The organism is Calothrix sp. PCC 6303 (genome assembly GCF_000317435.1).
GTDB lineage: Bacteria > Cyanobacteriota > Cyanobacteriia > Cyanobacteriales > Nostocaceae > PCC-6303.
In genome coordinates this window covers 5767148-5824818 of the sequence record NC_019751.1, presented here as the reverse complement: position 1 = coordinate 5824818, position 57671 = coordinate 5767148, and the positions used below count along the sequence as shown (strand labels likewise).

Below are 57671 nucleotides of genomic sequence, written 5' to 3'. Positions count from 1 at the left end.
TGCATCTTCAGCTTCTTCATTCGGTTGCAAGTAAACAACGACTGTGCATCCAGAATCACCTTTAGCGATTGTTTTTTGTAATTCAACTTTGGCATATCCCAAATTATCAGCTACAACACTACCAAATACATTAGATGTCATCATACACATTGCTGGACGATTGTGTACTTTTTCTGCAAATGGACATACACGGTTGCCAAATACTATTTTATCTTTCGTCTGTTCGAGTACATAAAAATCACCTTGAATACGTTTTTTTAAATTAATTAAAACTTCTATTACTTGTTCACGGGAAAGATTTGATAAATTTAAAGCTTTTTTGTAACTTGTATTTATCTGGTTTCCCATATTTTGTCCGACTACACTGATAAAACCGGATGCTTCTTCCAAACCAACAACATCCTGTAGCGTTCCAGATAATTCCCTAATTAGTGTACGTAAAAAAATATCCCGCTCTAAACCTACGTCTACGTTTTCTACTAACTCAGTACTAGTACTATTCATATTTTGTATAAACTACTGCATGTCAACTATATTTTTATATTTCCCAAAAATATTTAGGTAATAAAGATTTACCTATTAGTACAATTAATTTATTTTATTAATTAATATAAATTATCTTATGTTTTATTTGTTCAGTTTGTTCATTCTTATACAAGAGAACTTTATGGAAGTAGACATTAATATTTTAAAATCGATTAAGTTCTGTTAAAAAGTAAGTGTATTTAAATTTAAATATGTGACTAAATTTTCTAATTTTTAGTCTACACTACTGAATAAACATGCTGATAGCCTAACCTGTGTTTTGCATGTATGCCACTGTAATTTGACTGAAATTTGCGAATATTCCACCACAAACATAACGATCATATATATAGCATTGGGAAAACACTTCCCGGTACATCTATTTTAAATTATCAATATGATTATGGTGGGCACTATCGACGGCTATTGGTAATACAACATGTAATATATTGTATTGTAGTTATAAATTTTGTCTAGACAGATGTTGCTAAACTACCTCTGCGGTATAGCTCTCTTGCGTAATCTGTCCAAGTTCCCTGTCCCCAATATCGAAAACAGCTAGTTTGAACTAACAAATTGTACAGTAAAGCTTCTTGGTAATTTTCTCCCTGTTTGATTGATGGATCTTGGTATACCAGAGGATCAAACTTATGATGAAATGCAGCACTAAGTTTATTCATTGGTTCTAAGACATTTTCATATCCTTTTACCCAACTTAAGTCATCAGTCCATGATGCTCCATCCATATTAAATTGATGATCAGTAGCTTTCAATTCTTTAATTGCTTGTTCTACAGCATCTAGTGTTGATTGATCAGGATTAACTCGTTGCCAAATTTTATGTTGTTGTACAGCTTGAATTGCTGAATAATCATTACAATCTACTCCAGAATTTTCAATTAGTTCTAGATATTCAGTTCCATTAATGGCTACTATCCCTGAATGGTTTGATCCTACATCTCGAATTTCTTGATATACACGGAAAAAATCACGCGGATATTCATTCATCATGACACCTCCATTCTCGCCATCGGCAATTTGAGTTACTAAAGCCGGAATCTCTGTTTTATTAATCTTTTGCTTGCCTTTCCCTTTCGCTTCAAAATATGGCTGCATCTGTGCTACTAATTTTGTATCCGAACCTTGAGTTTTAATTAATGCTGTGATGCTAATGGTTTCGCCGTGCGAATTTCTAGCTACTAATTTATTTGGAATATATTTTTGTTCTTGGCTCAATCCAGTACCATCAATGTTTTCTACGGAATGTTCTTGTACCATCAACCATTGATAACCACATTCTTTCAAAGCTTTAATATATGCAAATAATGTATCAGGATGGTTGGGCAAATGCATTTCTGGAGGAGAAAAACCTCTGACTCTTCTTAAAGCTTCATAGCCAAATATTGCTGCAAAATAATGTTGCCATGCTTGGATATGCAGCTTGATATCAGGGATGGGCGTGGAGGGTACTACTGCGTGACTCCACATTGTTCCTAACCATTCTACGTGGGGTTGATACCGAGAATCGCAGGTTATTAGCTTAAGGTTGCCGAGAATGTCTTGACGCTGCATTTGTACTAATCCCCATAGCAAGTTGCCAGAGTAATCAAGCATAATGCGGGGGTTACAACCTTGATCAATTAGTTGGGGGATAAATTCTCCCATTCTTCCGTAGCACCAGGCAAAGACACCTGCATTATGGTTGTCACCGTCGTGTGGATGAGAAAACATGTGCTGTAAATTACTGATTAGTTCACCGTTTGCACCTGTGGGAATTGTGGGTTGGTGCATGTGAAGGGCACAAGTGAATGCTGCTGTGATATTTTCTAAGGAGAGATTTGTATTTGCTAGATATATGGGTTCTTTATGGTTAGTAATAGAAGTGATGTCTGCTTCCTGACTACAGATGTTAGGTAAACCTGAACGCAATACTTCTAATGGAAGAAATTTGGTAGATAGCGCTGTTGCAGTCATGAAGTTTACCTATGATTTAATTTTTTATTTTCAGGAGGAATGTTACAAGCGATCAGGCTATGTATCGTTAGCATAATATCCTTAGGCTATACCATAGTCATTCTTTAACGATGCCATAAGTTAACCTTTGGAAAAAAGTTGTCATTAAATCTCTACAAATCTTCAAGTTTGTTCTCAACCATTGGAAGGATGAGATTCTGGCGAGGTTGATTTAGCTTGAAGATGAAGTGAGAAAATATTGCTAATCATTATGAAGCCAGAAAAATTAAAAGGAACTGAGTTAGTTGACTGTGCAAGGGCTAATGCTAAACAGGGAATCGAAACTGCTGCTTTTCAATGTGGTTATGGGGATGATTTAAATTTGTTTGCCCAAGATTTGCGGATTGCTTGTGAGGAGATGAATTTGCAAACTAAAGAGTTGAATGAATTAATTACTGAACAGGATTTAATTTTGCAAATTGGGAAAGGTGAAACTGTAGCCCCGGAAACACCATCACAGCTATAGTAGTTTGGGTCTTTGGTGAATATAAATAGATAGCTAAATCTCGCCTATTTTGAGAACCTAGTTTAAGCTCTTAAGCACCTAATTTGTACATCTAAAGCGGGGAAGATATTCCGCTTGTGCAGAGTGTCCGCATGACTTAGGTTGCCGGAAATAATATCTCCCCGGAACCCTTTCTCTCGCACCCTAAAAGTTACAAGAGAACTCCACAAAAAAATGATCCAATATTGTGGGATAGGCATCTTGCCTACTCTTGTATTAGTAGCAGGCAAGATGCCTGCACCACAAGAAACTTTGGGATATTTTTTTATTTGGAAGTCTCTAATGTACCTGATTTAACTGAAAATATCTAATCAAACATGACAATCATTCGGGAAATGGATATGTTTAGATTCTTTAATTTCGGATCTTGAGATAATAGCTCTTGATCTCCACTAGCATATTGAGCATCGTTAGGGTATTTATCATAAGCATTACTAGCTATATCCATTTGGATAGTTATACTTTGGTATTTAGATAATTTGGTGTTTTGTAATTGCATAATGCCTCCATAGTCCCAACCAAACCCGGAGAATTTGAATTCACCTGCTTTTTGCCGTAATGTATTTAAAGCGGTTCCTACTCCTATTCCTTCGGCTGTTTTCCACTGAGGATCATATACTATTACCCCTGCGACTTGAGTACGTTTTTGATCTTTCCATAACACATCTAAAGAGTATTCAGCTTTACCAAGTTTAACTGTTGTACTATAAAATTCTGCATCTCCACCAAAAAATGCTGTTTTACCATCCTGTAGTTTTGATGAACCGAAAATTTTAATTAGATCTGCTTTTTTTGTTTTTTTTGTGATTGCACCTACGCGTTTTCCTGGTAAGACGGTAGTATTTTTTAATGTTGATGATTGAGCTAGGATGATAGGGTTATTCTGCTCTGCTGGTATGTTTGTTGCAGATGCGTAGTTTGATGGTGCTGTAGCAAAAATTAGGCTAAGACAGGTGAGAACGAAAGATTTTTGATGACTATTCATTTTTTATGTTATTAGTTAGTATCGCTTAATTTATTTACCCACAATATTTATATACAAACAAGCTAGGGCGATTTCGGAAAATATGAGGAGAAGATATAAAATTTAGACTAATTCAGGTAGTAGATATGGATGCTAATTTTTGAGATTTGAGCCATTCACGAACAACTGCTTCAACTGGACGAGATTGATTATCTACTTGATAATTCATTTTTTGGATATCACTAGTTGTAATCAAGCCAGTTAATTGATTAATTGCTGTTCGTAAATCTGGATATTTTTCGAGGATTTCTTGGTTAAAAACAGGTACTGCTTCATAGGGAGGAAAATAATTTTTATCATCTGCTAAAATCGTTAAATTTAAAGCCGGAATCAAGCCATCTGTAGAATTAGCAGCGATTAAATCTACTTGTTTTGCTGCTAAAGCTTTATACATCAGTCCCAATTCCATTTGTTTAATGCTGCCAAACTTCAACCCATAGGTTTTGGCTAAACCAGGATAACCGTCTTTGCGTTCAATAAATTCATACCCAAATCCAGCTTTCCATTGGGAAGCATATTTAGTTGCTTCAGAAAGAGTCTTGATTTGCAATTTTTTGGCATCATCGCCTCGGATAATCATAGCAAATGTATTATTAAATCCTAGAGACGGCATGACTTCTAATTTAAATTTTTGCTTGTATTGTTGTTTAACTTGATTAAAAACAGCTTGAGGGTTACTAATCGGTTTGTCTTTTAAGACTGCTGTTAATGCGGTTCCTGTATATTCTACATAACCAGAGATTTTACCAGCTTTGACTGCTTCGTGACAGATAAAAGTTCCACCTAAATTAAAGCGTCTATCTACTTTTAATTTGGTGTGGGATTCGATTTGTTGAGCAAGTAATTCGCCTAAAATAAATTGTTCTGTGAAGTTCTTAGAGCCTATAACAATTGTTGGTGGTGTTTGCTTATTAGCAAAGGTAATTAATCCTATGAGGGTAAATGTAAATATACTCAAATAAATGGCTAATTTCCGCTTATTGGCTTTCTTCTTGACTTTGTGCTTTGTTAATTGTTTTTCCAATAATCCCAAAGCGAAATCAGCCCCTAAAGCGATCAAAGCTGCCGGTATTGCCCCTGCTAAAATCAATTGGTTGTTAACCGTAGCCAAGCCGCGAAAAATAAATACTCCTAATCCTCCACCACCGATAGCTGCTGCGATGGTAGCAATCCCAACACAAATAACTGTGGCTACCCTAACTCCTGCCAAAATTACATTTAAAGCTAGGGGAATTTCTACCTGAGACAGTAATTGCCAGTCTGTCATCCCCATTCCCCTTGCCACCTCTCGAATGGTGGGATCTATGCTGCTAATACCAATGTAAGTATTGCGAATTAAAGGCAGTAAAGCATAGAGAGTTAGGGCAACAATAGCAGGAATTTTTCCAATTCCTCCCAGGAAGGGTACAGAAATTAGGAAGCCAAAAATGGCTAAACTGGGAATGGTTTGAATTGCATTAGCTAAACCGAGGATTGGTTGGGCAAATTTTGGTTCACGAGTGATGAAGATGCCAAAAGGGATACCAATTAAGATAGCGGCAACCATAGCGATCGCAACTAGGATCAAATGCTCACCACTGCGTAGGATAATCTCTGAGGTGTATTGGCTAAAAAACAAGTTAATATCCTTTAGTTGTTGTCATGATTCAAAGCATTCAAGCAAGCAATAAAAGCTTTTGCCTCTGGATGCTGAGATTGCAGAAATTCTTCTCTCGTTCCTAGGGCAACTAAATTCCCTTCATACATTAACCCAATTCCAGTCCCTAGGAAGAAGGCTTCTTGAATGTCATGGGTGACAAAAATCACAGTTTTTCCCAATTGTCTTTGTAAGTAGAGAAATTGCTGTTGTAATTCTAAGCGAGTAATGGGGTCTAATGCTCCAAATGGCTCATCCATCAACAGTATAGATGGATCGGCGGCTAAAGCCCTAGCGACACCCACACGCTGACGCTGACCACCAGATAGTTCGTGGGGATAGCGTTGGGCAAATTTTTCTGGTTCTAAGCCAACTAAGCTTAACATCTCATAGACTCGTGCCTGAATCCGCTGCTGTGTCCACTTTTCTAAAGCAGGAACTAACCCAACATTTTGGGCAATACTGAAGTGAGGAAACAAACCGATTTCCTGGACAACGTAACCAATTCGTCTTCGTAGTTGAATTGTATCCCAGTCAGTTGTTGGTCGATTATTGACTAAAACTTGTCCTTGGGTGGGTATTAGCAGTTGATTGATTAATTTTAAGGTGGTAGTCTTGCCGCTACCGCTGCGTCCCAGTAAAATTAGGGCTTCCCCTTGGTAAATGGTGAGGTTTAGCTTAGATAATAGGAGATTGCCATTAATTTGGAAGCTAACATTCCGATACTCAAGGGCAATTTCTGGTGTTTGGGACATGATAAGCAGCTAAGTTGGATAATGTTCTCAAAGATAGTATTTTTAGTTCATAAATAAACCAAATCATCAAAAGACGTGACATGTCACGTCTCTACATTTAATTTCAACAAATTTCGTAACAAAAATGTATTTACTTGTAGATACCTAACTTTTCAAAGCTTTTACCATTAATTGTTCTTGAACGGTTTCAGCTAAAGATTTGGCATCTGAGAAATATTTGTCAGCTTGTCCGAGTGGTTCCATGGGAATCATTAGGTTAACTGCAACCCAAGCAGTACGCTTTTTTTCTAATTGCGATCGCTGATCGGCTACAAACCAGTTAAATGGAGATGGATCACCAGTACCTGACCAAGCATACCACTGTAGGACGGCAAAGGTTGATTGTTTGGTGACACCACGGAAAAATCTAGCTGTAATTTTACCATTCCCGGATTTGAGGGGAAATTCAACTGTTTTTAGTTGGGCAATATCCCAATGCCAAAAACTATTCATTTCTGTCCATTCAATATTAGGATGGTTTTTAAATCCAACTTGTGGCAGTAATAATAAAATTGCCTTTTTTGGAGAATCATCTTTTTGAATTACTTGCCTTGACCATTTACCTTCCCCAACTTCTGTTTGTTTTTGTTCTATTATTTGCCAACCAGGAACCGCTAAACCTTTTTGATGTATTTTTCTCAATTCTTTGATGGTTGAGACTTCTGGTAATTTTTGCCACTGCCATTTTCCTGTCATATATCCTGGTAATGTCCCCATTACTAGTAATAGGATCAACAAAATTAATGCTACTATCTGCGGAAATTGACGTTCTTTAACTAATCTAGAAAAAGCAATCATATGGTAAATTAATTACTAATAAATAAAGTCCAAAGTTCAGTTTAAATGTTAACTACTGTCAAACCTGTAACAGGTATATAAATTCTCCTAATATAGGGATTATATTTTATTTTTTAAAAAACTTATTCCACTTTTTTATGCTATTTGTGCCTCGCTATGGAAATTGTTGCAGTAATCAAAGTAGATTCCTGTAGATATTCTAATTGCTTCTATATAAATCCGATTTGATTATTGTTGGCGTAGCCTGTACTTTGCACTTAAAAATTTAAGTAGATGTAGGGTATACGCACCAAAATCCGGAAGATGGTGCGTTACACTTCGTGATAACACAACGCCAGTCACCTTATGTCGGGCTCCCCTACCTGTGTTTCATAAATCAAATATGAGTCCTATAGGTTTAGTTCTAATCAACTAAATTTATAACCGTTCTATTCGCTTTCTGGTAATGAATCGGGAAATTTTTGGTCAATCCAATTGAGGATAGGGATTAAAGATAGTAGCATCAAGGCTGAATACATATCACCTCCCCAGCTATCATGTAACCAAACAAATAAATTTTCTTTCCCAGTCCCATGGAAAAAGGTCAAAAATGTATTCCGAATAATGTTGGCAATAACACTAATAATTCCTGCTATTGATAAAAACCAGATAATTTTTCGACGGGAAGATATTGCACCTGTCCAATATAGTAGCATTAAGCCAACATACATAGTAGTAAAGAGCATTTTTAGACCTGCACAGTAGGGTGCAACTTCTACAACTGTACCGTTGATATAAATATAGATTTCATCGACGTTTACATTCATCCCAAGCTGATTCAAAATTAATCCCGCAGTCCCAGCGATGAAACTTTGTAAGGGCATTGTAAACGGTGCAATTAGATAAGGTACAGAATTAGGTGTTGCCAAAAATGCCAATAGCAGGGGAAATCGATAGAGTTTAAAACCTGCTGCACCTTTTAACCACAAACATAAACCAGTTAAAATAGTTGGAAAGGACAAATTAACCCATTCTCCAACCCCCGTGAGATAAAAAATTCCACCAATTAATAGTAAAAAAGCACCAATTGGGTGCATACTGTCATTTAATCTTTGCCATTTTTTACGATTTATCCAAGTCAAATAACCTGCAAAAGGTAAACCTATCAATCCATGACTGAAATATTCATGTTCTGTGCTGATGCTTTTGTTCATCCAGCCATCATACCAATGGATCAGTACGGGTGCATAAAGAAATAGGAGAACACCCAAAATTCCGATTTCAAATAGTTGTGAAGTGTTTGTATTTCTCAGTTGGGGTCGGTATTGCATAAATTCAGGCTGCAAAGATATTAAGATGGAAGAAAAAACGGGAAATAAGGAATAGGAAATAATGACCCTGTGCAAGTCCTGATATCATTAAAAAATGAGGTTGATGCGGAATTTAGATTGATCCTATTATTTTATTTCGTCAAAAAATCTTAGTACTTACGTAATATTAACAATAACAGTAGACTTTAAAGATTGCTACCTTCCGTCGCAATGACGTAAATTTGTATTCATTGCGTAAGTCCTGAATCTATCGAATAATAGTTGCTAAATTACCTACAATTTGGGTAACTTGACTACTAGTTAAACCTGGGTACATTGGTAGTGAGAGGATTTGTTTTGCCATTTTTTCTGCATGGGGAAAATCTCCTGGTTGATAACCTAAACAGGTAAATGCTGGTTGCATGTGACAGGGAACTGGGTAGTGAATTCCTGTTTGAATTCCGGCAACAGCAAGCTGTTCTTGAATTTCCTGACGTTCCACACTACAGGTTTCGTCAATTTTAACAACGTAAAGATGATACACATGTCCTTGGAGACTGTGATTTTGGATAGGTGTAATCCCTTTTGCTGCCAGTGATGCCAATTCTGTATCATATTGCTTTGCTATGATTAAGCGATCGCTATTCCACTGAGATAGGTATGGTAACTTCTCTAATAATATTGCAGCTTGGATGGTATCTAAGCGGCTATTGGTACCTGGATCTGTGTGAAAATACTTATATGATGCCCCATAATTCCGCAAACGGATCATTTTTTGAGCTATTTCTAAATCTTTTGTCAGGAAAATTCCCCCGTCACCCATTGCACCGAGGTTTTTGCTGGGGTAAAAGCTAAAAGCTGCCCCAATACCTACTGAACCTGCTACATATCCGTCACGTTCAGCTAAATGTGCTTGTGCTGCATCTTCAAAAATTAATACATTATGGGTGTCGGCAAACTCAAGGAGTTTTCTCGGTGACACCATTTGACCATATAAATGCACTGGAAGAATCGCTTTGGTTTTGGGTGTGACAAGTTTGTCAGCAGCATCTAAATCCATTAAAGCTGTTTGAGGATCGCAATCAACAAAAATCGGTGTTGCACCTGCACGTAGCACCCCAATCAGAGTTGCGACAAATGTATTTGCCGGAACTATAACTTCATCCCCAACACCAATATTACAGGCTTGCAGACCAAGTGCGATCGCATCGGTTCCGGAAGCAACACCAACCCCATATTGACTATTACTAGCTGCGGCAAAAGCAACCTCAAAATCTGCCAATGCTTTTCCTAAAACAAAATCTCCCCGTTTTAAAACATCTTGAATTGCTTGTTGAATTTGGCTTTCAATTGGTTGATGTTGAAATTTTAGGTCTACAAAGGGAATTTTGACCATTTTATGATTTTCTCCAAATGTTTTGTAAACAAGAATTTAAAAGCTTGATTTTAAAATACTATTTTTTGTGTAGATGCTAGTAACAAGGAAATAGTCAGTTACTCATCTTTATCTCGTTTCGACTGATACCATCAAAACCAGAGATTTACTTAAACAGAACTACTATCCCAAATACAGCTAAAATTGCCCAAAATTAATCTTTTTGCCTTGCCATAGCTATAGTAGGTTTTCACAAAAGCAAACTTTTGATCCATGACAATATAATTAACATTCATAGTTATAAGCACTACAAATGCTAGCTCTATATTATTAATTATGGTACCTAATATATACTAATATCAATTACTATTTAGCACATAGCTATTCGGAGAAAACCTCAGTAATTATAGCTAAATTACTAGTAGTCGAATATTTTATAAAACGTACGTAAAAGTTTTTATTCCCTTGGTATTTACTGATTATAAAATTAAATATGGTCGGTAAAAATAGATCAATACTATTCAGCTAAAATACTGATATTATTCACTTTTAACTGACTAATTAGACTACCCATAATTGCTATAATTCCAGCAATAATAATGCTTTGAGGGATTTAGATTCAATTTTCAATAAATTGGCTTGAATCGGAAGTTTACTCGAAACTTATTCATAATTTACGTATTATTTCGATGGTAAATGTGGGCTAGTTAAAAAAAAATACTTCAAATCTGTTTATCTCGCATCAAATTGGGGAATGCTTAAAAGTAGAAAAATAACTCATGTCATGGGGTTATATGGAAATCACTATCAAGCAATTATCAAGGTAACTGCGGCAATGTTAGAGCCTGAAAATAAAGTATTAATCATGAAAGATGGTTGGGGTTCCCAAGGGGACAAAGAGCAGCAACGGCTCAAAGCCTTATCTGATTACGGTTTACGCCAATCAGAAACAGTTCCTGTATTTGAAGAAGCGACTCAAACAGCGGCTCATTTTTTAGATGCACCCATTTCAATTTTGGGTTTTGTTGATCATGAACGTCACTGGTTTAAGTCTTCAATTGGTTTGTCGCGGTTAGGTTTGATGAATAAGCTAGCTCAAAGCAGACAATTGTTACGCAATGAGTCATTTTGTACCAAAGTTGTGGAAACTTCCCAAGTTTTGGTAATTAACGACACGCAAAAAGTCATTGATAGTGAATTAGCGATCGCTAAACTAGTTCATGACTATGGAATCCGTGCTTACTTGGGAGCACCCCTAATTGATGCTGCGGGAAATTGCCTAGGAGCGCTTTCTGTAATTGATTTAATACCCCGTAATTTCACCAATCGAGATATTGAGTTTCTCCAAATAATTGCCCGTTGGTGCATGAGTGAGTTTGAGCGTAATCGCTTACTCCAAAATCCCAGCAGTAGCAAAATCAGCAATGTAGAACATCAAGAATCTACTAACAACAACAAAAAGATTAAACTTAGTGCTTCTCCACTCAAACCAGAGTCAACTTCCACTAGTCAATTAAAAATCGATCTTCTATCACAACTAACCCACGAACTACGCACTCCCTTAACATCAGTGTTGGGAATGGCAAGTGTCCTAGGAAGAGAAATTTACGGACCTTTGACTACAAAACAACGGGAATATTTAGACATCATTCAGCATAGTGGTCGTTATTTACTTTCGTTAGTGAATGAGATTTCCGAATTGGGAGCAATGGACGAAAGTGCAGCAGCTTTAAACTTAGCTCCTGTGGATATCGAAATGCTCTGTCAGCAAGCAATTAATACCTTAGAAGAAGCTGCTAATCGTCGTGAACAAGATATCCGACTCTCAATTGAACCAGGACGCAGCAGAATTTTGCCTTTGGATAAAGACAAGGTTCGTCAAATTCTCTATCATTTGATTTTTAGTGTCATCCAAGTTTCCGCAACAGGTAGCGTTGTCAGGATTCACGTTTCCCACAAAGATGACTCATTGAATATCACTGTCTGGGTTTCCCATCCTTGGTTGGGAGATGGAATTACCGATGTTGATCCATATTTCCGTCTCAATCCCCAAGCATTAATGGAACAAACCACCATCACTCAAAGCCATCAGGAAGTGAAGGAAAATTCTGAGCAGATTGACAATTTAATTTTGATGATGGATAAAGTCGCATCTGGAGTGGTGCGGATGAACGCTAGCATTGAACAAAATAAACCAAGTAGTAGTCTCTCTCGTGAAAGCCTAGGGTTGCTATTGAGTTGTCAACTAGCAGAGATACATGGGGGACAAATTTCGATTCAGGGTTCACCAGAATCTGGATATCGCTATGTACTAGTTTTGCCTTTACAGACAGCTGCTACGGAAGCAATGAGTCATAATTAACTTGTGATCAAATCCAATTTTATACTTAGACTTGCGTACAACACAATTTTATATTCTGCTTTGCTGGGCAAGTAAAGTGCTTGCCCAAACTGCAAATTTTCATATTTAACATGCTGGTACTGCTGAATGGTAGTTCAAAGCCAAAAATATCAAATAGTTACCCGTGAGGTAAAGGTAATTAGAGATCAAACTTTTAAATATTTGCAATCTGTATAACTGTCTGTAACATGGGGGATGATAATTAAGTCGAAGTTTTGCAAAGGAATTAGGAATTGAACTTACTTTGGCAACGATTCACTTTATCTAATTTGCCCTTCCGGGAGTACCTCAGCACCAGTTACCTACACCGAGGTTTAGTTGGTTCTTTGTCTGCTTGGCGGCAAACTAGTTTATTGCTACGGTGGGGAGAAGCGATCGCATGTGCTTTACTTTCCTTGGTATATGGACTTGCCCCTTTCGTCTCCACCGAAATCATTGGTTTACTATTGGTTGCCTGTATCGGATTTTGGCTATTACTCACAATCTCCGATACTCCAACTAATATCAACTCCCCTACTATTACTCCCATTCATCTGATAATTTTTCTGTATTGGGGAGTTGCAGTTGCCGCTGCTGCGCTTTCGCCAGTAAAAAAAGCAGCACTGGGTGATTTAAGGAATTTTACACTCTATATATTGCTGTTTGTTGTTTGTGCCAGAGTTTTAAAAACACCACGGTTTCGCTCTTTCCTAATTGCCCTCTATTTACATGTATCTTTATTTGTCAGTATTTATGGGGTACGCCAGAAATTTTTTGGTGCAGCACAATTAGCAACTTGGGTTGATCCAGAATCACCCCTAGCTAAAAATACTCGCGTTTATAGTTATTTAGGTAATCCAAATTTGCTAGCAGGATATTTACTGCCTGCTATAGTTTTGAGCTTAATTGCCATATTTGCTTGGCAACGATTAGCTTTGAAATTCTTGGCATTAACTATGCTAATTGTCAACCTCGCTTGCTTTCGCTTTGCCGATAGTCGGGGTGCATTTATTGGGATTGCTGTAGCAGCAGTAGTGTTAATTGTCGGGTTGCGTTACTGGTATAGCCGATATTTACCCCCATTTTGGCGAACTTGGTTAATTCCCATGTTCTTCGCGGGTTTAATTGGCGCTTTTGCCATAGGTTATGAAATGTCAGATGTTTTCAAACTGCGAATTAATAGTATGTTTGCAGGCAGTAAAGACAGTAGCAACAACTTTCGGATTCAAGTCTGGAATGCCGTATTTAAGATGATCCGCGATCGTCCTATTTTGGGTATCGGTCCTGGTCATGCTTCCTTTAACAGTATGTATCCATTTTACCAAATACGCCGCTTTACAGCCTTGAGTTCCTACTCAGTTTTTCTTGAGCATATCGTGGAAATGGGCTTTATTGGTTTAAGTGCATTTTTATGGTTATTAACAATAATTTTTAATACAGCCATCATCCAACTGCGACGTTTCCGGGCAGAAAACACGGTAGATGGCTTATGGATCATTGGTGCGATCGCGTCACTGGTTGCTATGCTAGGTCACGGTTTAGTGGACACTGTTTGGTATCGTCCAGCCATCAACACCCTATGGTGGTTCATGGCAGCTATAATTGCCAGTTATTGGATTCCCAAATCCCCGGTTGAAGCAGTTACAGATTCCCCAAATCGCCATTAAACCCCCTGTAGAGACGTTCCACCGGAACGTCTTTATTTGTATTCAACAAACATGTGCATAATTGATATATTTTGACAATCGAACAAATCAATTTAGAAACCACACCATATTACAGCCAAGCCTTCGGTGCAATGTACTTAGGTGATAGTTTAGAGTTAGTTAAATTTATTCAAGCTGATAGTATTAATTTAATTTTAACATCTCCACCTTTCCCACTAGTTAGAAAAAAAGAGTATGGAAACGAAACTTCAGAAAAATATATCGAATGGTTTCTCCCTTTTGCCTATGAATTCAAGCGAATTCTTACAGATAATGGTTCCTTAGTTATAGATTTAGGTGGTGCCTATTTACCTGGCAATCCCATACGCAGCATTTATCAATATGAATTATTAGTAAAACTCTGTAAAGAAGTAGGATTCTATCTAGCCCAGGAATTTTATCACTACAATCCAGCGCGGTTGCCAACTCCAGCCGAGTGGGTAACTATTAAAAGAGTTCGTGTTAAAGATTCAGTAAATAATGTTTGGTGGTTGTCAAAAAGTCCTAACCCCCAAGCAGATAATCGCCAAGTTTTAAAGCCCTACAGCGAAAGCATGAAGCAATTACTGAAAAAGGGTTATGAAGCTAAATTACGTCCTAGTGGACATGATATTTCTCAGAAGTTTCAAAAAGATAACCAAGGGGCAATTCCACCAAATTTACTAGAAATTGCCAACACAGAATCAAATAGTTTGTATCTCAAAAGATGTAAAATTGCCGAAATTAAACCCCATCCGGCACGCTTTCCCCAAGGTTTTGCTGAGTTTTTTATTAAATTTTTGACAATCGAAGGTGATATTGTCTTAGATCCCTTTGCAGGTTCTAATACTACAGGTTTTGTGGCGCAGATGTTGAAAAGACAATGGATAGCGTTGGAAATTAACGAGGATTATGTGATTGGTAGCCGTTATCGATTTCAAGAATGTAACGGGCAATAGGGAATCTGACTTTTCCCGTTATCTCTTTAACGCAGCGATTCAGAAAATTTTGCCTGTTCCCTATTCCCTTTTTTCGATAATTAACACCTTAATTTGCGGCAGATTTTCTGGAAAAATGATTTAATTGATTGGAGGAATTGAATTCTTCATCAAAATGCAAATAATTTCGGTATTAACGCTCTGGTGTAAGATGTCAATTAGACAATTCCTTAATACAATTGACTTTCTTGTAAAGAGATGGTAAAAGTTGCCGGACTGGCAATAATTACTATTCCAGATGTTGTAGATACATAATATACAATCAATCGCAGAAATTTCCTGAATTGAGCGATGGTTGGCTGTGATAAGGGAAAGCAGTGATTTAGAGGAGAAAAGCGAGGATGAGGGACGTTTATCTGTTGGCAGCGGGTGTATTGACGGGATTGGTTGTGCCAACATCAACTCTTCCCCAATTGTCAATCTTACCGTCGAATGGTTCTGAGTTGTCTTTGGATGTAAAAGATAACTCACCATCTAATGGGATTGAGAAGGCAGTTGTTTCTCCAATTCCAGAAAGCACTGCGCCAGAATTTAGTGAGTTTAGAACAAAACCCTCAACTGAACTTCGCAAATCAAATCCCGAAACTGTAACTAATCAGCCATCATCCGGGATGGAGTTATACTATCAGCGATTGGCTGCACTACAGGCAGGACAAATATACACGCGTCTTGCAAGCGATCGCATTCAGGCTCTAGCATCCACAAAGAAGAGTAAACTAACCTATGAAGACTGGAAATTTCTCTTGCAATTAGAAGCAAGGGCAATGATTGACGGGCAAGGGGTAAACCGTCTTAGTATTATGGTGGGTGATTCTTTGAGTATGTGGTTTCCCAAAGATAAATTACCATCGGGGAAATTGTGGTTGAATCAGGGGATTTCTGGGGATACTTCAGCGGGTGTTTCTAAAAGGTTGAGTGTATTTTCTAAAACTCGTCCAGATGTAATTTATTTGATGGCTGGAATTAATGATTTACGGCAAGGTGCAACGGATGAAGCAGTGTTGCGAAATCATCGCCGGATAATTCGCCGTTTGCGTCAGGATCATCCACTCACCCAAGTTATTGTTCAATCTATTTTACCAACTCGTTTATCAACTATTTCTAATGTTCGCATTCGGAAAATTAATCATAAATTGGCACTGATAGCGAAGCAAGAAGGTGCCAACTATATTGATATTCATAATTGGTTTGTCGATTTTAAAGGTAATTTGCGTCAAGATTTAACAACTGATGGGTTGCATTTGAGTTTTGATGGTTATCAGGTTTGGCAAGCTGTTCTCAATCAGATAGAGTCGAGGGTGACGATTTCACGAATTAAGCGTCAAGAAAAATTGTTGAAGAGGGCAAATCCTCAATTTGTATATAGTGAACAACCTCGGATTTGAATATAGAGAGACGCAACATGTCTCCTCTATACAGGGTTTCAGGCTCTGATTATGTACTTTAGTGAAAATTTGCTGTGTTCCGATTTTCGGCTTTAAAGCCTATTTTCTCGTAATCCCTAATTCCCCAATTATACACTCTGCAATCCTTTGTGCCGCACCGGGTTTACCCATACGTCGCCAGCCGTTTTCGGCGATAACGTGAAATTCGTCAGGATTGGCAAGAAGCGATCGCACTTTTGTACTAACCTCTGCTGCTGTGTTGGCAAGGGTGACTGAACGTCCTAAAAGCCGACTTTGGGCTTCGGCAAAGGCAAAGGTAAATTGAGGTCCTTTTCCAGGGATGGTAATTGCTGGTTTACCCAAGCCGACAAACTGTTCTGTGGCTGTTCCTGCCATAGCGATCGCTAAATCTGCTAAATGTAGACAATCGTTGTAGGCGTTTTGGGTGATAACTAAATATGCATTTTTTTTGGTAAATGTCAATGCTTGGTTGTCATTTATTTCCACAGGTGGTTCTGAGGTGGGTTGCCAACCTTGGGATGTGAGAGATTGCACGAGGATACTGGGTTCTAGGCTGGATGCGATCGCGCTTAAGAAAATCATCTTACCAGAGGTGTGGAGAATAGAATTCTGTTGTTCAAAACTATCAATTAGCGAGTCAACACCTTCTAAAATTATTTCCCAGTTATCATAAGCTTCCGGTGCGCGGGAACCTGGTAGTAAAGTAATAATTAAAGGGCGAACAATTTCCTCACGTTCGATATTGGGGGTATAAAATCTCTGGGTAGAAAAAGATGGTTGCAATCCATCCATCATCGGGTTTCCCACATCAAAAGCGGGAACATTCATTGTTTTGAGAATTTCTGCTGTCAGTGAATCTCTGGGAAATACAGCTTTACAGTGACGACGAGTCATTAACCATCTTTCCCAAGGATGGTAGATGGAACCAGAAAAGTTTTCCCAATAGGAACCTTTATTTTGACGCTTCAAAACACCGCTTTCATTGCGGACATAATATTCTGATTTTGCTGTTCCCACAAATCCGTAATTTGCACCACTTAAGTAGGCAAATAATAGGGGAACTATATCACCTACTGCTAAAATGCTGGGATGATTTCCGGCAAGTTGTTCTGATTTTACCCAATTACCAACAGCTTTTATTTGATTAATAGTTAGCTGTAACAATCCTCCTTTTACATCCCGCATTAATTGTTTGCCATCCATATAGATAAAACCACCGGATGGCATTGTTTGTACAGATCCAATTAGGGGAATATTCAATTTTTTGTAAGCGTTGCCTTCTCCAACTATGGGTAAAGCGACAATTTTGGGGGAATTGGGTTGTTGTTGCAATTCCTGCAAAATCCTCACAGCGATTATATCCTCCCCATGACCATTGCTCAGAATTAGCAAGCTTTGAGTTTGCTTTGAAGATTCTGGTTTGGGATTTTGGGGGAATTCAGTCATATTTAATTAGCGGTTAGTAGGTTGAAGCTTGATAAATGTTGAATATTTGTCGTTAGAAACAAAAGTCAATATTTTTCTGTCTTTTGAAAGACAAAGGAAAACAGAATTCGCAAATGCAACACTTTAAAACCAAATAGAGTCGAAAATTACCGTTTAAGTTCCGCCATTTGCTCTCAATATTCATACTTTTCTACACTTACTTCCACACAACTAGGTTGAATTTTTATGAGGATATCATCTCCAATCATTTTGACATTAGCAAGTTTAGCAGCTTCTAATCAGTTTTCCCAACAAGCAGTGGCATCTCCAGCACAACCCGCTACACCGGGTAAAACCGTCACGAATGTAGTTATCCCAACTACCAAAATTAGCACTTCCAGGACAGAAGCGAACAACCTCAGTCGCGCAAGCTTCCCAAACCCCGAAACTGTGGCAAATGTTCCTCAATTTTCTGCTGCTGAAAAACCAGTAAATAGTTCGGTAGTAGTGATCAAAACTTCCCAAACCCCTACAAAGATTCCGATTCCGGTTCCTAATATCTCGGAAACACTGAAAAATATCTCCGTCCCCAAGACTTCCCAAACTTCTAAAAATATTCCTATCCCCGTCCCTAAAGTGGCGGAAACCCCTAAAAATACTCCTGTTGCCAAAGCCGAAAATTCTGACTTAGTAGTTGTTGCTGCTAACGTGCAAATTCAGGGTGCAACCCCAGAATTACAGCAAATCATCCGTCAAGTCATCAAAACCCAAGCTGGTGGTGAGACAAATCAAGCACAAGTGCAAAAAGATGTTAAAGCCATATTAGACACGGAATTATTTGCAACTGCAAGTGTGAATACTAGCATTACACCCAACGGGCTGAATGTGGTGTATCAAGTACAACCAATCATCGTGAAATCTCTGGAATTATCTGGGGCAAAAGCCCTTACGTATCAAGTTGCCCTAGAACCCTTTAAAAATCAGCTTGGAAAGGCGATTAATCCAGCCTTACTTCAAGAATCAGTTGGCAAAATAAATCAGTGGTACAAAGATAATAATTACAGCTTGGCACGGGTAATTACCATCAAGCCCAACCGTCAGGGAATTTTAAACATCAATGTCGCTGAAGGTTTGGTAGGTGAGATTAAGTTCCAATTTCTCAATGAAAATGGTGAAGCAATCGATAGCAAAGGCAAACCAGTTACAGGACGCACCAAAACCGATTTTATTCAAAGGCAATTCAAATTAAAACCAGGTGATATTTTCAAAGAAGATACTGTACGTCAAGATGTGCAGAAACTATACAATTTAGGCTTATTTGAAAGCGTTAACGTCGAGTTGGCAGGAGATGCCACTAAAACCGATGTAATTTATCAACTGAAAGAAACAGGCGCACGTTCAGTAAATGTTGGGGGAAGTTATAACGCCGATCAAGGTATCATCGGCACTTTAAACTACCAAGATCGCAACATAGGTGGTACAAATGATACATTAAGTAGTAATCTTCAAATAGCCGCCCGCGATTTACAATTTGATACCACCTTCAATAGTCCCTACCGCTTCACCGAACCCAGCCGCGATGGTTACACAGTCAATCTTTTTCGCAAACGGGGACTTTCCGATACCTTCGATGGAGACATCAAACTAGCTGATGGCGATCGCATTCGTGAAGGTAAAATTGGGGGAAGCGTAAGTTTTCAACGTCCTATTAATGGTTGGGATGCCTCATTAGGATTTAATTATACGCGGGTGAGCATACGCGATCGCAGCGGAAAACTAGCCCCCACAGATGAACAAGGTAATGATCTCACCCTCAGCAAAACAGGTATCGATGATCTAGCTACTGTCTCATTTAGTGCAACCCAAGATCACCGCGATAATTTCCTCAACCCTACCCAAGGTTCCATTCTCAAACTTAGCACCGAACAATCGGTTCCCCTAGGGAATAGTGGTATCTCCATGAACCGTGTCCAAGCCAATTTTAGTCAATTTGTCCCTGTTCAACTCTACAACAGCAAACAACCCCAAGTTTTAGCAGTTAACTTTCAAGCAGGAACAGTTATAGGTACTTTACCCCCATATGAAACCTTCAACATGGGGGGACCAAATTCAGTTCGGGGTTATGGAACTGGTGATGTAGGCAGTGGACGCAGTTATGTACTAGCTTCGGCTGAATACCGCTTCCCAGTAGTGGAATCCCTTGGAGGAGTCTTATTTGCTGATTTTGCTTCTGATTTAGGTTCTGGTGATACAGTATTAGGCAATCCTGCCGGAGTTCGCAATAAACCCGGTATTGGTTTTGGTTATGGTGCAGGTGTTCGCTTTAACTCACCCCTCGGCTTACTTCGTGCCGACTATGGTATTAGTGATCAAGGGGAGGGTCGCTTACATTTTGGTTTAGGGCAAAACTTTTAATCAGTAAAGAGTAATCAGTGGAACGTAATGTAACCCAACATTAACGAGCACTATGACGTTGGGTTTCCCTATCAAACATCCCGAACTAAAGCCGAGACTTTCTCCGCTAGCATTGAGTAACCTTTGATACCTTTATATCTAAATCTGGTTTCTTCAGTTAGAATACTAAGGATTTTTGTACTTGGTCAGGAGAAACCGAGTTTCTCGGATACATGAGAAGTTTTGAAGACCCATTCCTTGGGCTAACTTTAACCATTAACATTGATTGATCACGCGGATCCAGCAAAAGGTAATTTTTTAAGTTAAATTTTCAAAATTCATACTTAATTGTTATACGAAAAGCAAAGGCTCCTCTACAATCAATATAACTAAAGTTCCCAAATTCAGCTTCTTGGATCTAAAATTACAAACTCTAAATAACCTGAAATCGTTATGGTAGCTGTTGGTACAACATTGCAGGGTGGAAAATATACTATCGACCGAGAAATTGGTCGAGGTGGCTTTGGCATTACGTTTAAAGCAACTCACCATTTTCTGCATCAAGAAGTGGTAATTAAAACCCTGAATGAGAAGTTGCGGCAACATCCCGATTTCGTCAAGTTTGAAGGTCAATTTCAGGATGAGGCTAGACGTTTAGCAACTTGTGTTCATCCCAATATTGTCAGGGTCAGTGACTTCTTTTTAGAAGAGGGACTTCCCTACATGGTGATGGAATATATTCCTGGTGAAACCCTGGGAGAGGCATTTGTGATACCTGCCATACCCTTGGACGAAGCTACAGCCATCCATTATATGCGGCAAATTGGCGCAGCTTTGGCAGTAGTTCATCAAAACGGGCTTCTACATCGGGATATTAAGCCAGATAATATTATTTTGCGACAAGGAAGCCAAGAAGTCATCTTGATTGATTTTGGCATCGCTAGGGAATTTAGCGGTGGTGTCCAAAAAACCCACACTGGGATGGTTTCTGAAGGATATTCACCCATTGAGCAATATTTATCTCAAGCTCATCGTAGCCCAGCAACTGATGTTTATGGATTAGCAGCAACGCTGTATACACTCATAACAGCACGAGTACCCATACCCGCATTATTACGCGATCGGGAAAAGATGCCATCCCCCCGCGAACTGCAACCCCACCTCAGTGCAGCTGTGAATCAAGCTGTGATGCGAGGTATGGCAGTGGAAGCAAAATTCCGTCCGCCAACTGTGGCAGCTTGGTTAAAACTACTACCAGCAGTGGGAGCGATTCCCCAACCCCAGTATGTCCCCACTAGCGCGGTGAAAACCATCAATTTATCAGCACCATCACAGGAATATTCCCAAAAGCAAGCTATTCCTGCTACCAAAGTTAAGGTAAATCGACCCACACCAGAAACACCAGCAAAGGAAAAAACTGGTTTGACAGCTAAGAAAGCGCCACCAAAAGTCATGATTGGTACGGGTGTAGCACTCTTGGCGGCTAGTTTGGGGTTTGGAGTGACAAAAATGATTTCCACCCCCACACCCCAGTCATCTTCCCAACCAGTGGTGGAACAACCAACAAATAACACCTCTGCCACAGTTGACGGTATTAGTACACCCAGTAATTCCCCAACTCCAGAAAGTAGCGCTACTTCACCAAAAATTAATGTTACCCAGGTGGAAGCAGCTACAACATCCACCCCTCGCAAACGCCGACGAAGGGTGTATTCTGCGGAAAATACAAATAGTGGTAGCAGTGCTTTACGGGGCACTAACTCCAAAAATTCCGAGGATTCAACTGCCACAGGAGAATCTAATAGTACAAAAAACGATGGAGAATCAAGGAAGAATTCCCCTGCATCCACCACGAGAAACAGCAATACAAAAGACCCAATCCCAGCAGTTGGATCTGACGATTTAATAAACACATTAAGAAAAGTACGTGATACTAGATCTACTAAACCATCTGAAAGTAATAAATCATCAGAATCAAAATCATCACCATCTAACCCAGTTGTAGTACCTACTGAGTCTAAGCGATCGCGTCCACCAACTTCTGGGGGAATTGTCGTTCCCACCCAAGAAACACAGGAACGTTCCTCTGCTGATATCAACAATTCATCACCCAAGATTAAAATAGAATCTAGCCCGATATCATCAGAGAATTAATTTACCTATAGGTTAGTTGAACATAGTTAAAAAATAAATTCCTTGTGGAAATAGGGAGCAGTAAATAGCAAAAACTGTTCCCTTTTTCCCATCACGAATTATTCCATTCCTTCTCCGCATCACCTATGGCTTGATCTACAGTTTTCTCACCCAACATTGCCGCTTGCAAATTCTCATAAATTACCTTTTGTAAAACATTAAAATTCTTCAAAGTAGGTGTTAATACCTCAGCCTGCTGCATTTGTGCGGCGCTAATTGCCCGTGACTGATCGTAAACCGAAGCATTCGCCGGGATATTCTTAAAATAACCATCCCCTAAAGCCTTGACAGTGGAAGGTAGAACGTTAGCTGATTTAGCAAAAGCTAATTGATTTTGGTCGTTAGTCAGAAACAAAGCAAACTTCACCGCTGCATCTGGTTGTTTTGTATCGCGGGGAATCACCACATTCATCACAGCCACACTTTTCTTGCCAGTACTACCTGTAATTTGGGGCGCGATCGCGCTTACTCTAGAAACGTTAGGTGCATTCTTGGCAATCTCCTTCAAAAACTCTGGTCCAGAAGTTAATAAAGCCGTCTCCCCACCTTGATACAAGTTAATTCCTTGTCGGTGTCCCTTCGTAAGTACCTCTTTGGGAAGTAAACCCTTCTTATATAAGTCTACCCAATACTGAAACGCTGCTTTCCCCTGGGGAGAATTAAACGCGGCTTTTCCAGAACTATCCACCAAGCTTGTACCCATCTGTACCAAGGATTCCAGCACATCCCCCGAATCTTGAGGTACAAAAGTCATGAAAAAAGCATACTTACCAGTTTTATCTTTAATTTGTTGAGCAACCTGGGCAAGTTCCGTATAACTACTGGGTGGATTGGTGATGCCTGCCTGTTTTAATAAATCAGTGTTATAAATGGTTAACCGTGTGGTGAGGTACCAGGGAATACCGAAACTTTTACCATTCAACGTGCTTACATTCCAAATATTTGGTAAATAGGAGGAACGAACTTCAGAACTAACCTTTGTATCTAGGTCTAACCAGGCATTTCTACCTGCTAACTGCGAAGCAAAATCCGGATTCAAATTAACTACATCAGGTGGCGTTTTCGCAGAGACAGCTGTTAGAATTTTGTTCTCCATTCCATCCCAAGGTACATCAGTCCAGCTAATTTTTATACCTGAATTTTCTGATTCAAATGTCGCAATCAAGTTTTGGAAGTAGTCAGTAAATCGAGGCTTGAGCGCCATCGTCCAAAACTCAATTTCTACTTTTCCCGAAGCCGATTGTTTCGTACCTGTGACGTTACCAGTGCTACAACTAACCATCCAAGTGGTCAGCAAGCTTAGTAACGCCCAAATTAGCATTTGTCTTAACTTTCGCATTTCAATTACTGTGATTTCGATTGTGACTTGTTGTTTTTCAGCTAAATTCAGAATGAAAAGCTTATGTGGAATTGTCGAGATTATAGGGCAAAGGAAACACCTATTATCAACCCAATTTTTTAGTATTAATTAAATTTCAACTTAGCAGTCCTGCGTACAAAACTGTGGTTAAAAGCTTCAATAATTTTTTCGGCAAATCAAATCAAGGGGTAGGCATCGAACTTTCGCCGCAACGAGTTAATGTTGCTCGGTTACGCAAGCAAAAACAAGGCTTAAAGTTAGACTCCTTAACCTCGGTGCCAGTTCCAGAGGGAGTATTCACTAATGGACAAATTGCTGATCCTCCAGCAATGGCACAGATCATCCAGCAAGCACTGGCAGCAAGCAAAATTAAAGTCTCTAAAGTTGCAACTGCGGTAGCCGGACGCGATTCGATTGTCCGACTCATCCCTGTACCTTCAGAATTAGATGACAAAGAACTGCGAGAGATGGTGCTAAACCATGAAGCTGGGTTGTACTTACCCTATCCTCGTGAAGAAGCAGATGTAGATTACCAAAAACTTGGATATTTCGTCGATGAAGACGGAATTGAAAAAGTTCAGGTACTCTTGGTGGCAACTCGGAAAGAAATTACCGACACCTATGTCCGCACTTTTGAACAGGCAGGACTGCAAATCGATGTATTAGAAATTAATAGTTTTGCATTAATTCGGACAATTCGGGAGCAGTTGCGGCAATTTAGTCCTCAAGAGGCAGCGGTATTAGTTGATATTGAGTTTGATAGCACAGAAATTGCCATTGTTGTTAATGGTGTACCTCAATTTTCCCGTACAGTACCCATTGGCACATTGCAAATGCAAACAGCATTGTCGCGGGCAATGAATCTGCCTCCCTCCCGTGATTTGGAATTACTCCAAGGAATGACAATTCCTTCAACACCAGTAGAAACCAATAAAACTGGGCAAACATCTATAAACCCTGGGATGGCAGCAATGATGAGGGTATTAGGAGAACTCACCGATGAACTGCGTCGTTCTATAGATTTTTACTTAAATCAAAGTGAAAACTTGGAAGTCGCACAAATTTTACTAGCAGGACCAGGTGGGGGAATGATTCAGCTGGATGAATTCTTTACCCAAAGATTGAGTTTACCAACTACCCAAATTGATCCTGTTGGTTCGTTGGCATTACAAATTGATGAGGAAAAGTACCCTTACACACAACGTCCTGGTTTAGGTATAGTTCTCGGTCTGGGAATGAGGGAGGCATAGTTACAGATGTATAGTTTAGATGTAAATTTTCTTAAGGATCGTGGGAGATCTGAGAAAGGTACCGAGAAAAAACCAAGAAAATCTGCGCCAACTGGGAGTATGACCCCCCTGTATATTGGTTTGGGGGTAGGTTTGTGTTTACCAATTTTTGTTGGGGCTGGCTTGTTTATTTTGCAAGGCAAAAGCACCGAATTAGAAACTAATATCGCCCAACTAGAGCAAAAGAACCAAGAACTAGAAGCGAAAATTGGTGACATCAATAAAATTAGAGCCGAAATCACAGCGGTGAAAGGGGAAACCCAAGCTTTAGTTACAGTATTCGACCAGATTCGACCTTGGTCAGCAATGTTGTTAGATATTAAACAACGGATTCCCGGAACTGTGCAGTTAGAAAGTGTCAAACAAGTGGCACAGATTGGTGTTAGTCCTAATACAGCGTCATCCACAGGAACTATTCCGACTTCTGGGGTGGAAATTAATGGTTTTGCTCGTTCATTCAACGACGTGAATGACTTTTTGCTAACCATGAAACAGTCGCGCTTTTTCAATTCTAATGATGCGAGGATTTCGGCTGCTGAATCAGTTCCTGCCCAACTCCCAGCTGGTGTAGTTTTACCACCTGGTTTTAAACCTCCTCAAGTCGTCAAATACAGTATCCAAACTAATCTCAGTGATATTCGGGCTTCTGAATTGATGCGTGAATTGGAGGAAAAAGGAACGGTGGGATTAGTGGCACGTATTCGGAGTTTGCAACAAACAGGAGCTTTGCCAAAATGACTCTAAGTGAAGACTTTAATTTTGAAGGTGGGGAATTTGAGGAAGCTGGTGCTGCCAGTAGTTACCCTGTTGTTTTTGGGATTACTTTTACACCCCAGATCAGTGGTATTCTCCTGGGTTTACTGGGAATAGGTGGATCTGCCTATATGGTGATGAATATGGTAATGCCTGCTTGGGAGACATTCCAGCAGCAGCAAGTCAAAGAAACCGAACTCAAAGGACAAATTGAGCAAAAGCAAGCCAGTATCAATCAAATTGGTAAAGTAAAACAGGATTTAGCAGAGGCGAAAATCCAAAAAGCTCAGGTTTTGGGTTTGTTTTCTAACGAGAAAACCTTGGATACCCTACTACTGGATTTAAATCGCTTGGTGGAATCTGGGAATGATTTGTTACCAGCTAATGCCGTTAAAGCGAAGATGAAAAAGTTTACACCTGATGCTCAGAGAACTGAACTAGTTACCGATGGGACTTTGGGAGTTGCTGTCAACGGAAAATTGAAGCGTGCTAAAGTTAACATTGAAATCTCTGGTACTTATAAACAAACTCAAGCGATTTTACGAAACATTGAGCGCTTGCAACCCTTGTTACTGGTGAAAGAATATCAATCAACCATACAACCAGAAGAAGTGTTGGAAATTGCTGGCAAAAAAATTAGACGAACTGGAGATGCACCAATTACAACATCATTCCAACTTCAAGCACTGATGCCACTGAGTCCGGAAGAGATTGCCGCAGCTGCTCAAGCCGCAGCCGCAGCTAACCCTGCTCCCGCAGAGAAAAAATAGCTGTTTATTGTTAGCAAACAAAAGTAATTTGAATCGAGATTTTGATCAAAGCGTATTCAGACAAAGGATAGGCAATCTCAAGGTCTGGATTTTGTGCGCGGTATTCTCCTAAGGGAATCCTCAATGCGATCGCACAACTAATTTACCAGCTAATCTCCCGGTTACATAGTCCGAGTTATTTCTAAATCAAATCTCAAATTAAATTCAGGTGAGGAAAGAACTGTGAAACAGATTCACGGTAGTAAATTTTTATTTAGTGCTACTACTTTAGTATTCCTAGCAAGTCAGCCAGTATCCGCACAAACAACTCAAATTACCGATGTGCGGTTACAGCCGTCGGAAACGGGAATGAATTTAGTACTGACAACTTCAGCAGGCGATCGCGCTCAGGTTTTTACCACCAGACGCGGTAATGCTTTAGTGGCAGATATTATTAATACGCAACTACGTTTATCACAAGGTAATACCTTTCGTCAAGATAACCCCGCCCCCGGTATCGACTCTGTTGTCATCAATCAATTAGATTCCAACAGTATTCGGGTGACGGTGACAGGTAGCAAAGGGACACCGGGTTCTCAACCCATCATTCGCGGGAATAACCAAATTACCCTAGCTTTCAATCAAGGTGATGGGACAGTGGCAGCCGCTCCATCTGCACCTACAGCCCCCGCTACTCAGCCACCAGCAACTCTGCCACCATCAAGTATCAGCCAGCAACCAGCGCCCGCCGAAGGTCCTGGACAGCCCTCCAATGCTGCACCCCCATTTTTACCCCGTGCTGTCGCTCCACCAGTGGGAGATATTGCGATTTCGGCGCTGGATGCTTCTCCAAGTGTGATTGATTTAGGTACGCAAGAAAGAGTACCCCGCTTGGTATTGCGTGATGCACCTGTACGTGAAGTTCTATCACTACTAGCGCGTGCAGCAAACATGAATTTGGCTTACTCTTCAGTTGATCCAGCCGCAGGGGCACAAGCTGCTGTACCAGGTGACGGATTAAAGGTATCTCTGGATATTCAAAATGAGCCAGTTCAAGATGTTTTTAACTATGTGTTGCGTCTAAGTGGCTTGGAAGCAAACCGCAGTGGACGGACAATTTTTGTTGGTCCTCGACTACCCAATTCCAGCCGTGATGTCGTCATGCGGAACCTGAGACTGAATCAGGTGACAGTTGATGTGGCTTTGAACTTCTTAGTTGGCTTGGGTGCTGATAGTGCTGTCAGTAGAGAGCGGCAGGTTACTAGTGTTAGTGCAATTCCTGTAGGAGCAGGTGCAACCCCTATTACTCAGTCTCAGACAACAACAGAAACCAAAATTGAACGTTTGACTCTGGAAGATTCTAAGTATTCTTCTCCGTTGCTCAGAGGTTTACAAGCACTAGGAGATCAACGTAGTAATTCGATTACTTTGATTGGTACTCCGAAGCAAGTTGAATTGGCAATGGCTCAATTAAGTCAGTTGGATATTCGCCGTCGTCAAGTTGCTGTGAATGTCAAGATTGTTGATGTTAATTTGACAGGAATTAAAGATTTTAATACTAGTTTCTCTTTTGGAATTGGAAATAACTTCTTTACGAGTGATAATGGTAATTTCTCCTCCACTATAGGTGGTTCTAGACCTGCTACAGCGGCTGAAACATCTACTAGTGTCACAGGAACACCAGTAATTCCTAACCCCGTAACAGGAGATAGTGTGTTTTTGGGCGATGGTTTTTTTAATAGTGGTAATAACAGACCATCAGCAAATGCATCGGTTAGTGGTAATCCATTAAGTACTGGCATTACAAGCTTTACACCAGCAAATGGTACAACTCCTGCGGCATACGAGTTTCAGCAACCTTCTTTGTACCAATTTCCCAAACGTTTCTTGGCTTCAATACAAGCTCAGGTACAAAATCAGAATGCAAAGATTCTGACTGATCCAACTTTGATTGTGCAAGAAGGACAAACAGCAAACGTTAACCTTACACAACAAGTAGTTGGTAACTTTAAACGGGAAATAACACGCGGTGATGGTGCTTCTACAGAAACAATCACTGTTGAAAAAGAAAACGTCGGTTTAACTCTGGCGGTAAAAGTAGACAGAATTGACGACAATGGTTTTGTCTCGCTTTCAGTCGCTCCTAACGTCAAAGCACCTCAAGCATCACAAAGTATCAATACAGGTAGTGGTAGCAATCAAATTTTCTTGGTATCAGAACGCTCTCTAAACTCAGGTTTAGTTCGTCTGCGTGATGGTCAAACACTAATCTTGAGTGGTATTATCCAAGACCAAGACAGAACCAGTGTTTCTAAGATACCTATCTTGGGTGACATTCCTTTGCTAGGTTCGTTGTTTAGAAAAACTAACCGTACTAATCAGCGTAATGAGGTGATTGTTTTACTGACACCACAAATTATGGATGATAGTGAAAAATCTTCCTACGGTTACAACTACAATCCAAGTCCGGAAGTGCGACAAATCCTCGAACGTCAGAATTTGAGAGTGCCTCGTAAGTAATTCAACGGTAGAGACGTAGCATTGCTACGTCTCTACAAATATCTATCTGTCGCGTTGTTTTTTCAAATTGGGATTAACTGTTATTGACTTGGATGGAATTTTCTTGCTTTTGGTTTATGGAACTTTTGTCACACAAACTTGCTGCCAAGTATAACGACGAGGAACTTCCTCTGAATTCGTGAGAAGTACTGGATCAATATGATGGTACTATGGTACTAGCTGAGGTGTAATAACTATAAATTAGTAATTACCTTGGATTCATAGTGACCTAATTGATCATATGCTGGCTACCGAAGCTCAAATTATTCGACTTTCCCAAGGACAATTAAATTTACTTGAACGTTGCCCACGTCAATTTCAACATAGTTATTTAGAACAATTATATTCTCCCATTAAGCCTGAAAATGAAGAAAATCTGACATTAGGAAGCCAGTTTCACTTACTAATGCAGCAGCGGGAAATGGGTTTGCCAATTGAGTCAATATTGGCAGATAACCCACAATTACAAAGCTGGATGCAGGGTTTTAGTGATGTTGCTCCAAATATTTTAACATCAGCTACAACTACAGAAATTTTCCGGGAAAGTGAACATTACCGAACTTTACAGGTTGGTAATTATGTCCTGGCAGTAATTTATGATTTATTGATTGCGGATCAGTACCAAGCACAAATTTTGGATTGGAAAACCTATCCAAAACCACTTAATAAGAAGTTTTTAGAAAAAAATTGGCAGACTCGATTATATCTTTACGTTTTAGCTGAAACTAGCGAGTATTTGCCAGAAAATATTTCCATGACTTATTGGTTTATTCAATCTGATACTAAACCTGAAAGTCTTAAGTTTACTTACAATAGTTTGCTGCATCAACAAACAGGTAAAAAACTCCAGCAGTTGTTAGGTAAATTAACAAAATCCCTCAATCAATATCATCAAGGCAAAGAAGATATAGCGTTTCCACAGGTGCCGTTAGGGAGTAAAATATGCGAATATTGCCAGTTTGCGACAAAGTGCGGTCGTGTTAACGAATCGGAGATTAATTATAAAGTTGTTTCAAGCAACGAAACAACGATTGTTCCAGTGGAAACAATGAATCTTAATGAGGAGATGGAAGATATTTTAACTAATTTGGATTCTAACTTGCTCAATATCGATAATATTCAAGAAGTAACTCTATAAATGGGGGTACTGCAAGTAAAAAATGCCTAATTTGAGATAATTTATTTTGTGGAGTGCTCTTATTGAGTCCTCATCAAAGATAGTATTTGGTACATTTATCATAAAACCCTGGTGAGATGTCAGATGTGACTCAATTTTAAATAAGACGATCAAACCCAGGACTGAGGGAATTATGAATTTCGACAAGAATACCACTGTTGAGGTACGTGAGCTAGGTATTGATGACATTGCCCCAATTTATCACTTGGGTGAAGAATTATTTACCAATGAGCTTTACCCATATTTGTATCGTACTTGGGATGAGTGGGAAGTAATTGGACTATACAATACAGATCCAGAGTATTGTTTAATTGCTGAAATTGATGGAGAACTAGCAGGTTTTACACTAGGCACAATTATTACAAAATCTGCATTGACATATGGTTATATTTTGTGGTTGGGAGTTAGTCCCAAATTTCAAAGACGGGGTGTTGCCGATAAGTTAGTTGATCAAGCGATCGCACGAATGATCGATGATGGTGCTAGGTTCATGCTAGTAGATACTGATCCGGCAAATGTCCCAGCGATAAAATTCTTTAACCGCAAGGGTTTTGGCAATACCCGCGAACATGTTTTCCTCTCGATGAATCTCAGCCAACACGAATATTACGGTAGAATCATTGAATATGAGGATCAAAAAGCTGAACGTGCTGGATATAGTCGTTTCACATCTAGCCAACGTACTAGACGCAGTTTACCGACTATTCGCACTGGAAAAGCTGATGCGATACCCAATGAAGCTGTTTTAAATCCCCTTATTAATGAGTTAGAGGAAGGAAAATAGAAAATTCTGTCCCTTCACCAACCATCGAATGATAACTCAACTTACCATTGTGAGTTTCTTCAACAATTTGCCTTGCTATCGCTAATCCCAATCCTGTACCTTTGCCGACTGATTTAGTCGTAAATAAATGGTCAAATATGTGCTGTTTGACTTCTTCACTTATGCCCTTACCGTTATCACCAATAGTAATTTTTACTTGGTTATTTTCGACTGAAGTTTTAACTATAATTCTGTTGTTTTTTTTCTTGATTTCTGTAAAACTATGTCCAATATTTGATTCTTCTAAGGCATCAATTGCATTCGCTAAAATGTTCATAAATACCTGATTTAATTGTCCAGGAAAACACTCAATTTTTGGTAAATTTTCATATTCAGTTATAACTTCAATTGCTGGACGTTCTTCGTTACCTTTGAGGCGATGCTTGAGAATTAAAATTGTACTATTAATACCTTCATGTATGTTGAATGGCACTTTATAATCTTGATCAGCGCGGGAGAAAGTACGGAGACTTGTACTGATATTTTGTAATCTGTCGCAAGCCATTAGCATTGCATCAAGGATTTTAGGCAAATCTTCCAAGTTATAATCTAAATCAATTTTTTCGCTATGTTTAATAATTGCTTTACTAGGATTAGGTAAACTTTCTTGATATAGTTTCAAGTGTTCAAAAATATCATCAATAGTGGGTTTAGTTTGTTCAAGACTAGCACCAATAAAGCCTAAAGGATTATTCATTTCATGAGCTACCCCAGCGACTAAGTTACCCAGTGCAGACATTTTTTCACTTTGAACGATTTGTAATTGTGCTTGCTGTAAATTTTGTAATGCTTGCTCAAGTTCTTGAGACTTTTCTATCGCCAATAGTTCTGCTATTTTGCGTTTGCTGATATCCATTAATAAACCATCCCAAAGAATATGACCATCTTTGGTACATTCAGGACGAGATGCAGACTGAATCCAGACAATTTTTCCTGAGTTTAAAATACAACGTCCCTGCCAATATTTTGGGGTTAAATTTCGTGCAGATTCTTCAACAATTTTAAAAAAATCTATTAGATCTTCTGGATGTATTAAAGATAAAAGTCTTTGAGAGTCAGAGATAATTTCTTGTTGGGTTAACTCAAACATATCCCAGCAACCGGGACTAATGTAGGGAAATGAGATTTTACCATCAATAGATAATTGGAACTGATAAATTACACCAGGTACATTACTTGCTAAACTTTTATAGCGATTTTCGCTGAGTTGTAAGTTACTGAAAAGTTGAGAATTTGCTAGAGAAATTGCTGCTTGGGAACAGAGAATATTTAAAATTGAAATGCGATCATTTGTAAATACTCCTTGGGTAAGATGATTTTCGAGATAGAGAATCCCTACCAAATTATTTTGATTTAAAATCGGCATACATAAAACACTTTTTGGCTGATGTTGCAACATATAAGCAGAAATCACGCCAGAAATCTGAGTTTGGCAATTATCAATAACAACAGTTTCTTTTGTATTTTTTACATATTGAATCAATTGAATCGGTATTTCCTGGCATTTATCGAGGCTTTCTTGCTGAAAAGTAGTTGTTAGGGAATCTTTACCATCGATGACATAGGTAATAACCCGAAGTTGCCATTCATGATGATTTGGTAAGATTAGTGCAGATTTTTTTGCCCCAGTATTGACAAGAATAATTTGGCTGAGACTGCCAAGTAATTCATCTATTTCAATACTACTAGAGATACTTTGCGCTGCCTTGAGAATTGACTTAAAATCCAGATAGTCACTAATCCTGTTATGATTTTTGGTATCAAATTGAGTAAGTTGACAATTTGTTTGATCCAGTAAATTTTCAATCGATTCTAAAGAGTTAAAATTTTGTTGTTGATTATTTAAGATTGGTTTGAGCAGTTGAGGATAGTGTTGTTGTAAATCCTCAACTTTGGCTTTTGCTCCCCAACGAGCGTAGCAGTAGTATGCTTCCTGCATATATACTTGAGCAATTTTTTCTTTACCACATTGCAAATAAAATTTTGCTGCTAGTTCGTTAGCAAGTGCTTCTTCTTGGAGGAAATTATTTTCTTTTGCCCCAGCAATTGCACGATCATAAAAATCATTTGCTTGTTGCCTTTCGCCTAATAAAGCTAGATATTCCGCTTTAACTAAATTATACTTATGTTGAATATTTTCTGGGCTATGTTTAACCCAAATTGCCATACGTCGCTGGTTACTGTTAACTTGCTTGAGTAATTGCTTCTGGGTTTTCGTGTCGCAACTAGGATAAGCTGCAAGTCGAATCAGTGAATCCATGAAAACCACAAACATAATCGACAAATCTGAGCCTAATCCCTTCCAGCATGGCAAGGAAAGATTATGATTTATTAGTGCTCGTTGATAGTCACCAAACCAATAGGAAAAATGAGCTTTGTAGCCATAAATAGCGCAAAGACTAGTTAAATTATTACCAATTTTCCACTGATTAATCCATTCAGCTTCTAATCCTTCATCTTGAATCAAGTAACTATTTTTTAGAGGTAGAACAACTAATCCTAAAACTAACTCTTTTAACAAACTCGTTAATTGAATAATTGCTTCTTCTTTAAATTTAGTAATAACTGGTTGATAAATTGTCAGCTTGTGAATTAAATCTTCAAGAGGTATTCCAGCATAAAAAGCACTGAGTACTTCACTAAAGTAGCTGCTGACAACATAACGTAAATCCCCTACTTCCAAAGCTATTTGTGCAGCAATTTGATTCATCCTCACTGCCTCTTGTAGAGGACGTTTCCAAGGTAGAGTTAAGTTGGCATAAAAATATATTGTCTTGCCATGAATTTCTCGTCCAATTCCCTCAGCAGATAGCTTTCGTGCAACTTCACCAAACTCATAACCCATTGCCAAATTATTCGCGGTACATAATACCATTCCATAGGCAGCAAATAATACTCCTGCTAAGGGTGAACGTCCAGATTTTACAGATAGACGGACACACCAGCAAGCTAAAAGTGCAATAAATCTTTGTTCAACAAAAAAAGCTGGAAAAATCAGCAAATTCATGATTCGTAAAGCAGCCATTTGACTATAATCAGTCAATTCAGGTAAATCTAGAAACCACTGAGGCTGTCTTTTTCTTAAACAGATTAAAGTTTGTAAAAATTGAAAGATAACATCCTGATCTTGTGGTTTTGTAGGTAGTTTTACACCTAATTGTCGTAACACTGTTAGTCCAATTTCTAGACTCTGCCAAAATTCTTTTTGAGCAACATAAGTCTGAATCAAGACCTCATAAGCTTTGATTTTATCTAATAATGTCTTAGCTTCTTTCAAAATAATTTGGACACCAGGTACTACTTCTACAAATTGACCTACTAAAAATGCAGATTCAACAGACAGATGATTTAATGCCAGCATCAAATCATATTCTTCTTGCCAACCCCGACTAGATAATAACTCAATGCCAGTCTTTGCATATTCTGAAGTTGCTGAATATGCTGTTGAGTTACGCGCTTTTTGAGATGCGAGAAGATTCATTTGAGCAAGCTGCTTTTTTTCAGCATTATCCTGTATAAGTTCCCTGCCTAAATTCATTTGTCCAACAATCTCAAAAATATAATTTTCTCGTTCTTTTTCAGAAGTAAACTTTAATAGTAATTGTCCAATTAGTAGATGAGTACTTTGCTTTTTCTCTTGCGGAATTAGTGAATAAGCAGCTTGTTGAACACGGTCATGAATAAATTTATAATTTAGTTTAGAATCATGAAATTGTAATTGCAAATCATCTGATTCTTGCTCTACATAAAACTTATAAACTTCACTTGTAGGTAAAATCAAGCCCTCTTGTAAAGATTTCCACAGTTTTGTTGCAGTTTCTGTTTCTAATTCTTGAGAAATAATTGCTAATGTTTTTAAATTAAATTGATTACCAATACAAGATGCTAGTTTAACGATTTCTAGAGTTTCTGATGGCATTTTCTGCAATTGAAGTGCCATAAATTCTACAACATCATCTGTTAGGGCAGCTTCTTGGATTTTAATAAGATCACATTGCCAATAAGCAGCTTCAAAATTAAAATATATTAAACTATCCCTATGCAAACACTGGAGAAATTGAGTAGCAAAAAATGGATTTCCTTGTGTTTTTTGATACACTAGTTTTCCTAAAGGTTTCGCTAAATCGAAAGAACATCTGAGAGTATCTGCAATCAAGTTATTCAAATTTATCTGATCTAATGGTTGTAAATTAATCGTATTAATATTTTTTCCTGATTTTTGGACTTCATCCAATGTCAACATTAAAGGATGTGCCGAAAAAACTTCATTATCTCGATATGCACCAATTAGTAATAAATAACCACTATTTATTTCACTCATTAGCAGATGAATCAGTGAAAGTGAAGATGCATCAGCCCATTGCAAATCATCTATAAATATCACTAATGGATGTTCTTGAGTTGCAAAAATCTGAATAAATTTCTGAAATAATAAATTAAATCTATTTTGTGCAGCAGTTCCTGATAATTCTGTGACTGCTGGTTGTGAACCAATAATTTTTTCTAATTCTGGAATAACTTCAATAATGACTTGTGCATTCTCACCTAAAACTGAAATAATTTTATCTTTCCACTGAATTAATTTTGTGTCACTTTGTGTTAATAGTTGCCCAATTAAATCTTGTAAAGCTTGGACAAAAGCAGAAAAAGGAATATTTCGATTAAATTGGTCAAATTTACCTTTAATAAAATAACCAAACTTTTTAACTATGGGCTTATTTACTTCATTAATTACAGCAGTTTTACCAATACCAGAGAAACCAGTTACAAGTATTAACTCACTACTACTTGATATCTGGTTATTTCCTAACTCCACTCCAGCAACCCGATTAAATGCTTTTAATAATTGTTCAATTTCCCATTCTCGACCATATAATTTTTCGGGAATAATAAAGCGATCGCAAATATCTCTTTTTGCAATTTCAAAATATTGAATGTTGCCAGTTTCTTGAAGTTGATAGCAACAATTTTCTAAATCAAATTTCAAACCTAGGATATTTTGATAGCGATTTTCGGCATTTTTTGCCATCAATTTCATAACTATATCAACTAATACTTGGGGAATATCTTTTCCTCTATCTTCTAAAAAAGTTGGCTGCTTTGCAATATGAGAATGTACCAACTCCATGGGATCACTTGATGAAAATGGTAATGTACCTGTCAATAATTCGTAAAATGTTACTCCCAAACAATAAAAATCGCTACGATAATCTATTCCTCGGTTCATTCTTCCTGTTTGTTCTGGAGAAATGTAAGCAAGTGTTCCCTCCAGTACATTAGGATTTTTAATTTCTTGAGTTTCTCTGGGTAGTAAAGATGCAATACTGAAGTCAATTAATTTAACTTGTTTTGTATCTGGATTAATTAAAATATTGCTGGGTTTAATATCTTTATGAATAATTCTATAGCGGGAAAGAAAATCTAAGGCATCGCACAAAGAAATTGCTATTTTTAAAAACTCTTGAAGAGAAGGGTTATATTGCTTCTGTGATGAGGTGAAATATTCTTTGAGGGAAATCCCTCCAAAGTCTTCCATCACCAATATATAGCCATTTTGGTAAGCTTTCAGGCTATAGGTTTGGATAATTAGAGGTGAGTTAAGGTTTTTGGCAATGGTATACTGATTGCGAAACTGCACCAGTTCACCAAAGCTAGGATAGGGATTTTTGAGTAGTTTAATCACCACTGGTAGGGAGTCAGTTTCTCGATATCCTCGATAAACCAAGGTTCTAGAACCGTTATAAAGTTCTTCGATAATTTGATATTCGGAGATATTAACTGGAGTACTAAGCATACCGCTAAATCCGTAAGGCTTTCAGATTTAGTGTTCCCAGATATACTTAAATTGTTTCCATAAATACTTTATTTACAGAAGATAAGGTTATAGCACTTCTCGTTTGGATGAAATGCGAATCAGAAACACAAATCAGGGCAAACAACCCTTCGGGTGCGTCAGTTTGCCCCTACAGCATCTTAGACCACAAATTGCATTTAACTCAACTGAGAACTTTCAGTGTGAAATATTGGCATTGTAAATAATCCCCAAGCTAAACCAGTAATTAATCCAAAGGGAATAACGATGTAATTATTAAAATTCCACCAACCTAATACTTGTATTGCTAACTCGAAAGGATATGCCATCATTAGTACTGCGGCTATTGCGACACCATTCCAACCATATTGGTTTAACCAGTAAAATCCTTTTCCTTTGGTAACTGCGTAGAGAATGCGGGTTATTAATAGTCCTGTAACTGTACCATAACAACGCATACATACAGCCATAATAAAAGGTGGTGCTAACATAACACCCATATCCGGTTGGGGGCAAACGTGATTGCCCATAAAATAGATAATATCTGCGATAATTGGTAGCACTGGGAAGCTTGATGCAGCTAGAAAAGGGGCAATCAAGGGACCAAATACCATCCCTGTAAGGAGGAAATCTGTAATGAGGCTAACCCAGCGTATTTTGCCTATTGATTTTTTCTTGAGGGTTGTGGAAATAACTCCTTGCATATGTATTTTGGTTTCCTTTGTATATTTTGTAGAATCAGGATTCTGATATATTCTTACAAATATTTTACATTTCTTAATGTCATATTTTCTGGAATTATTTTTGTAGTTCCCTTAAATTATCATTAACTTGTTGAGCAAGTGTCGGATTTTTTTGTTCTTGGAAAAGCTGTGCTGCCTTTTGGAAGTCGGCAATTGCAGATGGTTTGTCACCTAATGCTATGTAAGCATTGCCTCGATTGTTGTAAGCTGCGGCAAAATTTGGGTTAATTAGTATAGCTTGATTGTAATCTGCGATCGCGCCATTGCGATCACCCTGAGCCGCTCGTGCATTGCCTCGGTTGTTGTGTGCGATCGCGTATTTGGGATTGAGTGCGATCGCTTGGCTATAATCGTTGATGGCACCGTTTCTGTCTCCTTGTGCTGCGCGGGTATTTCCACGATTATTATATGCTTCGGCGTAATTAGGGTTGGCGGTGATGGCTAGATTATAATCGCTAATGGCGGCATTCCCGTTACCTTGGGCGGCGTAAACATTGCCTCGATTGTTGTATGCTTGGAAATTATTGGGGTCTAATTTCAAGGCTTGGTTGTAATCTGCGATCGCTGCTGACTTATTACCCATATCTAGGTGGACTAATCCTCTCTCGTTATAAACAGCGGGATAATTGGGGTTGAGGGTAATAGCCCGATTATAAGCTGCTAAAGCCCCAGGCAAATCACCTTGACTTTGCAGTTGTTGTCCTCGAAGATAAAAATCTCTGGCAGTACTAGGATTAGTTGAGGAAGTTGTAGGGGGAGTGACACCGATTTCTGTAATCAATACATCATTATTTTGACTGCAAGATCCGATTGTTATAGCGATACATCCAGCAATTAGCAGCTTTCTTAAAATCTTATTTCTCACGTTCATTTTTTGCTTGAATAACCGCAAACTCATAAATAAATTTTAACCATAGTTAACTGATTATCTGTTCGTCAAGTGACTAAGGCAATAAATCAGAAGATAGAGAAAAAAGAATCATGAACTTGAAGCTAATGGTGTTTTATTCATAACGCTTCATTACTTCCCCGTAAATTGATACATACGGTAAGTACGTAATCTTTTCCGTAACTAATTATTCCCTAAATATGGAGAAATAATTTTATCTTTTGAATGAATATAAATTTTATAGCGATTGGTTTCAGATTTTATGAGAATTATGTAAAATTTTCTATATTCTCGAAGCTGCAATATCTGAAGCTTGTCTACTTTGATAACTGTAGTTTTCTAAAAAAACTAGAGATTCTTTCCTTATGTCGCAATGACATATTTGAATCGTAAAAAACTCCGTATTTCATGATGAATGAGGTTTAATTTACAATATCTAAACCTCGTCTATTTTGAGAACCGTAGTTTGTAACTCAAGGTTGTGAGACTGCTTCATACTCAGGGCTTAATTCCCCTACCTCTACAGGCAGAATGTTTTGTGTCGGGCTTAAATCCTCATTAAAAAACATACTCATTACTCATTAATCATTACTTATTTTTTAATCGTCGGTTTCCGAATTTTGAAATTTGATTTGCCAAATAGTTTTAGTTTCTGTCTCGTACTCTAGTTTTTCTAAATCATTACCCAAGTCTTTTTGGATCTTCTGAGTTAAAGTTACTGAAAAATCAAAATCAACACCTTGAGTTTCTGCGAAATTCATCAAATCTCTAAATCCGGCTTTTAAAGTTGTACGCTCATAACTTTTCAACTTTAAATTCTCGGTTTCCAATATATCTTGAGCTTGCATTGCTTTTTTTAATCTTTCCTGAAGATGCTCGCATTCAGAATTAATTATCTTAGCTTGTTTTTCAAATTCTAGATATCTGTTGGACAAATATGTAATATTTTCCACTTCAGGATTTGGATTTAACTCATCTTGTAAATCTAATAAAGCTTGGTATACTTGCGCTAAATAAATACAGTCTAAATAAGCATAGTCTATTTGTTCATCTGTTAATGGTCTTTGTGCCCAATCACTTGTTTGTTGGAGTTTATCAATATCGGTAAAATTACAAAGTTCTTGAGCAAGGGTTTTTAATTGGTAATTATCAACAGGTAATAAGTAAAAAGGAATTTCTTTAGCCATTTCTAAAGTGCAGGTCACGTTCTCTGCTTTTTTGCCACCTAGAAATTTTAAATCGTATTTAGCATTGTGAAATATCTTTTCAATTTCCGGGTTACACATAACTGCACTGACAAATTTATCAACTAATTCTGGTTGTTCTAAAACATCAAAAATATAAATATCTTCACCTGTCATATCTTCAGGATTACTCAAAATCTGAATCAATGACAACCGTGGTTTTTTAGTTTTAAAATCGGCAACCTCAGTGTCAATCCAAAGAGTTTTATATTGGCAGAATTTTGTGATTAGTTCACGAATTTCTCTAGAGGAATTGAGATATGACATTTTAAGTAGATTTTCTTATAGCCGTAAGATACTAACATAATGCCATATTCGGCTTGCTCATTTATCAAAATATTAGGGCTATATGATAATCCTTACGGGCAAGCTACGCTAATATAAAAAAACATAAACTCGTAGAGACGTAGCATTGCTACGTCTCTACAACCCTGGTTTTGAGCAATGATTTAGGATTACTATATTAAAAAGCTATATATTCCGGCTCATCTTCAGAGATATCATGAGGAGTAGTTGAGGTACCTGGAAAAGATTTGAATTTCTCAGTTAAATCAGCTATCCAACTTGTATCTATTTGTGGAAAATAATTAGAACCATTAGGTTCACCTATTGCAATTCCTCCAGAAACCTGTTCAAACTCCGCATCTGTGAGTTCTTTAATGATAGTTTCTAGGGATTCATCCAAATGACGATTATATTTCATGATTAACCTCTGTAAAATAGAAAAAAATACTACTTGAATTAGAGCCATCAATATCGAGTGAAAATGCTAAATTTGAGGAATTATATTGAGATTGAAGGCAAAATTGTAATTTCAGCTTGATATTAACAATCGCAACAACTAGCGATATCTTCCTATAGGGGTATATTCTTGAGTTTATGCAGCAAAAAATACAAAATAATTCTCATGTTTTTCCACATTTACCATAGCTTTGTGACATCTTCACAAAAAGCAATATCTGAGGAATATTTTTTTAACCTGCTGTAAAGCCCTTTGTCAATAGTTTACTTTTCTGTCAAAAAGCAGACATTTTTTGAGAATCCAGATAGAATCGGGCTTGCATGTGTGTTGATAGCATCTAAACGCTGGTATTTTTTATGGCTTCCTTGATTCGTTTTCTGATGTGTCCCCCTGACCATTATGATGTAGATTATGTGATTAACCCGTGGATGGAAGGTAACATCCACAAATCATCACGCGATCGCGCTGTGGAACAATGGCAGGGACTGTATCAAATTCTTAAGGAGAAAGCTACAGTTGACTTGGTGACACCACAAAAAGGTGTTCCTGATTTGGTTTTTACTGCTAACGCTGGTTTGGTATTGGGCGACAATGTGGTACTCAGTCGCTTTTTACACAAGGAGCGACAAGGTGAGGAACCATATTTTAAAGAATGGTTTGAAGAACATGGTTATAATGTCTATGAATTGCCTAAGGATCTACCCTTTGAAGGTGCGGGTGATGCGCTGTTAGATCGGGAAGGACGCTGGTTATGGGCTGGATATGGTTTCCGTTCAGAGTTGGATTCCCATCCCTATTTAGCTAAGTGGTTAGATATTGAAGTGTTATCGCTGCGCCTGATAGATGATCGATTCTATCACCTTGATACCTGTTTTTGCCCGTTATTAAATGGTTATTTACTTTATTACCCTGGTGCTTTTGATTCCTACTCCAACCGCTTAATTGAAATGCGGGTTGCACCAGAAAAACGAATTGCGATCGCAGAAGCTGATGCAGTAAACTTTGCTTGTAATGCCGTCAATATTGAGCATATTGTCGTCATGAATAAAGCTTCGGAAGATTTGAAATCAAAATTAGTTACTGCTGGTTTCCAAGTGCTGGAAACACCGTTAACTGAGTTTCTCAAAGCTGGAGGTGCTGCCAAATGCTTGACATTACGTGTAACTGAACCCGTACAGGAAGATGTCCACGCAAGTTCCCCTGTAGAAAGTCGGGTTATTAGTCTCAAAGGACACCTTCTCGATTCCGGCTTAATTAACCGTGCTTTAGATTTAATTATCGATAACGGTGGTAGCTTCCAAGTATTAAATTTTAACTTGGGTGAACAGCGTCAAAGTACATCTACGGCTGAAGTCAAGGTTACAGCCCCATCCCACGAAGTGATGGAGAGTATTATTTCTCACCTAATTGATTTAGGTGCTGTGGATTTACCTCAAGATGAACGGGATGCTAAATTAGAACCTGTACCGATGAATGGGGTTGCCCCTGATGACTTTTATGTCACCACCATCTATCCCACCGAAGTCAGAATTAAAGGTGAATGGATCAGATTACAAAATCAACGCATGGATGGGGCAATAGCAATTCGAGAAACTCCCCAGGGAATTGTGGCACAATGTAAAATTTTGCGAGATTTGGAAGTTGGTGAAAGTGTGGTGGTGGATGTTTTAGGGATTCGCACCATTCGGAAACCAGAATTGCGGGAAAAACGCAATGCTGAGGAATTCAGCTTTATGTCAGCGGGTGTTTCTAGTGAACGTCGCGTTGAATTAATCGTGGAACAGGTAGCTTGGGAACTACGTAAAATTAAGGAGAGTGGCGGTAAAGTAGTTGTCACTGCTGGACCAGTGGTGATTCACACAGGTGGTGGTGAACACCTATCGAGATTGATTCGAGAAGGTTATGTTCAATCCCTTTTGGGCGGGAATGCGATCGCAGTCCACGATATGGAACAATCTATGTTGGGGACATCCCTAGGTGTGGATATGAAGCGAGGTATTTCTGTACGGGGAGGACATCGCCATCACCTCAAGGTAATTAATATTATTCGTCGCTACGGTAGCATTGAGAAAGCCGTAGAAGCTGGCATCATCAAAAGTGGTGTGATGTACGAATGTGTAAAGAATAATGTACCTTTTGTGTTAGCTGGTTCAATTCGTGATGATGGACCTTTACCTGATACCCAAATGGACTTAGTGAAAGCTCAAGTCGCCTATGCCAAACAAATCGAGGGTGCAGAGATGATTCTGATGTTATCCTCAATGTTACATTCAATTGGCGTGGGAAACATGACACCATCCGGGGTGAAAATGGTTTGCGTAGACATTAACCCCGCAGTCGTGACAAAATTAAGCGATCGCGGTTCCATTGAATCGGTAGGTGTAGTGACAGATGTGGGATTGTTCCTGAGTTTGTTAACGCAGCAATTGGATAAATTAACTAGTCCTTATGTGGGAAAAGCTCATAGCTAGTTAATTTTATTCAGGAACTTACGCAAGAAATATGCATTTAAGGAATGCGTCTTAAATAAAATGCAAGTTTTTATTTTGTGGAACAGGTATCCTGCCTGTACAAATTAGATTAACGGGCAAGACTTCGGCGTGAGCGCTCAGTCGAACGCTGCCCATTCCACAAAATATGTATATTATTTAATTGCTAATCCTAAGTACCTGATATTAATCGGTTTGGTCATCAGCGGGAACGACTTACGTCGCGCAAGCTTCCCATAGCGACTCTAAAGGAGTCTCGCGCTTTTGATCAAACTAGGTGATCAGAAAATCAGTTAATTGATTTGTTGGCATTTTTGCCGTTTTAATAAAATGCCTAATCCCAGAACCAAGGGTAAAGCCGTAAGAGAAGAACTTTCTGGAATTGTGGCAGATTGTCGTAGATCCCCCTTTTTAAGGGGGACTTTGATAGGCGTTTGTCCCCTTATGTGTAGCCTTACATTAGATTGGTATGAGCTTAGATAATGCTCACTGATTTCAACTGCACATCTTTCAAAGTTGCTAGTAAATCACCACCTGCGCTAATTAAAGTATCATTACCAGTGATAGTCACCGATAAAACACTATTCGCAGCAAGGGTGCTACCGCGACTAATTTGATCATTTGCACCGTAACCGATGATGGTTGCAGAACCTGTACCAGCATCTAAAATGAACTTGTCAGCACCGCTACCTGTGTAGACAGTATCATTACCGGTACCAGAAGAAATCACATTATTTCCACCGTTAGCATAAATTACATCATTTCCTGCACCAGTGTAGATTACATCACCCTGGGAACCACCGTAAATCAAGTTATTCCCGGAACTAGTGGTAATTTTATTAATTCCCTCGTTGCCATAAATTACGTTATTTCCCTTCCCGAAGAAAAACACATCATCGCTAGAACCACCATAAGCGATGTTATTACCATTACCAGCAATGAAGATATTTTTACCTTCGTTACCATAGATGGTGTTATTTCCTTCCCCAGCGTCAAAGAGTTCATCTAGGTTACTACCGTAAAGGACATCATCACCTTTGGTACCCAGTATTTCGATTTTTGGGAGATTTTGTCCAGCAATACCAACACGGGGATCTACCTTCAATGGTTTATCCAAACCGAGAATCAGAATCTCGTTATTATCGATTGCAGGGGGACGACCCAAAGAAAAGGGATAATTGTTGTCATTAGCTACCAAAATCGTGTTTTCATCGATAACTAAGACATCTTCGATGGTTACGAAAGGAAACTCGAAAGTAGTGCTGCCATCTTGATTCAGGTCGTTTGGATCTTGGATATTGAGTAAATTAGCAATTTCCTCTTTAGCAACAAACCCATTGGCATCCTTTTGAGAAAAGTCCACTTTAAAGATTTTCTTGAATTTGGCTGCATCCCCCTGATTATTATCCCGCTCAATCACCAAATATTCATTGGCATTGATAACAGCGAAATCCCCAATTGCATTGGTGGAACTTTCCATTTGGTAATAACCAACTAAACCTTGATACTGTTTGGTAGCAATATCAAAATCATAGATTCTCAGGGAACCTGGTGCATCTCCCACAACTGTACCTTCTAGGAGGGGGTACAACTTAGTTTTATCGGGACTAATTGCCATTCCTTCAAAACCCCTAGAACCTCCCAAATTGGAGACAGGAGGTTTACCAGCATAAAGATCGCGGATGGTATCACCGAGACCAGGGAAATCAGTAAAGAAACCATCTACACCCAACTCAATAAACTGCTTGTATTCGTTAACTGGATTACCCTTGTACTCAGAAGCCAAAAATACAGGTTCGCTTCTGAGAGTATAAAGATGTACAAGCAATCCGGCGCTGTGAGCATCCTGAATTAAAGTAGTTGGTGCTAACAACTTACCATCACTACCCGCAGGGACAATTAAGCGTTTGTTGGGACCAATGCCTGCTGCATACTTGGCAATATCTGTAAGTTCAGCTGGTTTTGTGAGGTCGCCGTAGGTACGGGGGTCATTTTTCACCCTAAAATCGTAAGGGCGATCGCTTGCGCCACCAAATAGCTGCACCAAGGGCAAATCTACTTTTGCCTGGGGCATAATCACATCATTCAGTTCCTGGAGATTACTGATTTCAAATGACTGAATAAATACTCGTTTGGGGTCAGTAAAGTTTTGGGCAACCAGGGTATCAATAAGTTTTTGTCCCAAGCTGACGTTAATTGGTGTCCCATCAATGTACTTTCCTTCAGTAGCAAAGTATGTTGGATGCTTAGTTTCTGGATAAATCCCAATTTTACGTCCAGTTTCCTTCTCAACTTGTTGAACTAAATCAATGATTTCATCCAAAGTAGGAACTTGCAGTTTATCGTTATTAAAGCGAGTTCCTCGCAAAGCTGGTAAACGTTCAATCGCATTGAGGGTTTTGAGCTCTGCTAAGGTAAAATCTTCAGCAAACCAACCTTTAACACTGCGTCCATCAATGACTTTGGTGGTGAGACGGTTGGCAAACTCCGGACGTTCATAGACATCTGTACTGGTATCAGTATTATTCAAACTTCCATCAGCATTGAGAATTGCCAAAGCATTCTCATGACGTGCCACCAAAATACCATCTTTAGTGACAACTAGGTCGGGTTCAATGAAGTCTGCACCGGATGCGATCGCTAGTTTGTACGCAGCTAAGGTATGCTCAGGTCTATCACCGCTTGCACCCCTATGTCCAATTACAATTGGGGGATTTTTATCCAGGGTTTTAAATTCATTGCTTTTCAGCACATCCGCATTCTGGGGAGAACGTACAAATGGGGATACAATCTGATCTCGTACCAAATCCCCTGTTCCCGGAAAGTCGGTAAAGTACCCATCAACACCCAAATTAATAAACTGTTGATATTCTAATTCTGGATTCCCGTTATAATCTTTTGCTAAATAGCGCCCCTCATTACGGAAGGTGTAGGGATGCACCTGTAATCCAGCTTTGTGTGCATCGTTAACTAAGGATGTGGGTGGTAAGGTGGTTTTATCAGCATCATTCACCACACCATCTTTATTCACATCATCAGCAATTCCATCATTATTACTATCCACACCCTTCACAGACACAATCATCCGCTTCCAGGGACCAATTCCATCTGCATAGCTAGCGATTTCCTGCAATCCTTCCCGGGTTCGTAAGTCTGCATAGGTGCGGGAATCACCATTCACGACAAAATCGTAAGGTTGAACCTCAATTAAAGAACCATCCAACCGTACATCCGCAGCATCGAATAACTGTACCAAAGGAATATCAATCCCAGCTTTGGGCATGATTTCGCTATGCAGTTCCTTGAGATTACTGGTTTCAAAAGACTGAATAAATACCCGCTTAGGATCAGTGAAATTATTTTTCACCAAGGTATCAACTAACTTCTCTTCCAACGATAAACCCAAGGAATCATGGTAAGTTGGATGCTTTGTTTCTGGATAAATCCCAATTTTCTTCCCAGTTAAAGCTTCTTCCTGCTTCACCAAATTGATGATTTCATCCAAAGTCGGAATTTCCAACACCCCATTAAAAGCTTGGGTACGGAAATCTTGGGGCATTTTAGCGCGGATGGTTTTCAATTCTGCCAAAGTAAAGTCAGAAACAAAAAAACCTTCCTCAGCTACACCATCAACTATCTTTGTAGTCTTGCGGTTAGCAAACTCTGGACGGTCGGCAACATCGGTAGTATTAATAATATTAGGTTCGTGACGCGCTACCAAAATCCCATCTTTAGTAGCAACTAAATCTGGTTCGATAAAATCAGCACCCCTATCGATAGCTAATTTGTACGCAGCTAAAGTATGTTCTGGTAACTCCCCACTTGCACCACGATGTCCAATTACCAAAGGTGCTTCGCCATTAAGTGTGTTTAATTTAACAATATTTGGGGTTGGAATGGGAGCTTCTAATAACTTTCCAGTAGTATCAAAATGTAGTAGATAGGGTCCAAACTCATCCCCAATCCAAATGGTATTATCTTTGGCAATATTGAACGATTCAATATCAAAATCAGCACCAGTTAGTAAACGTTCGCTAGTTCCTTCATTCGTAATTTTAAACGTAGCTTTTTTATCAGGATCAGCTAACTGAATAAAGTTACCAACTTGAACAGTCCCATCACCATTTTCGATACCGCGAAAACTAGGATTAACTTTGTAAATTCGTAAGAGAAAATCAGAACTATTAGTTTTAGCCCCAAACCCATTATCCGCCATGAACCAAAATTCATTTTCATTTGCAAATTGCACCCCGCTAAAACCCTGTACAGGTTGTCCAGGAAATAAACCTGTGCGACCATTAGCAGAAATACCTTTACCAGATTGGGGACCTGCTGCAAATGTATCCGCTGGAAGTGTTGCAAAACCTTTGAGAGTGACGTTTGCCATAGTTTTGTTTGTGGTAGGTAGTGCGGGTAAGTTTTTACTGAAATTGTCAAATTACGACTTGTAAAATCTTGGATTACAAGTCATTTTTTTAGATGTATTCAGGTTTTCTCCTATTGGCTAATCATCTAAATAATAGAGCTATGTTTTCTATTATTTTGAATACCAATTTCGGCAATCTAATTTTTGTCTAGAGCCTTTGCGTCATCAATATATAAGGATATGACAGGTTATTTACGTAGGCTAAATCAAGTTTTGACAACCTTGATACAAGGGTGGCACGTAGAGTTTAAGGAAAAAGTAATGTAAGGTTAAAATGATGGAAATTTAACCATTAAATATCAGAGATTCTTTATTGTAATATTTGCTAGATATAATTATCAATATTATGATTTTACAGGAGTAACAAGTAATAAGTTATGAATAATAAGTTATGAATAATAAGTTATGAATAATAAGTAATAAGTGATGAGTTATGAATAATAAGTTATGAATAATAAGTAATAAGTGATGAGTGTGTTTTGTAACGAGGATTTTACAAGGCAGGTTTGCGGGGTCATCGGACTCCGCAAACCTGCCAACCCTGACACATAACAGCGCAAACTTAACGGGGGCTGTGCGTCCGTTAAAGTTTGTAAGAAGCGCAAACTTAACGGGGGCTTTGTTTCCACTTAGCTTTGTGAGAAAGCTGTGTGTTGAGAGAGAGGAATCAAACCTCCAGTTAAAACAATAATGCGATCGCATCTTCAAACAAATGGGTAAAACAACTTGCAGAAGTCCGTCAAGATTTTGATTTACTTCTCACTCATTTACAAAAACAAACATCGAATACATAACTTAAAAAGATAAATAATTTGTAGTTAAATTAGCGAAATATCCGTATGATACTGAGACTTTATCAATTAATAACCCAATATATTTCAATATGTTAATTTTTTGATAACAGTTGTGTCAGTGTGTGCGTTATAACCGGACTATTTGATTTTGATTGTGTATGCTAAAAAAAATGAGTTCACAATCAAAATGGAGGTGAAAGTGACTCCCAAGGTTATGCGTCAGCTTTGGTCTATAGTGGAAAACACTCAAACTGTAACCCTGTTACAGATGGACGATGCTAGCTTAGTTCAATGTTTGGTAAAGGAGATGAACAGACAAGTCACTCTTGATGGTAAGGATAGGGATTTTTTAAATGATTATGTCTCTTCTCGACTAAATCTAATCCGTGATATGGCTCAAGAACGGCTTTTTAGTTAAGTATATTGGTGTGGTAATAATGATAATTTCAGGGAGAATACAGAAGACAAAAGGGAAAAGTTGATATGTTGCTTATTTGGCAATTCTACTTAACGACTTTTCCCAAGTGTGTAATGTTAATTAAGTATGCTTGATTGGTAAATATCCTTCAATCAACAAATCTGAACCAATCAAACGCGTATCGATATTTTCGAGAGTCAAAGCTTCATTCATGCTAGTCAAACCTAAGTTCCCAACTGGTGTAGGAGCATGATCTCCGCCGATAATTTTGGGGGCAATAAAGGCTAAAATCTTTTGGATGGCACCGGATGCGATCGCACTTGCGGCTAAAGTACCACCACACTCCCATAGGACATTACAAAAACCCCGCTCGTAAAAATATACCATTGCCGCATCTGGTGACAGTAATGGCAGTTCCACCACTTCCACACCTTGGTTTCGCAGCATGGCTTGGAAATCTGGATTAGCTCCAGTTTCAGTCAAAACTAAAGTTGGAGCCTCTGTAATTTGCCACAGTCGCGCATTCACAGGTAAATCAAGGGTGCGACTCATCACCACCCGCACGGGGTTATGCACTCCCACCTGATGACTAGTTAAATAAGGATTATCTTGTCTGACAGTATTTCCACCCACCACAACAGCATCACAAGCTACCCGTAATTGATGCACCACCTGACGAGATTCCTGATTAGTCACCCAAGCACTGTTACCTGTTGTTGTGGCAATTTTGCCATCTAAAGTCATGGCATATTTGAGAATACCCAAGGGACGCTGGTAAAGCATCCGATGGATAAAGCCTTCGTTCAACTTCCTACAAGCGGCTTCTTCCACCCCCACCAAAACTTCGATCCCAGCATCACGCAAACGAGCAATACCACCCCCAGCCACTAGCGGATTGGGATCCATCATTCCCACCACAACCCTCGCCACACCTGCATTAATCAGGGCTTCCGAACAGGGAGGAGTTCGTCCATAATGGTTACAAGGTTCCAGACTAACATAGGCGGTTGCTCCATGCGATCGCTTTCCCGCATCTCTCAAAGCAAATACTTCTGCATGGGGTTCTCCTGCACGGGGATGAAAACCTTCCCCAATGATTTTCCCATCTTTAACAATTACTGCCCCTACTAAGGGATTGGGTGATGTCATTCCCAAAGCACGACGAGCAAGTTCTAAGCACCGCTGCATCATCACTCTATCGAAATCACTTCCGACTACTTCTAATTCCAAATTTGATGCATCCGTGAGCATATTTGTAAAACTACCCTGACTGACTGTTGGGAAATTCTCCATATTTTTGAGTAATCTTTGAAAAATCTGAAAAAAACTTTGGTAACTAAAGGTTATTCTATTAGCATTCAGAAATTTCAGGCAAAAATTTAGCTACTAAAAATCATCACTGTCACCGGAAATAAACAACTATCTTTCACTTCTACCTCACCACACTCCCCATTGAAATTTTGACAACTGTTCACTGTTCACTGATAACTGTCTAAGCTTGTTCCGCCAATTTCAGCTTCTGCCACCAGCGATTTAAAGGAAAATAAACAACAGGTGCCCACAGACTACTGAGAATTGCCGATGCTAGGGCTACTTTTTGGAAATACATCCACACATCAGCCGCCACACGATAGTATTGTGTACCATCTGCAAGTTGAATACTAGACAAAACCAATTGTAATGCGAACAAGGTTTCGGAAATTCCTGCCATCACAAATACAATTAGGGCGATGGAAATAAAATCTTCTTGGATAAATCGCTGTTTTTGCAGCAAACCAGTGACTAAGCCAACCAAGCCTAAACTCAAAGCATGGGTGGGATTGCTGGAAGTCATTGCATCCTGTAATAAGCCTAAGATAACACCAGCGATCGCACCTTGCCACGGACTACGTTTTACACTCCATGCTACCACCCAAATCAATAGCCAATTTGGTCCAATACCTAATAATTCCATTCCCGGAAGTCTAGTTGGTAACATCATCAAGCACAACATCACCGAACTAAACATAATTAGATAGTCAACGATAGCACGGGTTCTAGGTTGCCAACTGGCAATTGGCTTAAACTGGCTTTTTGCTTTTTGTGGTTGCGATTTCCGTGACTGCGACTTATGCTCAGATTTTCGCTGCAATGATTGCGATTTAGACTTAGTACGTTTATTTCCCCATATAGCTAGCATTTTCATTTTCCTAGTAGATAATTATTTGAATTATTTGAAGCTATTAAAATAAAATAGAGGACGGGAGACAGAAATTTTACACGATTAGTAAATAATTTTTAATTTATTAATTTATTGATTGATTTATATAGGAATACGATTTAATTATTGTTGGCGTAGCCTATGCTTTGCACTTAAAAATTTAAGTATATGTAGGGTGCATCACACTTGGTGCTTTTCTTGGATGCCGCAAGGCTATACGCACCCTACGTGTATTTCATAAATCAAATATGAGTCCTATATATAGAAATCTTATTTGGATATTGTTGGCGTAGCCTGCGCTCTGCGCTTACAAAACTCAGCACAGTTTCTACCCACTACTCCCTCACTCCAACAGATGGATTCAAAAACCAAGTCGGATTCCTATATATACTGCCTGGGGCTGAGACAATCTGTAAAAAAGTCTTTATTCCTTCTGCCTTCTTGTACTAGTTAGTCTTCTGGGGATTTGTAGTTGACGTGGTTGATTTGCCGGGATCTGTCGGCTGTTGTTGCGCTGTTTGTTCTTCAGTATAGGGATAAACCATTACCCAATCTAAAGAACTGATTGGTGGAAACAGCTTAACGTTGGCAATTGAGCCAGCAGAACGTTGTAAATCTAAAGATTTGATTTGTCCAATTGCTAACCCTGAGGGAAACTTTTGGCTATAGGTTGATGTAGAAATAACGTCACCAATTTTGACATTGGGATATTTTTCATTGAATTCCAGGATTCCTTCAACTCCACCACCACCACGTAGCACCCCCTGGGCACCTGTACGGCTGATGTTCACTCCCACTCGGCTTTTGAGATCGCTAATCAATAGAACGCGGCTGGTATTAGTTGTAGCTTGGTCTACAATTCCAACTAATCCGCCTTCAGCTTTAATAATATCGCCTTCTTTGACACCAGCAGCAGTACCACGGTTGAGGGTAATTTGTTGCCACCAATTATCAGCACTACGTCCAATTACCCTTGCTGGAATGGGGGTTACATTAGCTGGTGCTTTTTCGGTATAACTAAGCATTTTCTTGAGTTGTTGATTCTGATTCTGCAAGTCAACAACTTGGGTTTGTAGTTCTAGGACTTTCGCATTACGTAGATGGTCTTCTTTGGTTGGTCCCGCTTGTAAAATTTCTAAGGGGCGACTGATCCCTCGGTAAAGTTCCAACAGAAATGAACCTTGAGTTTGTCGGAGGATAAAAGCACTACCTACTACCAAACCCAGTAAACCTACCTGTAATCCTCGACGCTCCCACCACCGACGCGTTGTAAACATAATATGCCTTACTTAAATATTTAAAAAATAACTTTGCCAAGTATAGGTATTAGATTCAAAACTGAATCTAATACCATAACTATAAATCTGTTCTCGATTTCCCGCTTAACGCGATCGCGCGGTAAAAACTCGCTCGTGTTGCTTGAAGTTTTCTAAAACACGACCAGTACCCAATACTACACAACACAGTGGGTCAGCAGCAACATGGGTGACAATTCCTGTTTCGTGGCTAATTAAAGTATCAATGCCTTTGAGTAAAGCACCACCACCAGCCAACATAATACCTCTGTCAATGATATCAGACGCAAGTTCTGGAGGTGTCCGCTCCAAAGTCCGCTTCACAGCTTCAACAATTACAGATAAAGGTTCGGACATACTTTCACGAATCTCAGGTGCTTTGATTGTGACAGTACGTGGTAATCCTGAAAGCAGATGTAAACCTCTAACTTCCATCATTGCCTCTTCATCATTCAAACTTGGATAAGCTGAACCGATGCGGATTTTAATATCTTCTGCGGTGCGCTCACCAATTACCAAATTATGAACTTTTTTCAAGTATTGGATAATTGAATCAGTTAGTTCATCCCCAGCAATCCTCACTGATTCGCTCAGTACAGTTCCGTGAAGACTCAAAATTGCTACTTCGGTTGTACCACCACCAATATCAATAATCATGTTCCCGGTGGGATCGATAACTGGTAAACCAGCACCAATTGCGGCTGCAACAGGTTCATCAATTAAGTATACTTCTCTAGCACCTGCTTGAGCCGCTGCATCCATCACAGCGCGTCTTTCTACACCTGTCACCCCGCTGGGAATGCCAATGACAATCCGAGGTAAAACCAGGGATTTACCCTCGTTTACACGTTGGATAAAGTGCTTTAGCATTAACTCGGCAGTATCAAAATCAGCAATTACACCATCGCGCAAGGGGCGGAGGGCAATCACATTTCCTGGTGTTCTACCAAGCATTTTTTTTGCTTCTTCTCCCACTGCTAGCGCCACTTTTTCAACTTGATCAATGGCAACTACGGAAGGTTCTTGGAGGACAATGCCTTTACCAGATACATAAACTAAGGTGTTCGCGGTGCCGAGATCGATACCCATATCCCGCGATAAGGAAAACCTACTAAAAAGACCCACTTGTCTCTACGCCCCCTATTTGCGATACTTGTGACCATTACCGTAAGAGTAAGTTGTGCCGGATTCTATTACGTTTTTTATCCTGAGTCTAGTCAAGTGGAATATTTTTCATATAGATTTTGGTATTATTTAACTTTAAACTATCCTCAGGTTAATACCTTGTTGTATTCTCTATTTAAGCCGTCATATCCGTAAGGATTGCCAACTTATTAGGTTCATTTTTATCTTCACTCAGGTAGTTGCGATATTCAATGATTCAGCTTTACATTTATAGCCAATAGCTAAGTGTCAATAGCTAACAACCATTTTTGAAGCGGAACTTTTAACATTTCTTAATATACTATGGCTTCGGTTTGGTAAGTTGTGTTTTTAACACAGTTACTATAGTCTCATTATTCGCTATGATTAAAATCATTATTTTCATTAGTACTTTTGTATTTAGAGGTGGCGAACATGAGTATAAATGTTATCACGCTTATCGGTCGTGTTGGTAATGACCCAGAAATGAAATATTTTGAATCGGGTAGTGTCAAGTGTAGGCTAACTTTGGCAGTTAATCGACGTTCCCGTGATAATGAGCAAACAGACTGGTTTAATTTAGAGTTGTGGGGAAAAACGGCAGAGGTTGCTGGTAATTATGTCCAGAAAGGCAAGCAAATAGCTGTTAAAGGAGCTTTGAAGTTTGATTCATGGACTGATGCTCGTACAGGTGCTAACCGTTCCTCCCCTGTAATTTTAGTAGATCAGTTAGAACTGTTAGGTTCTAAGAGAGATGCAGATGCTGGGGGAATGAGTGATTTTAACTCCGATAATTTTTAGGCAAATAATCTAGAAATGACTGATTGTAGAGACGTAGCATTGCTACGTCTCTACATTTAATTTATACCTTGAAACAGATAACGCCAAGTTGGGTTAAAAGCTAATGTCTTCCTCTATTAATAACTAATTTGTAAAGTTACTGAGGCTTCCACTTGCTGTTCTCCACCAACAACAGGAGTGGTAACGTTTGCAGCATCTGCCATTCGTACCGACCCTTTCTCAAATGCGCGGTAAATTGGTGGTGGAGTGCTGGCGTTATTAATTTGAATCCCAACAACTTCCTTCGATTTTAAACCCAAAGTCCCAAATACTGCATCCGCTTGTTGTTGAGCTTCTTGGGTAGCTTTTCGTAATGCTTGTTTCTGTGCGGATGCGATCGCGTCATCGCTAGCAACGAAACTAATACCATCAATACGTGTTGCTCCAGCTTTGACTACATCGTCTAATAGATTACCAGTTTTATCAGTGGAAATACGAAAACTTACAGTGTTGGTAGCGCTGTAACCTGTGATTTTTTGGGTATTATTGGTGTAGTTATAAATTGGGTTGAGATTAATTCCTGTTGTTTGTAACTTCTCCACATTCCGCGATTTGAGAAGTGTCACCACAGCAGATGATTTACGCGCTGCTTCCTGTTGAACTTCTTGAACACTTTTACCTTGGACTTCCACACCAACATTGACTTGGGAAAGAGTAGTAGCAATGGATTCAACACCACGTCCACTGACGCTTAAAGTCCTGTACATACGTTCTTTTTCTTCTGCCAAGCTTGGTTGAGTAAAGCTCATACACAATAACAAAGCTGCTGGTAAAGTTTGCCACAATTTACCAAAATTGACAATTGGGGTAGATTTAGCGATTGGATGCATACAATTAAAACTCCTCAAAAAAATTAGACATGGATGAGTTTTCAGGAAAAATGTCAATACATTTCCTGAAAGTCAGTAAAAAAAGATATCAATCGCAGCTTTGAAGATACCAGAAAGCTTACAGTTTTTCTGGATCGATTCAACCATGCGTTGTTTACCACCGTAGGTATCGCATAATTTGTTGTAGGCGATTTTTCTACGTAAATCTTTAAAGGCTGATTGATATGAACAAAATCTCAGCCAATTTCGAGAAAACTACTGACAATCGAGAATACACTGCTGGTGTATCAATCAGAGAGTGTCCGTTACCTATTTTGACTTTGACACAAGAATATTGAAGAATGAGTTTGGTTACATTTTTTGCAACCTAAATTTTTTTGTTCCCATCCCAACTTGGAAAGATACATGGCGTATTGGCTGTTGAAAACCGAACCCCAAACCTATAGCTATGAAGATTTAGTGACTGAAGGTGTAGGTGTTTGGGATGGGGTGAATAATAATTTAGCCTTAAAGAACATGCGCGCGATCGCATTGGGAGATTTAGCCTTTATTTACCATACAGGTAAGGAGCGACAAATTATCGGGATTGCCGAAGTTACCCGTGCAGCTTACCCAGATCCTAAATTAGATGACGAAAAACGGGTAGTAATTGATGTTAAAGCACTAGAAAAAATTCCCCAATCAGTCACACTCAACCAAATCAAGCAGGATAAAAACTTTGAAAACTTTGATTTGCTAAGAATTTCACGCTTATCTGTAGTCCCAGTTTCGGAACTACACTGGCAAATGATTTTAAAACTGGGTAGTTATTGCTGAAATTGCTAACTAACATAGCTGTAGCCATTTTTATTAGGAAATTTATCTGTTTCCTTTTAGTTCTTAGATTGTGTTTAACGTGCATAAGGCTGTGCCGTGACAAGGTTTGGAACAACTCGGTAATGCTTAACATTAAACGTACAAAGTGTTAAATTTCGTCCTACAGCACAGGCAGCAATCAAAGCGTCAATCAATCCCAGGCTATTTGACAAATGGTAAGTTGTGAAATCTGACAACGCACGCTCACAATCAGCTTCTGTAGACAGTTGACTTTCCAAGTCTGATGGCAAGTCTAAGCGAATGCTCATATTTAAGATCGTTGCTGATTAAGATTCTAGACTGATAGTAACTGAAATATCCCTACGATTTTGCGTTTCTCCGGACAGGTAAACGTGCATCTAAATTGATGTTTTTATCAATACAAATAGCCCTAACATCATTCGCTGCATCAATTGCCCAATCAACTCGCTCCCTAGCGTACCCTGGCTCGCAAGAAGTAGCACCATGAACTAATCTGTGACGTAATCGAAAGGCTCGACCAAGACCATCCCAGTTCTGAACTACTTCAGGAAGTCGTAGTTGGACATTGGGAAAAACCTCATCTTTCCAAACATCTTTATACTTATCAAGTCCGTGACAATTTTTCAGTTTCGCTCGTACCAATACATTTGGAGAAGTGCCGATTGCAATAATTGCACGCCGAAGCGTCCACTCAAAGTGAATAACAGAAAGAAGTGCTGACAATGAAGGCTCTTCGGTCAAAAACTGCTTGATTCGATTCTCACGAGACAGACTGGAATCTTGAACTAAAAACATGAATTTCCTGTTGATTATTTGTTTAATCTAAAGGTTTTAGCTACTTAACTTTTACTCTAAATTCTACAGTCTCATATTATACCGTAGTTTCTATTTGTCAGATATATAGTGGCATTGAAATATAACATAGCAATCCTAAGTCATTTATATTGGCTTAATCGCGTTGTACTTAAACCCCGGATTAGGTCTCCTACGTAGGGCTTGCTGATTAAAGCTATAACCTTTGCTAAATAAGGGTTTTAATCATTTTTAAGGCAAACAAGTGCAAGGTTATGGGATTTAGATGCTCAAAAACCATGCACTTTGGCGGAAAATCGCGGGGTGAATTTTGGATCTGACCTCCAAAACCACCATTATTCAAGCTGTGTAGCATCTAGATTCACTTTGCAGCCTTTTTCAGCAGACCCTACGTATCTACCAGGATTTTGGTTGCCCGCAGGACTTATCAGCCAGAACTGCTATGGAAATCAAATTTTTTGTAATCAATGCCCATTTCCAACTCCTAATATTTTCCCAAATTATCAATTATCGTAGAATAGGCGATTGATAGATTTAGTAGGGAAGGATATTAATAAAACCAATGCATTTAGATTTAGTTTCCTTCTCATTACCCACATTCCCCTTATTAGCATCCACTAGCGAAACTGTAGATAGTTCGCTGGTATTAGCAGGGGTATTGTTGAGTTTATTAGTTAGTTATCTTGCCAGCAAACTCGGTGGAGAGTTAGCAAATCGATTAGGACTTCCTACCGTTTTAGGAGAACTTATTGGTGGTGTCATTATTGGTGTTTCTGTCTTGCACCTGTTGGTATTTCCCGGTGAAGGAATTGATGCTTCAAGTTCCGCGATTATGCGCTTTTTAGAATTAACTGATGGTTTAAGTCCAGCAGCAGCTAACAGCGTATTTGAAGCACAGTCGGAAGTAATTTCGATTTTGGCAGAGTTGGGTGTCATTATCCTGCTATTTGAAATTGGCTTGGAGTCAAATCTCAAAGATTTAATGGCAGTGGGTATCCAAGCAGTAG

42 protein-coding genes (2 of these 42 running past the window's edge) are annotated in these 57671 nt (G+C 38.9%); 18 read left to right on the top strand and 24 right to left on the bottom strand.

The window, feature by feature from the left end; translation table 11 throughout:
• Together CAL6303_RS23575 and CAL6303_RS23570 are read right to left on the bottom strand one after the other, a co-directional pair.
• Positions 1-504, bottom strand: partial view of a methanogen output domain 1-containing protein gene (locus CAL6303_RS23575; RefSeq protein ID WP_015200343.1) — the 5' portion only. 39 nt of this gene lie to the left of the window's left edge; 504 of the gene's 543 nt are visible here — the first part of the coding sequence; it begins with the start codon at positions 502-504; the stop codon falls past the left edge of the window.
• A gap of 494 nt (positions 505-998) precedes the next feature.
• Positions 999-2498 carry a hypothetical protein gene (locus CAL6303_RS23570; RefSeq protein ID WP_015200342.1) on the bottom strand — a complete coding sequence of 500 codons (1500 nt, stop codon included), beginning with the start codon at positions 2496-2498 and terminating at the stop codon, positions 999-1001.
• Between the two features lie 250 nt (positions 2499-2748).
• On the opposite strand from CAL6303_RS23570, the gene CAL6303_RS23565 reads away from it, so the two are divergent.
• A complete protein-coding gene (locus CAL6303_RS23565) occupies positions 2749-3003 on the top strand; it encodes a hypothetical protein (protein WP_015200341.1) in 255 nt (84 codons plus the stop codon).
• A gap of 346 nt (positions 3004-3349) precedes the next feature.
• Here the strand turns inward: CAL6303_RS23565 and CAL6303_RS23560 are convergent, their stop codons facing one another.
• From CAL6303_RS23560 to CAL6303_RS31565, 7 genes are all read right to left on the bottom strand, one after another.
• A complete protein-coding gene (locus CAL6303_RS23560) occupies positions 3350-4027 on the bottom strand; it encodes a hypothetical protein (protein ID WP_015200340.1) in 678 nt (225 codons plus the stop codon).
• 112 nt (positions 4028-4139) lie between these two features.
• Positions 4140-5684 carry a glycine betaine ABC transporter substrate-binding protein gene (locus CAL6303_RS23555; RefSeq protein ID WP_015200339.1) on the bottom strand — a complete coding sequence of 515 codons (1545 nt, stop codon included), beginning with the start codon at positions 5682-5684 and terminating at the stop codon, positions 4140-4142.
• 11 nt (positions 5685-5695) lie between these two features.
• Positions 5696-6457, bottom strand: coding sequence for an ATP-binding cassette domain-containing protein (locus CAL6303_RS23550; RefSeq protein WP_015200338.1), 762 nt, complete (start codon positions 6455-6457; stop codon positions 5696-5698).
• Positions 6458-6601: 144 nt separating this feature from the next.
• Positions 6602-7294: a cyanoexosortase B system-associated protein gene (locus CAL6303_RS23545; RefSeq protein ID WP_015200337.1), complete on the bottom strand. Its 693-nt coding sequence runs from the start codon at positions 7292-7294 to the stop codon at positions 6602-6604.
• Positions 7295-7722: 428 nt separating this feature from the next.
• Positions 7723-8604, bottom strand: a complete 882-nt coding sequence (gene crtB, locus CAL6303_RS23540) for a cyanoexosortase B (RefSeq protein WP_015200336.1) — start codon at positions 8602-8604, stop codon at positions 7723-7725.
• Between the two features lie 247 nt (positions 8605-8851).
• Entirely contained in the window at positions 8852-9979 is a 1128-nt protein-coding gene (locus CAL6303_RS23535) for a DegT/DnrJ/EryC1/StrS family aminotransferase (protein WP_015200335.1), read from the bottom strand.
• A 149-nt stretch (positions 9980-10128) separates the two neighbouring features.
• On the bottom strand, positions 10129-10254 hold the full coding sequence (locus CAL6303_RS31565; RefSeq protein ID WP_255348436.1) for a hypothetical protein: 126 nt from the start codon (positions 10252-10254) through the stop codon (positions 10129-10131).
• A 539-nt stretch (positions 10255-10793) separates the two neighbouring features.
• Here CAL6303_RS31565 and CAL6303_RS23530 point away from each other — a divergent pair.
• The 4 genes from CAL6303_RS23530 (at position 10794) to CAL6303_RS23515 (ending at position 16406) form a co-directional block, all read left to right on the top strand.
• A complete protein-coding gene (locus CAL6303_RS23530; RefSeq protein WP_041740882.1) occupies positions 10794-12320 on the top strand; it encodes a GAF domain-containing sensor histidine kinase in 1527 nt (508 codons plus the stop codon).
• A gap of 272 nt (positions 12321-12592) precedes the next feature.
• On the top strand, positions 12593-14005 hold the full coding sequence (locus CAL6303_RS23525) for an IctB family putative bicarbonate transporter (protein ID WP_015200333.1): 1413 nt from the start codon (positions 12593-12595) through the stop codon (positions 14003-14005).
• Between the two features lie 131 nt (positions 14006-14136).
• A complete protein-coding gene (locus tag CAL6303_RS23520; protein ID WP_085953349.1) occupies positions 14137-14982 on the top strand; it encodes a DNA-methyltransferase in 846 nt (281 codons plus the stop codon).
• A 380-nt stretch (positions 14983-15362) separates the two neighbouring features.
• Positions 15363-16406: an SGNH/GDSL hydrolase family protein gene (locus CAL6303_RS23515; protein WP_015200331.1), complete on the top strand. Its 1044-nt coding sequence runs from the start codon at positions 15363-15365 to the stop codon at positions 16404-16406.
• A gap of 99 nt (positions 16407-16505) precedes the next feature.
• Here CAL6303_RS23515 and CAL6303_RS23510 read toward each other — a convergent pair whose 3' ends face one another.
• Positions 16506-17873: a lipid-A-disaccharide synthase-related protein gene (locus CAL6303_RS23510; protein ID WP_015200330.1), complete on the bottom strand. Its 1368-nt coding sequence runs from the start codon at positions 17871-17873 to the stop codon at positions 16506-16508.
• Between the two features lie 225 nt (positions 17874-18098).
• Here CAL6303_RS23510 and CAL6303_RS23505 point away from each other — a divergent pair, with 225 nt between their 5' ends.
• Entirely contained in the window at positions 18099-20267 is a 2169-nt protein-coding gene (locus CAL6303_RS23505; protein ID WP_015200329.1) for a BamA/TamA family outer membrane protein, read from the top strand.
• A gap of 432 nt (positions 20268-20699) precedes the next feature.
• The gene (locus CAL6303_RS23500; protein WP_015200328.1) at positions 20700-22400 is read left to right on the top strand and encodes a serine/threonine protein kinase; all 1701 of its coding nucleotides are present in this window, start codon (positions 20700-20702) and stop codon (positions 22398-22400) included.
• Positions 22401-22491: 91 nt separating this feature from the next.
• Here CAL6303_RS23500 and CAL6303_RS23495 read toward each other — a convergent pair whose 3' ends face one another.
• The gene (locus CAL6303_RS23495) at positions 22492-23778 is read right to left on the bottom strand and encodes an ABC transporter substrate-binding protein (RefSeq protein WP_015200327.1); all 1287 of its coding nucleotides are present in this window, start codon (positions 23776-23778) and stop codon (positions 22492-22494) included.
• 164 nt (positions 23779-23942) lie between these two features.
• Between CAL6303_RS23495 and pilM the strand changes: the two genes are divergently transcribed.
• The 6 genes from pilM to CAL6303_RS23465 all read left to right on the top strand — a co-directional run bounded on the left by pilM (position 23943) and on the right by CAL6303_RS23465 (position 31110).
• Positions 23943-25049: a type IV pilus assembly protein PilM gene (gene pilM, locus CAL6303_RS23490; protein WP_015200326.1), complete on the top strand. Its 1107-nt coding sequence runs from the start codon at positions 23943-23945 to the stop codon at positions 25047-25049.
• 6 nt (positions 25050-25055) lie between these two features.
• Positions 25056-25826, top strand: coding sequence for a PilN domain-containing protein (locus tag CAL6303_RS23485; RefSeq protein WP_015200325.1), 771 nt, complete (start codon positions 25056-25058; stop codon positions 25824-25826).
• Positions 25823-26611, top strand: coding sequence for a hypothetical protein (locus CAL6303_RS23480; RefSeq protein ID WP_015200324.1), 789 nt, complete (start codon positions 25823-25825; stop codon positions 26609-26611). The genes CAL6303_RS23485 and CAL6303_RS23480 overlap by 4 nt, the downstream gene beginning before the upstream one ends.
• Positions 26612-26833: 222 nt before the next feature.
• On the top strand, positions 26834-29110 hold the full coding sequence (locus CAL6303_RS23475) for a type IV pilus secretin family protein (protein WP_015200323.1): 2277 nt from the start codon (positions 26834-26836) through the stop codon (positions 29108-29110).
• A gap of 280 nt (positions 29111-29390) precedes the next feature.
• Positions 29391-30287 carry a PD-(D/E)XK nuclease family protein gene (locus CAL6303_RS23470; protein ID WP_015200322.1) on the top strand — a complete coding sequence of 299 codons (897 nt, stop codon included), beginning with the start codon at positions 29391-29393 and terminating at the stop codon, positions 30285-30287.
• Positions 30288-30459: 172 nt separating this feature from the next.
• Positions 30460-31110, top strand: a complete 651-nt coding sequence (locus CAL6303_RS23465) for a GNAT family N-acetyltransferase (RefSeq protein ID WP_015200321.1) — start codon at positions 30460-30462, stop codon at positions 31108-31110.
• On the opposite strand, the gene CAL6303_RS23460 is transcribed toward CAL6303_RS23465, so the two are convergent.
• From CAL6303_RS23460 to CAL6303_RS23440, 5 genes are all read right to left on the bottom strand, one after another.
• Positions 31085-36943: an ATP-binding sensor histidine kinase gene (locus tag CAL6303_RS23460; protein ID WP_015200320.1), complete on the bottom strand. Its 5859-nt coding sequence runs from the start codon at positions 36941-36943 to the stop codon at positions 31085-31087. The genes CAL6303_RS23465 and CAL6303_RS23460 overlap by 26 nt on opposite strands.
• A gap of 197 nt (positions 36944-37140) precedes the next feature.
• Positions 37141-37665, bottom strand: coding sequence for a DUF2085 domain-containing protein (locus CAL6303_RS23455; RefSeq protein ID WP_015200319.1), 525 nt, complete (start codon positions 37663-37665; stop codon positions 37141-37143).
• Positions 37666-37759: 94 nt separating this feature from the next.
• Positions 37760-38602 (bottom strand): tetratricopeptide repeat protein, encoded by an 843-nt coding sequence (locus CAL6303_RS23450; protein WP_015200318.1) that lies wholly within the window; start codon positions 38600-38602, stop codon positions 37760-37762.
• 590 nt (positions 38603-39192) lie between these two features.
• Positions 39193-40104 (bottom strand): 3'-5' exonuclease, encoded by a 912-nt coding sequence (locus tag CAL6303_RS23445; RefSeq protein WP_015200316.1) that lies wholly within the window; start codon positions 40102-40104, stop codon positions 39193-39195.
• 196 nt (positions 40105-40300) lie between these two features.
• Positions 40301-40540: a hypothetical protein gene (locus tag CAL6303_RS23440; RefSeq protein ID WP_015200315.1), complete on the bottom strand. Its 240-nt coding sequence runs from the start codon at positions 40538-40540 to the stop codon at positions 40301-40303.
• Positions 40541-40935: 395 nt separating this feature from the next.
• Between CAL6303_RS23440 and CAL6303_RS23435 the strand changes: the two genes are divergently transcribed.
• A complete protein-coding gene (locus tag CAL6303_RS23435) occupies positions 40936-43050 on the top strand; it encodes a TIGR00300 family protein (protein WP_015200314.1) in 2115 nt (704 codons plus the stop codon).
• A 493-nt stretch (positions 43051-43543) separates the two neighbouring features.
• On the opposite strand, the gene CAL6303_RS23430 is transcribed toward CAL6303_RS23435, so the two are convergent.
• The gene (locus CAL6303_RS23430) at positions 43544-47455 is read right to left on the bottom strand and encodes a glycerophosphodiester phosphodiesterase family protein (protein WP_015200313.1); all 3912 of its coding nucleotides are present in this window, start codon (positions 47453-47455) and stop codon (positions 43544-43546) included.
• A gap of 1032 nt (positions 47456-48487) precedes the next feature.
• Between CAL6303_RS23430 and CAL6303_RS23425 the strand changes: the two genes are divergently transcribed.
• A complete protein-coding gene (locus CAL6303_RS23425; protein ID WP_041740880.1) occupies positions 48488-48706 on the top strand; it encodes a hypothetical protein in 219 nt (72 codons plus the stop codon).
• Between the two features lie 120 nt (positions 48707-48826).
• Here the strand turns inward: CAL6303_RS23425 and ribD are convergent, their stop codons facing one another.
• From ribD to CAL6303_RS23405, 4 genes are all read right to left on the bottom strand, one after another.
• Positions 48827-49957 carry a bifunctional diaminohydroxyphosphoribosylaminopyrimidine deaminase/5-amino-6-(5-phosphoribosylamino)uracil reductase RibD gene (gene ribD, locus CAL6303_RS23420; RefSeq protein ID WP_415748911.1) on the bottom strand — a complete coding sequence of 377 codons (1131 nt, stop codon included), beginning with the start codon at positions 49955-49957 and terminating at the stop codon, positions 48827-48829.
• A gap of 241 nt (positions 49958-50198) precedes the next feature.
• Positions 50199-50891 (bottom strand): rod shape-determining protein MreD, encoded by a 693-nt coding sequence (mreD, locus tag CAL6303_RS23415; protein ID WP_041739909.1) that lies wholly within the window; start codon positions 50889-50891, stop codon positions 50199-50201.
• 461 nt (positions 50892-51352) lie between these two features.
• Positions 51353-52183 carry a rod shape-determining protein MreC gene (mreC, locus tag CAL6303_RS23410; RefSeq protein ID WP_015200309.1) on the bottom strand — a complete coding sequence of 277 codons (831 nt, stop codon included), beginning with the start codon at positions 52181-52183 and terminating at the stop codon, positions 51353-51355.
• Positions 52184-52288: 105 nt separating this feature from the next.
• Entirely contained in the window at positions 52289-53290 is a 1002-nt protein-coding gene (locus CAL6303_RS23405; RefSeq protein WP_015200308.1) for a rod shape-determining protein, read from the bottom strand.
• A 489-nt stretch (positions 53291-53779) separates the two neighbouring features.
• On the opposite strand from CAL6303_RS23405, the gene CAL6303_RS23400 reads away from it, so the two are divergent.
• Entirely contained in the window at positions 53780-54145 is a 366-nt protein-coding gene (locus tag CAL6303_RS23400; protein WP_015200307.1) for a single-stranded DNA-binding protein, read from the top strand.
• Positions 54146-54261: 116 nt separating this feature from the next.
• Here the strand turns inward: CAL6303_RS23400 and CAL6303_RS23395 are convergent, their stop codons facing one another.
• Positions 54262-55014 carry an SIMPL domain-containing protein gene (locus CAL6303_RS23395; RefSeq protein ID WP_015200306.1) on the bottom strand — a complete coding sequence of 251 codons (753 nt, stop codon included), beginning with the start codon at positions 55012-55014 and terminating at the stop codon, positions 54262-54264.
• 405 nt (positions 55015-55419) lie between these two features.
• On the opposite strand from CAL6303_RS23395, the gene CAL6303_RS23390 reads away from it, so the two are divergent.
• Positions 55420-55830 carry an EVE domain-containing protein gene (locus CAL6303_RS23390; protein ID WP_015200305.1) on the top strand — a complete coding sequence of 137 codons (411 nt, stop codon included), beginning with the start codon at positions 55420-55422 and terminating at the stop codon, positions 55828-55830.
• A 74-nt stretch (positions 55831-55904) separates the two neighbouring features.
• Here the strand turns inward: CAL6303_RS23390 and CAL6303_RS23385 are convergent, their stop codons facing one another.
• Positions 55905-56138: a hypothetical protein gene (locus CAL6303_RS23385; protein WP_238993732.1), complete on the bottom strand. Its 234-nt coding sequence runs from the start codon at positions 56136-56138 to the stop codon at positions 55905-55907.
• Positions 56139-56190: 52 nt separating this feature from the next.
• Complete coding sequence (locus CAL6303_RS23380) at positions 56191-56646, bottom strand: hypothetical protein (protein WP_015200304.1); 456 nt, start codon at positions 56644-56646, stop codon at positions 56191-56193.
• Positions 56647-57226: 580 nt separating this feature from the next.
• Here CAL6303_RS23380 and CAL6303_RS23375 point away from each other — a divergent pair.
• Positions 57227-57671, top strand: the 5' portion of a protein-coding gene (locus tag CAL6303_RS23375) for a cation:proton antiporter (RefSeq protein WP_015200303.1). The gene runs 932 nt beyond the window's last position; 445 of the gene's 1377 nt are visible here — the first part of the coding sequence; it begins with the start codon at positions 57227-57229; its stop codon lies beyond the right edge, outside the window.

Coding starts and splice junctions, on each gene's coding strand:
- mreD (WP_041739909.1), bottom strand. CDS start 50,891: ATGAAAATGCTAGCTATATGGGGAAATAAACGTACTAAGTCTAAATCG.
- CAL6303_RS23405 (WP_015200308.1), bottom strand. CDS start 53,290: ATGGGTATCGATCTCGGCACCGCGAACACCTTAGTTTATGTATCTGGT.
- CAL6303_RS23545 (WP_015200337.1), bottom strand. CDS start 7,294: ATGATTGCTTTTTCTAGATTAGTTAAAGAACGTCAATTTCCGCAGATA.
- crtB (WP_015200336.1), bottom strand. CDS start 8,604: ATGCAATACCGACCCCAACTGAGAAATACAAACACTTCACAACTATTT.
- CAL6303_RS23450 (WP_015200318.1), bottom strand. CDS start 38,602: ATGAGTTTGCGGTTATTCAAGCAAAAAATGAACGTGAGAAATAAGATT.
- CAL6303_RS23495 (WP_015200327.1), bottom strand. CDS start 23,778: ATGCGAAAGTTAAGACAAATGCTAATTTGGGCGTTACTAAGCTTGCTG.
- CAL6303_RS23435 (WP_015200314.1), top strand. CDS start 40,936: ATGGCTTCCTTGATTCGTTTTCTGATGTGTCCCCCTGACCATTATGAT.
- CAL6303_RS23455 (WP_015200319.1), bottom strand. CDS start 37,665: ATGCAAGGAGTTATTTCCACAACCCTCAAGAAAAAATCAATAGGCAAA.
- CAL6303_RS23570 (WP_015200342.1), bottom strand. CDS start 2,498: ATGACTGCAACAGCGCTATCTACCAAATTTCTTCCATTAGAAGTATTG.
- ribD (WP_415748911.1), bottom strand. CDS start 49,957: ATGCTCACGGATGCATCAAATTTGGAATTAGAAGTAGTCGGAAGTGAT.
- CAL6303_RS23380 (WP_015200304.1), bottom strand. CDS start 56,646: ATGTTTTTAGTTCAAGATTCCAGTCTGTCTCGTGAGAATCGAATCAAG.
- CAL6303_RS23390 (WP_015200305.1), top strand. CDS start 55,420: ATGGCGTATTGGCTGTTGAAAACCGAACCCCAAACCTATAGCTATGAA.
- CAL6303_RS23565 (WP_015200341.1), top strand. CDS start 2,749: ATGAAGCCAGAAAAATTAAAAGGAACTGAGTTAGTTGACTGTGCAAGG.
- CAL6303_RS23445 (WP_015200316.1), bottom strand. CDS start 40,104: ATGTCATATCTCAATTCCTCTAGAGAAATTCGTGAACTAATCACAAAA.
- CAL6303_RS23395 (WP_015200306.1), bottom strand. CDS start 55,014: ATGCATCCAATCGCTAAATCTACCCCAATTGTCAATTTTGGTAAATTG.
- CAL6303_RS23550 (WP_015200338.1), bottom strand. CDS start 6,457: ATGTCCCAAACACCAGAAATTGCCCTTGAGTATCGGAATGTTAGCTTC.
- CAL6303_RS23505 (WP_015200329.1), top strand. CDS start 18,099: ATGAGGATATCATCTCCAATCATTTTGACATTAGCAAGTTTAGCAGCT.
- CAL6303_RS23385 (WP_238993732.1), bottom strand. CDS start 56,138: ATGAGCATTCGCTTAGACTTGCCATCAGACTTGGAAAGTCAACTGTCT.
- CAL6303_RS23440 (WP_015200315.1), bottom strand. CDS start 40,540: ATGAAATATAATCGTCATTTGGATGAATCCCTAGAAACTATCATTAAA.
- CAL6303_RS23560 (WP_015200340.1), bottom strand. CDS start 4,027: ATGAATAGTCATCAAAAATCTTTCGTTCTCACCTGTCTTAGCCTAATT.
- CAL6303_RS23460 (WP_015200320.1), bottom strand. CDS start 36,943: ATGCTTAGTACTCCAGTTAATATCTCCGAATATCAAATTATCGAAGAA.
- CAL6303_RS23470 (WP_015200322.1), top strand. CDS start 29,391: ATGCTGGCTACCGAAGCTCAAATTATTCGACTTTCCCAAGGACAATTA.
- CAL6303_RS23465 (WP_015200321.1), top strand. CDS start 30,460: ATGAATTTCGACAAGAATACCACTGTTGAGGTACGTGAGCTAGGTATT.
- CAL6303_RS23430 (WP_015200313.1), bottom strand. CDS start 47,455: ATGGCAAACGTCACTCTCAAAGGTTTTGCAACACTTCCAGCGGATACA.
- CAL6303_RS23520 (WP_085953349.1), top strand. CDS start 14,137: ATGTACTTAGGTGATAGTTTAGAGTTAGTTAAATTTATTCAAGCTGAT.
- CAL6303_RS23515 (WP_015200331.1), top strand. CDS start 15,363: ATGAGGGACGTTTATCTGTTGGCAGCGGGTGTATTGACGGGATTGGTT.
- CAL6303_RS23485 (WP_015200325.1), top strand. CDS start 25,056: ATGTATAGTTTAGATGTAAATTTTCTTAAGGATCGTGGGAGATCTGAG.
- CAL6303_RS23400 (WP_015200307.1), top strand. CDS start 53,780: ATGAGTATAAATGTTATCACGCTTATCGGTCGTGTTGGTAATGACCCA.
- mreC (WP_015200309.1), bottom strand. CDS start 52,183: ATGTTTACAACGCGTCGGTGGTGGGAGCGTCGAGGATTACAGGTAGGT.
- CAL6303_RS23535 (WP_015200335.1), bottom strand. CDS start 9,979: ATGGTCAAAATTCCCTTTGTAGACCTAAAATTTCAACATCAACCAATT.
- CAL6303_RS23510 (WP_015200330.1), bottom strand. CDS start 17,873: ATGACTGAATTCCCCCAAAATCCCAAACCAGAATCTTCAAAGCAAACT.
- CAL6303_RS23480 (WP_015200324.1), top strand. CDS start 25,823: ATGACTCTAAGTGAAGACTTTAATTTTGAAGGTGGGGAATTTGAGGAA.
- CAL6303_RS23530 (WP_041740882.1), top strand. CDS start 10,794: ATGTTAGAGCCTGAAAATAAAGTATTAATCATGAAAGATGGTTGGGGT.
- CAL6303_RS23500 (WP_015200328.1), top strand. CDS start 20,700: ATGGTAGCTGTTGGTACAACATTGCAGGGTGGAAAATATACTATCGAC.
- CAL6303_RS31565 (WP_255348436.1), bottom strand. CDS start 10,254: ATGAATGTTAATTATATTGTCATGGATCAAAAGTTTGCTTTTGTGAAA.